Origin of the sequence: Microcoleus sp. FACHB-SPT15, assembly GCF_014849525.1 — a bacterium.
Lineage (GTDB): Bacteria > Cyanobacteriota > Cyanobacteriia > Cyanobacteriales > Coleofasciculaceae > Symplocastrum > Symplocastrum torsivum.
In genome coordinates, this window is the sequence record NZ_JACJNU010000059.1 from 173,014 (window position 1) to 230,684 (window position 57,671).

At 46.0% G+C, this 57,671-nt stretch carries 48 protein-coding genes (2 of these 48 only partly in view); 24 read left to right on the forward strand and 24 right to left on the reverse strand.

The window, feature by feature from the left end; all coding sequences use genetic code 11:
- Together H6F98_RS23725 and H6F98_RS23730 are read right to left on the reverse strand one after the other, a co-directional pair.
- A protein-coding gene (locus H6F98_RS23725) for a hypothetical protein (protein WP_192221172.1) crosses the window boundary here: on the reverse strand, positions 1 to 515 show its 5' portion. 25 nt of this gene lie to the left of the window's left edge; 515 of the gene's 540 nt are visible here — the first part of the coding sequence; the start codon lies at positions 513 to 515; the stop codon falls past the left edge of the window.
- Positions 516 to 652: 137 nt separating this feature from the next.
- Complete coding sequence (locus H6F98_RS23730) at positions 653 to 1,162, reverse strand: MarR family winged helix-turn-helix transcriptional regulator (protein ID WP_192221173.1); 510 nt, start codon at positions 1,160 to 1,162, stop codon at positions 653 to 655.
- 99 nt (positions 1,163 to 1,261) lie between these two features.
- Between H6F98_RS23730 and H6F98_RS23735 the strand changes: the two genes are divergently transcribed.
- A complete protein-coding gene (locus tag H6F98_RS23735) occupies positions 1,262 to 1,915 on the forward strand; it encodes an antibiotic biosynthesis monooxygenase (protein WP_192221174.1) in 654 nt (217 codons plus the stop codon).
- Between the two features lie 63 nt (positions 1,916 to 1,978).
- Here H6F98_RS23735 and H6F98_RS23740 read toward each other — a convergent pair whose 3' ends face one another.
- Positions 1,979 to 2,926: a bifunctional helix-turn-helix transcriptional regulator/GNAT family N-acetyltransferase gene (locus H6F98_RS23740; protein WP_192221175.1), complete on the reverse strand. Its 948-nt coding sequence runs from the start codon at positions 2,924 to 2,926 to the stop codon at positions 1,979 to 1,981.
- 233 nt (positions 2,927 to 3,159) lie between these two features.
- On the opposite strand from H6F98_RS23740, the gene fabD reads away from it, so the two are divergent.
- From fabD to H6F98_RS23770, 6 genes are all read left to right on the forward strand, one after another.
- Positions 3,160 to 4,041, forward strand: coding sequence for an ACP S-malonyltransferase (fabD, locus tag H6F98_RS23745; protein WP_192221176.1), 882 nt, complete (start codon positions 3,160 to 3,162; stop codon positions 4,039 to 4,041).
- Positions 4,042 to 4,201: 160 nt separating this feature from the next.
- Entirely contained in the window at positions 4,202 to 4,840 is a 639-nt protein-coding gene (locus H6F98_RS23750) for a 1-acyl-sn-glycerol-3-phosphate acyltransferase (protein WP_192221177.1), read from the forward strand.
- 39 nt (positions 4,841 to 4,879) lie between these two features.
- Entirely contained in the window at positions 4,880 to 5,929 is a 1,050-nt protein-coding gene (locus H6F98_RS23755) for an AI-2E family transporter (protein ID WP_192221178.1), read from the forward strand.
- Between the two features lie 77 nt (positions 5,930 to 6,006).
- A complete protein-coding gene (locus tag H6F98_RS23760; protein WP_192221179.1) occupies positions 6,007 to 6,300 on the forward strand; it encodes a DUF2288 domain-containing protein in 294 nt (97 codons plus the stop codon).
- Positions 6,301 to 6,353: 53 nt separating this feature from the next.
- Entirely contained in the window at positions 6,354 to 7,085 is a 732-nt protein-coding gene (locus H6F98_RS23765) for a phytanoyl-CoA dioxygenase family protein (RefSeq protein WP_192221180.1), read from the forward strand.
- Positions 7,086 to 7,089: 4 nt separating this feature from the next.
- On the forward strand, positions 7,090 to 7,983 hold the full coding sequence (locus tag H6F98_RS23770; RefSeq protein ID WP_242058667.1) for a phytanoyl-CoA dioxygenase family protein: 894 nt from the start codon (positions 7,090 to 7,092) through the stop codon (positions 7,981 to 7,983).
- 120 nt (positions 7,984 to 8,103) lie between these two features.
- Here the strand turns inward: H6F98_RS23770 and H6F98_RS23775 are convergent, their stop codons facing one another.
- Both H6F98_RS23775 and H6F98_RS23780 read right to left on the reverse strand, forming a co-directional pair.
- A complete protein-coding gene (locus tag H6F98_RS23775) occupies positions 8,104 to 9,036 on the reverse strand; it encodes a YihY/virulence factor BrkB family protein (protein ID WP_192221181.1) in 933 nt (310 codons plus the stop codon).
- 271 nt (positions 9,037 to 9,307) lie between these two features.
- Positions 9,308 to 9,631: a Nif11-like leader peptide family natural product precursor gene (locus H6F98_RS23780; RefSeq protein WP_192221182.1), complete on the reverse strand. Its 324-nt coding sequence runs from the start codon at positions 9,629 to 9,631 to the stop codon at positions 9,308 to 9,310.
- A 227-nt stretch (positions 9,632 to 9,858) separates the two neighbouring features.
- On the opposite strand from H6F98_RS23780, the gene bchD reads away from it, so the two are divergent.
- The 5 genes from bchD to H6F98_RS23805 all read left to right on the forward strand — a co-directional run bounded on the left by bchD (position 9,859) and on the right by H6F98_RS23805 (position 15,446).
- The gene (bchD, locus tag H6F98_RS23785) at positions 9,859 to 11,877 is read left to right on the forward strand and encodes a magnesium chelatase ATPase subunit D (RefSeq protein ID WP_192221183.1); all 2,019 of its coding nucleotides are present in this window, start codon (positions 9,859 to 9,861) and stop codon (positions 11,875 to 11,877) included.
- 136 nt (positions 11,878 to 12,013) lie between these two features.
- Entirely contained in the window at positions 12,014 to 12,709 is a 696-nt protein-coding gene (locus H6F98_RS23790; protein WP_192221184.1) for an HAD-IA family hydrolase, read from the forward strand.
- Positions 12,710 to 12,796: 87 nt separating this feature from the next.
- Positions 12,797 to 13,159 (forward strand): VOC family protein, encoded by a 363-nt coding sequence (locus H6F98_RS23795; RefSeq protein WP_192221185.1) that lies wholly within the window; start codon positions 12,797 to 12,799, stop codon positions 13,157 to 13,159.
- Between the two features lie 153 nt (positions 13,160 to 13,312).
- Positions 13,313 to 14,626, forward strand: coding sequence for a recombinase family protein (locus H6F98_RS23800; RefSeq protein ID WP_192221186.1), 1,314 nt, complete (start codon positions 13,313 to 13,315; stop codon positions 14,624 to 14,626).
- A gap of 163 nt (positions 14,627 to 14,789) precedes the next feature.
- On the forward strand, positions 14,790 to 15,446 hold the full coding sequence (locus H6F98_RS23805) for a pentapeptide repeat-containing protein (RefSeq protein WP_313929931.1): 657 nt from the start codon (positions 14,790 to 14,792) through the stop codon (positions 15,444 to 15,446).
- Between the two features lie 76 nt (positions 15,447 to 15,522).
- Here H6F98_RS23805 and H6F98_RS23810 read toward each other — a convergent pair whose 3' ends face one another.
- Positions 15,523 to 16,677 carry an RNA-guided endonuclease TnpB family protein gene (locus H6F98_RS23810; protein ID WP_192221187.1) on the reverse strand — a complete coding sequence of 385 codons (1,155 nt, stop codon included), beginning with the start codon at positions 16,675 to 16,677 and terminating at the stop codon, positions 15,523 to 15,525.
- A gap of 702 nt (positions 16,678 to 17,379) precedes the next feature.
- Between H6F98_RS23810 and H6F98_RS23815 the strand changes: the two genes are divergently transcribed.
- Entirely contained in the window at positions 17,380 to 17,694 is a 315-nt protein-coding gene (locus H6F98_RS23815; RefSeq protein ID WP_192221188.1) for a hypothetical protein, read from the forward strand.
- A 575-nt stretch (positions 17,695 to 18,269) separates the two neighbouring features.
- Positions 18,270 to 21,683: a methyl-accepting chemotaxis protein gene (locus H6F98_RS23820; protein ID WP_192221189.1), complete on the forward strand. Its 3,414-nt coding sequence runs from the start codon at positions 18,270 to 18,272 to the stop codon at positions 21,681 to 21,683.
- 116 nt (positions 21,684 to 21,799) lie between these two features.
- Here H6F98_RS23820 and H6F98_RS23825 read toward each other — a convergent pair whose 3' ends face one another.
- The 3 genes from H6F98_RS23825 to H6F98_RS23835 all read right to left on the reverse strand — a co-directional run bounded on the left by H6F98_RS23825 (position 21,800) and on the right by H6F98_RS23835 (position 26,316).
- Complete coding sequence (locus H6F98_RS23825; RefSeq protein WP_192221190.1) at positions 21,800 to 23,785, reverse strand: PAS domain-containing protein; 1,986 nt, start codon at positions 23,783 to 23,785, stop codon at positions 21,800 to 21,802.
- Positions 23,786 to 24,900: 1,115 nt separating this feature from the next.
- A complete protein-coding gene (gene ylqF, locus H6F98_RS23830) occupies positions 24,901 to 25,767 on the reverse strand; it encodes a ribosome biogenesis GTPase YlqF (protein ID WP_192221191.1) in 867 nt (288 codons plus the stop codon).
- Between the two features lie 135 nt (positions 25,768 to 25,902).
- Complete coding sequence (locus H6F98_RS23835; RefSeq protein ID WP_192221192.1) at positions 25,903 to 26,316, reverse strand: universal stress protein; 414 nt, start codon at positions 26,314 to 26,316, stop codon at positions 25,903 to 25,905.
- Between the two features lie 188 nt (positions 26,317 to 26,504).
- Between H6F98_RS23835 and H6F98_RS23840 the strand changes: the two genes are divergently transcribed.
- On the forward strand, positions 26,505 to 27,710 hold the full coding sequence (locus H6F98_RS23840; RefSeq protein ID WP_192221193.1) for a phosphoglycerate kinase: 1,206 nt from the start codon (positions 26,505 to 26,507) through the stop codon (positions 27,708 to 27,710).
- Positions 27,711 to 27,804: 94 nt separating this feature from the next.
- Here H6F98_RS23840 and H6F98_RS23845 read toward each other — a convergent pair whose 3' ends face one another.
- Both H6F98_RS23845 and H6F98_RS23850 read right to left on the reverse strand, forming a co-directional pair.
- Entirely contained in the window at positions 27,805 to 28,473 is a 669-nt protein-coding gene (locus H6F98_RS23845) for a hypothetical protein (RefSeq protein ID WP_192221194.1), read from the reverse strand.
- 236 nt (positions 28,474 to 28,709) lie between these two features.
- On the reverse strand, positions 28,710 to 29,234 hold the full coding sequence (locus tag H6F98_RS23850) for an Hsp20/alpha crystallin family protein (protein ID WP_192221195.1): 525 nt from the start codon (positions 29,232 to 29,234) through the stop codon (positions 28,710 to 28,712).
- A 296-nt stretch (positions 29,235 to 29,530) separates the two neighbouring features.
- Between H6F98_RS23850 and H6F98_RS23855 the strand changes: the two genes are divergently transcribed.
- From H6F98_RS23855 to H6F98_RS23870, 4 genes are all read left to right on the forward strand, one after another.
- Positions 29,531 to 30,601: a glycosyltransferase family 4 protein gene (locus H6F98_RS23855; RefSeq protein WP_192221196.1), complete on the forward strand. Its 1,071-nt coding sequence runs from the start codon at positions 29,531 to 29,533 to the stop codon at positions 30,599 to 30,601.
- 33 nt (positions 30,602 to 30,634) lie between these two features.
- Entirely contained in the window at positions 30,635 to 30,802 is a 168-nt protein-coding gene (locus H6F98_RS23860; protein WP_192221197.1) for a hypothetical protein, read from the forward strand.
- A 104-nt stretch (positions 30,803 to 30,906) separates the two neighbouring features.
- Entirely contained in the window at positions 30,907 to 32,316 is a 1,410-nt protein-coding gene (locus H6F98_RS23865) for a serine/threonine-protein kinase (protein ID WP_192221198.1), read from the forward strand.
- 49 nt (positions 32,317 to 32,365) lie between these two features.
- Entirely contained in the window at positions 32,366 to 33,715 is a 1,350-nt protein-coding gene (locus H6F98_RS23870; RefSeq protein ID WP_192221199.1) for a protein kinase domain-containing protein, read from the forward strand.
- A 9-nt stretch (positions 33,716 to 33,724) separates the two neighbouring features.
- Here the strand turns inward: H6F98_RS23870 and H6F98_RS23875 are convergent, their stop codons facing one another.
- The 6 genes from H6F98_RS23875 to H6F98_RS23900 form a co-directional block, all read right to left on the reverse strand.
- The gene (locus H6F98_RS23875) at positions 33,725 to 34,519 is read right to left on the reverse strand and encodes a Uma2 family endonuclease (RefSeq protein ID WP_192221200.1); all 795 of its coding nucleotides are present in this window, start codon (positions 34,517 to 34,519) and stop codon (positions 33,725 to 33,727) included.
- Entirely contained in the window at positions 34,473 to 34,634 is a 162-nt protein-coding gene (locus H6F98_RS23880) for a hypothetical protein (RefSeq protein WP_192221201.1), read from the reverse strand. Before H6F98_RS23880 ends, H6F98_RS23875 begins: the two co-directional genes overlap by 47 nt.
- Before the next feature lie 12 nt (positions 34,635 to 34,646).
- A complete protein-coding gene (locus H6F98_RS23885) occupies positions 34,647 to 35,297 on the reverse strand; it encodes a Uma2 family endonuclease (RefSeq protein ID WP_192221202.1) in 651 nt (216 codons plus the stop codon).
- 260 nt (positions 35,298 to 35,557) lie between these two features.
- Positions 35,558 to 36,133, reverse strand: a complete 576-nt coding sequence (locus H6F98_RS23890; protein ID WP_192221203.1) for a Uma2 family endonuclease — start codon at positions 36,131 to 36,133, stop codon at positions 35,558 to 35,560.
- A gap of 92 nt (positions 36,134 to 36,225) precedes the next feature.
- Positions 36,226 to 40,215 (reverse strand): magnesium chelatase subunit H, encoded by a 3,990-nt coding sequence (locus tag H6F98_RS23895; RefSeq protein ID WP_192221204.1) that lies wholly within the window; start codon positions 40,213 to 40,215, stop codon positions 36,226 to 36,228.
- 405 nt (positions 40,216 to 40,620) lie between these two features.
- Positions 40,621 to 41,382, reverse strand: a complete 762-nt coding sequence (locus H6F98_RS23900; protein WP_192221205.1) for a D-Ala-D-Ala carboxypeptidase family metallohydrolase — start codon at positions 41,380 to 41,382, stop codon at positions 40,621 to 40,623.
- 1,034 nt (positions 41,383 to 42,416) lie between these two features.
- On the opposite strand from H6F98_RS23900, the gene H6F98_RS32895 reads away from it, so the two are divergent.
- Genes H6F98_RS32895 through H6F98_RS23915 form a run of 3 tightly spaced genes read left to right on the forward strand, consistent with a single transcriptional unit; the run spans position 42,417 to position 45,273 of the window.
- Complete coding sequence (locus H6F98_RS32895) at positions 42,417 to 43,691, forward strand: DUF4231 domain-containing protein (RefSeq protein ID WP_199348841.1); 1,275 nt, start codon at positions 42,417 to 42,419, stop codon at positions 43,689 to 43,691.
- Between the two features lie 2 nt (positions 43,692 to 43,693).
- Positions 43,694 to 43,936: a hypothetical protein gene (locus tag H6F98_RS23910; RefSeq protein WP_192221206.1), complete on the forward strand. Its 243-nt coding sequence runs from the start codon at positions 43,694 to 43,696 to the stop codon at positions 43,934 to 43,936.
- A gap of 26 nt (positions 43,937 to 43,962) precedes the next feature.
- Positions 43,963 to 45,273, forward strand: a complete 1,311-nt coding sequence (locus tag H6F98_RS23915) for a lipid-A-disaccharide synthase (RefSeq protein WP_192221207.1) — start codon at positions 43,963 to 43,965, stop codon at positions 45,271 to 45,273.
- A gap of 158 nt (positions 45,274 to 45,431) precedes the next feature.
- On the opposite strand, the gene H6F98_RS23920 is transcribed toward H6F98_RS23915, so the two are convergent.
- From H6F98_RS23920 to H6F98_RS23940, 5 genes are all read right to left on the reverse strand, one after another.
- Positions 45,432 to 45,857: a hypothetical protein gene (locus H6F98_RS23920; protein WP_192221208.1), complete on the reverse strand. Its 426-nt coding sequence runs from the start codon at positions 45,855 to 45,857 to the stop codon at positions 45,432 to 45,434.
- Between the two features lie 171 nt (positions 45,858 to 46,028).
- A complete protein-coding gene (locus tag H6F98_RS23925; RefSeq protein WP_192221209.1) occupies positions 46,029 to 48,227 on the reverse strand; it encodes a substrate-binding domain-containing protein in 2,199 nt (732 codons plus the stop codon).
- A 25-nt stretch (positions 48,228 to 48,252) separates the two neighbouring features.
- Complete coding sequence (locus tag H6F98_RS23930; protein WP_192221210.1) at positions 48,253 to 49,209, reverse strand: DUF1822 family protein; 957 nt, start codon at positions 49,207 to 49,209, stop codon at positions 48,253 to 48,255.
- Complete coding sequence (locus H6F98_RS23935) at positions 49,206 to 50,027, reverse strand: hypothetical protein (RefSeq protein ID WP_242058668.1); 822 nt, start codon at positions 50,025 to 50,027, stop codon at positions 49,206 to 49,208. Before H6F98_RS23935 ends, H6F98_RS23930 begins: the two co-directional genes overlap by 4 nt.
- Positions 50,028 to 50,213: 186 nt before the next feature.
- Positions 50,214 to 52,673 (reverse strand): EAL domain-containing protein, encoded by a 2,460-nt coding sequence (locus H6F98_RS23940; RefSeq protein WP_199348843.1) that lies wholly within the window; start codon positions 52,671 to 52,673, stop codon positions 50,214 to 50,216.
- Between the two features lie 235 nt (positions 52,674 to 52,908).
- Here H6F98_RS23940 and H6F98_RS23945 point away from each other — a divergent pair, with 235 nt between their 5' ends.
- Positions 52,909 to 53,919: a 2-hydroxyacid dehydrogenase gene (locus tag H6F98_RS23945; protein WP_192221211.1), complete on the forward strand. Its 1,011-nt coding sequence runs from the start codon at positions 52,909 to 52,911 to the stop codon at positions 53,917 to 53,919.
- Between the two features lie 416 nt (positions 53,920 to 54,335).
- On the forward strand, positions 54,336 to 55,775 hold the full coding sequence (locus H6F98_RS23950) for a DUF3370 domain-containing protein (protein ID WP_192221212.1): 1,440 nt from the start codon (positions 54,336 to 54,338) through the stop codon (positions 55,773 to 55,775).
- Positions 55,776 to 55,815: 40 nt separating this feature from the next.
- On the opposite strand, the gene H6F98_RS23955 is transcribed toward H6F98_RS23950, so the two are convergent.
- Positions 55,816 to 56,889 (reverse strand): diguanylate cyclase domain-containing protein, encoded by a 1,074-nt coding sequence (locus tag H6F98_RS23955; protein WP_192221213.1) that lies wholly within the window; start codon positions 56,887 to 56,889, stop codon positions 55,816 to 55,818.
- Positions 56,886 to 57,671, reverse strand: partial view of a response regulator gene (locus H6F98_RS23960; RefSeq protein ID WP_192221214.1) — the 3' portion only. 381 nt of this gene lie beyond the right edge of the window; the window shows 786 of its 1,167 coding nt (coding positions 382–1,167); its start codon lies off the right edge, out of view; the stop codon is at positions 56,886 to 56,888. The genes H6F98_RS23955 and H6F98_RS23960 overlap by 4 nt, the downstream gene beginning before the upstream one ends.

Sequence of the window (57,671 nt, forward strand, 5' to 3'; positions counted from 1 at the left end):
CTTTGCCCCTGACTCTTCGTGCTTCGTCTGCCCCAAGGTTTGAGAACCGAGATGCAGATGATGGCTAAAAGGCAGATACTCTGAACAATAGCACCAACTAACAGCGTCTTCTGGTCGATTACATACAGCGGATTTTGGAGCGCTTGCAACCGCTCTACATCAGAAATGCTAGTCATTGTATTTACCCATGGCCCTAACCAAACTGTGCCAACAACAATGAGTGTTACTGTCGCCACCCACTTGACGATAACCCAGTAGAATTTTACAAACCCCCAAATTGTTAGCCAGGAGAGTAATCCCCCTGTTAATAGCGATAGCGCGGCAGAGGGAATAATTACCAAATCATCCAGTAGCTTGAGAATCGAGTTGATCGCATACAGTCCATCACCGTTATAGGTATTTCGGTTAGCTAATGTAACAGCAATCATGCATAGAGAGGTTCCAAACCAAATTCCTCCACAGGCGACGTGAGAGGACAACAACCAGTTTTTTGGCTTGACGCTTAGCTTTTTCATACAGAATCCCTTTGGATGATGTAGGTTTACAGCCTGATAGAAGCTAGGACTAATATTAGTTAAGTGCCTTATAGTTAGGCTCCTAACCAAAAACTATATCACCCTCTTTGGGTTTTTTGCCTCTTTTGCTTACCGAGTTAAGGTTCACGCATCGCAGGTGTTCCAGTCCGTACCTTGGCTAGCAGTTTAATCAGTGTCTTCTTCTCTGTCGTTGTGAGATTAGCCATTAGACCCGTAGTGCGGCAGAAGTGGTCGGGAAGCATCTGAGAAAGCAACTGTTGCCCTTTGTCTGTCAATTGAACACTCAGCATTCGCCTATCAGAGGGGTAAGGTTGGCGTCTCAGCCATCCTTCACGTTCCAATCCATCCAGGAGTCCAGTGATGGTAGCGCGAGTAACGCCAGCACGCTCAGCGAAGTCTGATGGTGTTAGACCCTGTTCCGGCGCTTGCAGCAATTGCATCAGCAAAGTAAATTTCCCCATCGAAAGACCATAACGGGCAAAATGAGCATCCAACGCTTCGTAGACATCGGCAGTAGTGTCCAGAAAAGCGAGGCAAGTTTCTACAGAAGCCAGATCGAACTCAGGGTAGCGGTTGGCAAGCTCTAGTAATGCCTGCTGGTCAGGAAAAGCACGCGATGTAACCATAGTGTTTGAAAAAAGTTATTAGCCGGCTTATTATAAGGTTACCTAACTCAAGAGCGACAACTTTAAAGCGTTAACCCACACTAACAAGGAGAAATCAGGATGCCTACAGTTGCTAAAGACAACTCTGTATTTGCACAAATTGATATCTTTCCTGTGGAACCAGAGCAACAGCAGTCACTCGTCGATAGTTTGGTGGATTACGTCAAAACAGTGCTGAAGCAACAGCCAGGATTTGTGTCTGCGAGTATCCACCAGAGTCGTGACGGTTTGCGAGTAGTGAACTATATTCAGTGGAGTAGCCAGGACGACTACGATACTTACATCAATAGCAGTGAAGTGCGATCGCTTTCAACCAGTCTCTCCACATTTGCTCTTCCCAACTCACACCTCTATGAAATCTTCATCAGTGAGCCAGAAGGTAGTCAGATTAAGGTTTCCGAAGATATGGAGGGCTTAATCAATTTTGGGATTTTCAAGCTAAAAAATCCAGAGAACCAGCCACGTTTAATCGAGTTAGCGACAGAAGCAGTAGGAATGGTAGCTGGACAAACAGGACTAATTTCAACCCAATTCCACCGTTCACTCGATGGTGCCATGGCGGTTAACTACGGGTTGTGGCGTACTCAAGGTGAGTATGCGGCGATGAATGACAACCGTCCCTTCGCTGGCCCTCTGACGGAAATGTTTGAGCTTGCTGATAATGAGTATCAGTTGTCTCTGTATGAGGTTGTGTTCACAGAACCTGCGGATTGACACTATTCATTTTGTTGGTCTGTTCTCCAAAGTTTAATTGAGGAACTAAGGAGTTCTCAATAATCAAACAAGTTTAAGTTCCATTTGAATGTTGCAACGTTCATACGGTGAAGGTTGCCCAACAACTTTCTGAAACCCCAACTTGTGGTATAGGTTTATCGCTGGCTCTAATACAGTATTACTCTCTAAAAATACTTTCTTTGCTCCTAGTTCACGAGCTTTGTTAGTGATAGCCTGCCCAAGCAACCAACCTATGTTTTTTCCTCTTGCACCTTCTTTTACCGCCATTTTAGCCAGTTCGTAGGTGTCGTCATTTATTTTAATCAAAGCACAAGTGCCTACGATTTCATCCTTGTAACGCGCCATAAAAATATGTCCGCCAGGTTTCAAGATTTTCTCGTATGGGTTGTTTAACGATTGATGGTCATTTCCCTCCAATTTAAAGTATTTCTCAATCCATTCGTAGTTCAATCGCTTGAAGTCTTCATGAAACTCAGTTGAGTAGTCAATAATTTCAACGTGTTGGCTTTCACGAGTTTTGCGTTTTTCTTCGACACGAGTATAAAAATCTTTTCTGTTCAACAAAAACTCTATCTCCTCGATAGCTTTCCCTAAGTCATGCTGCGCTTCCAAAAGAAGTTCTTCAGCAGCTTGGTTTACGTCAAGGTACTGATTTTCGATTTTAGGAATGAGTTGTTTGCCTTTCTCGGAGAGCTTTACAACATTAACTCTTGCATCTAATACACCCTTAGCAGTAATCGTAAGACCTTTACTGGTCATTTCTTTCACAATCTGACTAACGGATGGATGCGAATGACCAATGCATTGGGCAATTTCTGTAATCGAAAGCTCTTCTTTTTTTGAAAGGACGTAGAAGACAGGGAACCACTTGGGGTCTAACGTGACATCGTACAGGGCATAGATTTTGGCAGCATCTTCAGTAAACTTCTCACTCAGTCTGCGTAAACGGCTGCCAAGTGCCATTTTCCCTGCCTGATAGTAAAAGTCCATAAACAAAAGCAATTACGTAAGTGCTTACATAATATTGTAAAAGTAGGAGATCTAAATGAATCGCTGTGTCCTACATGGAAGCTAGCAAAAAGAAGCAAGCCCCAATCACGTTATGACCTCAAGGCGTACCTTCTGGAAAATCAGAGAGAGGATGCCTGCTTCCATGCCCAAAAAATTCTACAAGGTACAGCAATAACAGATAATGAACCCTGTCCACTAATAACGAATGACGCATGACTAAAACCGCATGGTTGTTTCCAGGACAGGGTTCACAAGCGATCGGGATGGGAGTAGATTTACTAGACCTCCCGTTTGCTAAGGTGAAGTTTGACCAAGCCAGACAAGTTCTTGGCTGGGATGTCCTAGAAATTTGCCAAAGCCAAGACGACAAGGTATCCCGCACCCTCTACACCCAACCTTGTCTGTATGTTGTTGAGAGCATCCTGGCTGATGTGCTGATCGAACGGGGCAATATACCAAATTTACTTGCAGGACATAGCTTGGGAGAATTTGTCGCCCTCTACGTTTCTAGGGTTTTTGACTTTGATGCAGGGTTACGCCTGGTCAAGCGTCGCGCTGAATTGATGGATAGTGCTTTCGGCGGAACGATGGTTGCGCTGATTGGGTTCAACCGTGAACAGTTGGAACAACAAATCGAAACTACACCTGACGTTGTTCTCGCCAATGACAATAGTCCTAATCAAGTCGTCATCTCTGGGACACCAGAAGCTGTTGAGAGTGTCCTCGCTCAGATCAAGGTGAAACGCGCTGTTCCCCTAAAAGTCTCCGGTGCCTTTCACTCTCCCTTATTGGCAGAAGCTGCTGCTGAGTTTCAGGAAGTCTTGCAAGCGGTTCCCTTTGCTAATGCGCTATTTCCCGTGCTGTCGAATGTAGAACCCGTACCAACTGTTGAAGCCGAGGTTTTGAAGAATCGTCTTGAACGTCAAATGACAGGTTCCGTGCGCTGGCGGGAAATCTCCATGCAGTTACCAGTAGAAGGGATTGAGCGCGTCGTAGAAATTGGCCCAGGCAATGTCCTTACAGGTCTAATTAAACGGATGTGTCCTAACTTGGAGTTACAAAACGTTGGTAAACTTGCAGACTTGCCTAGTTAAAATCCCATCAAGTTTGACTTACTGTTTGAAATACCAGGGAGGAAAAGTTATTAGTTTTTGGTTGTTAGGCACAAATAAGAACAAGTTGGCTACTACCCAGTCTTGAAAATCTTTAAGCCATCTTTTCCAACTAACAACTAACCACTAACAACTAACAACTATGAGTAGAAGCCGCGAACCCTTTGCCAGCTTGATGCTCTACCGCGCTTTTAAGTGGTCAATCGTCAGTCCAGTTCTTCATGGTTACCTGCGGGGTCGGGTTTATGGTACCGAAAATGTACCTCAGGAGGGGCCACTAGTGGTAGTGAGTAACCATGCGAGTGATTTTGATCCACCGATTTTGTCTTGTTCTATGCGGCGTCCGGTTGCCTTCATGGCAAAGGAAGAATTGTTTCGTATCCCGTTGTTAAAGCAAGGGATTGAGTTGTATGGTGCTTACCCAGTAAAACGGGGTGCAGCAGATCGAAGTGCGATTCGTGCAGCCCTTAAGTGTCTAGAAGAGGGATGGGCGGTTGGTCTGTATTTGGGAGGAACACGAACTCCTGATGCCCGAATTACAGAACCGAAGCAAGGTGCTGCTTGGATTGCGGCAAAAGCGAAAGTTCCAATCCTGCCAGTTAGTCTATGGGGTACTGAGGCAATTTTCAAAAAAGGCTCAGCAATACCGCGACCTGTACCTGTTACCGTGCGGATTGGTCAGGTGATTGACCCTCCTGCTTCGACAAAACGGGAAGAATTGGAAGCCCTAACACAACACTGTGCAGAGGCAATTCATGCCTTACATGATTTTGGGCGGTAAATTTAGTTCAGGATGAAATAGAACTATCCTGGATAAACGATGAATGAGCCGTCTACAAAAACGATTTTGGAGCGACTGAACAACTCTGTGTTAGTCCGCTTCTTGCTACTGTGTGCCTCTGGCTGGGCTTTTGTACAGGTTTTAGATTATTTTCAAACCGTTATTGTTATTTTCACTACCGCCGCCCTAGTTGCATTTTTGCTCAGCTATCCGGTGCGATCGCTTCATCGCTTTCTTCCTCACGGTGTAGCCGCTACCTTGGTTTTTTTTGTTGGAATGTCAATTATTGGGGGCCTTACAGTTACGGTCGGTCTAACGGTTCTGTCACAAGGGCAACAGTTAATTATAAGTTTGACTGAGTTTTTTAATTCTATGGTTCCAGTAGTGGAGCGATTAGAAACGATTCTGAGAGAACGGAATATTCAGGTAGATTTAAGGGCAATTGAAGAGGGTGTTCGAGGTGAACTTTTAAATGGGCTTGGGTTAGGTATTGGTTATAGTTTGGCAACTATACAGATATTCCTTTCTAATTTATTAAACTTCATTTTAATTGCAGTTATTACATTTTTCATGCTTTTAGATGGAGAAAGGCTATGGGTCTTTATCCTTAAAATTGTTCCTAAGCATTTACGTGGTAGATTTACTACTATAACTAAGCGTATTTTTTTAGGGTTTTTCCAAGGTCAGATTATCCTAACGTTGTTTCTGACAACTACTACCTTTATTGTCTTTTTAGTATTACAGGTGCCTTTTCCTTTGCTTTTGGCAGTAATTGCTGGATTGTTTGACATTATCCCCGGTATTGGAGCAACTTTGGGAGTGGGTATAATATTTATTATTTTGTTATCTCAACAAGTTTGGTTGGCTTTAAAAGTATTAGGGGCTTGTATTATTCTTCAGCAGATACAAGATAATTTAATTGCTCCCAGAGTTCTTCAAAATTCGCTGAACCTTAATCCCGTAGTGATATTTTTTGCCTTACTAGTTGGTGCAAGGGTTGCTGGATTATTGGGAATTTTTATCGCAATACCAGTTGCGGGAGTGCTTGTCAGCTTATTAGAAATTGATGAAATGAAAGGAGAAGTGTAGGGGTTTTGCTAAATCAGTTTCATTGCTGCCCTCAAATCTCAGTAAAATAAGCCGTAATTGAAGCAAAAATTTTACCGATGCAGGATTTTAGAGCAGAATTGGCAGAAAGCTTGGATGAAGCCGAGTGGGACTGGCTGATGCCCCATGCCAAGCGTGATGTAGTTTTAGTGGTTCATCAGGAATTAGATTTGCTCGATGTTGGGGTTGCGATCGCATCTGATGATGTCCTTTCGGTACAACATTGGATCAACACCCAGCAGCTTCACAAGCCTTTCCCTGACCAACTCGCGGATTGGAACAATAACCAAACCAAACGCTTCCAAGCCCTGATTGTACAACCCTATGTCTTAGTACAAGAATCAGCCGCCTAGGGACGCTATGAATCTCGCGTATCGTAAAAGCATTGTGACAATGGAGGCAGACAGTGAATGAGCTTGAACGCTACCTGTTTGATCTGCAAGGGTTCATTGTCATAGAAAATGCCCTAACCACTGAACAAATCAAAGCCCTGAACAAGCTTCTCGATCAACAAATTGCGAAGGTAGATGAGCCAGGGAAGCTGAACTTTCGCTTCGATGGCTTGCTACCGCTTGGTGACGCTTTTCACACCTTAATTGACAATCCCTGCATTACTCCCTATCTCATTGCTCTACTGGGTGCAGAATTTCGTCTAGATCACGACTACGTTCACATTATTCGCCAAGGCAAAGGTCCCATTGGGACTCACCTGCATGGGGGTGCTACTCCCTATGACCCCTGTCAGTACTACACCTATAAAAATGGACGGATGTACAACGGCTTATGTGCAGTTGCCTATAACCTGACGGACGTAAATCTTGGGGAAGGCGGGTTTGGCTGCATTCCTGGTAGCCACAAAAGCAATTTGCCTTTCCCCGATCAATGGCGAGATTTAGAGCAACCTCATCCTTGTGTGCAAACATTAACGGGGAAAGCCGGAACCGCTATCCTCTTTACAGAAGCGCTCACCCACGGCACCTTACCCTGGAAAGGACAACAAGAACGCCGTACTTTGTTCTACAAATATTCGCCTCATCCCTCTGCTTGGTCACGGTACTACTACAATCCCGATGATTATCCAGAACTGACGGAGGCTCAACGGCGCATCTTAAAAACCCCTGGTGTTTATCCCCCATAATCCCTTGTTACGTTCAAACGGTTATGAACTGGATTGCCGCCCTGAGGCATTTGGTTATCTCAAAGATTCATCGGATTTACTTTCCTACCCAGATGAACTGCGCTTCCGGATGCAGGAGGATGGTTATCTATATTTAAGAGGCTTACTCAACTCCCAAGATGTTTGGCATGCGCGTCAAGAACTGGCAACTCGCTTAGCTGTTGAGAGGTGTTTGGAACCAAACTTCCCTATTCTGGATTGCATCGCGAAGCCTGGTTTGAGAATGAACTTTCGACCCGATTTAGTTGCCCAAAGTCCAACACTTCAACAACTGCTTTATACAGGGCAATTGATGGAATTCTTTAAGGTTTTTCTAGAAGGAAACGTTCGCCATTTTGATTACACCTGGTTAAGGGCAGTTGCTCCTGGACGAGGAACTCATGTTCATTGCGATAGTGTCTACATGGGGCGAGGAACTGACAAACTTTACACCGTTTGGACACCTCTAGGTGATATTTATTGGCACTTGGGAGGATTGATGATTTTAGAAAATTCCCATCGTCTAGAAACTATTAAAAACCGCTATGGGCAGATGGATGTAGATAGCTACTGTGCTAACAAAAGAACAGCGACTTTATATGCCTCTGGTAAAAAATATTGGAGTGGGGCACTTTCTAAAAACCCAGTTTCCTTACGTTCTAGATACGGAGGGCGCTGGTTAAGTACTGAGTTCCAGGCTGGGGATGTCCTCATTTTCAGTATGTTTACTATCCATGCCAGCCTGGATAATCACTCCTCAGCTATCCGACTCTCTACAGATAGTCGCTATCAATTGGCATCAGAACCAGTGGATGAACGCTGGGTTGGAAGTAATCCGATTGGTCATTCTCTGGCTGGAAGGCGAAGTCGAATTTGCTGAGTAAATGCCTGTGAGAATGATGAAGTTGGAACAGCGTCACACTTTGCAAAACTCGGCGTTTCTTCTAGTGTCTGAATTTGGCAGCAGAGTGCGAAAGATAATGACGTACCAACCACTACCTTAACGTCGCCGTCTACGGGGCATTCCTTGCTTGGCTCTTGCTTGTTCAGTGACAGACTCAGCATGATCATCTGGGACGATTTGTGAGCCGTATCTTCTGGCGTAAACCTGGGTAAATTCAGCCCCAAAAAAGAGGATTTGAGCTGAATAGAAAACCCAGGCAAGGATAATCACTAAAGAACCTGCTGCCCCATAAGCTGAACCAAAACTCCCACTTCCTAAATACTGTCCCAACACTGTCTTACCGATGGTGAAAAGTAAGGCGGTGATAATCGCCCCAGTCAAAACATCATTCCAGGTAATTTTGACATCCGGCAGGTACTTGTAAATTAGGGCAAACAACAGTGTGATTACACCAAAGGAAACGACAAAGTTGACAATTTCCCAGATGAAGTCTACGCCAGGAATTAAATGGCTCATGTAAGCGCTTAATCCAGATAAAACAGCACTCACTATCAGGGATACCATCAGTAAAAAGCCGATACCCAGCACCATTGAAAAAGACAAAAAACGCTTTCTCACGAAGCCCATGACCCCACCAATGCCCTTTTCTTTTTTTGGCTGCACTTCCCAAACTGTGTTGAGGGCATCTTGGAGTTCAGCAAACACCCCAGAAGCACCGAAGAGGAGAACAACGATACTAATCAAAGAGGCAATGCCACCACCGGATTCAGGCTTGTTGGCATGCTCAATCGCTTCCTCAATTACTTTGGCACCCTCTCTACCGACTAGTCCTTGAATTTGCCCAACAATCTCGCCCTTGGCAGCGTCTTCCCCAAAAACGGCACCTGCAACTGCGATCGCAATAATGAGCAAAGGTGCAAGGGAAAAAACTGTGTAATAAGCCAAGGCAGCAGCTAAGCGCGGTGTCTTATCTTCCTGCCATTCCTGAAAGGTTTCTTTAAGCAGTCCTACAATAGCTTTAGGTTTCATACACTCACAACTCTCCAGGTAAAGCAGTGCATCGGGCTAGCTCTAGTTTTGAGTTTTTTGTTTTGAATTACAACAACCTAAAGTTAGAAACCAACTGATGTAGCAGTACAAAGTCTGGCACTCGCTGACAGAGAAGGACAGGAGTTTGCAAAAGCCGCATTTAGGGTCAAGAAAAACTACACTCAAGTAGACATTATTAATGTGACGGCTTCCCAAAACTCAGTGCGATCGCACAGCAAGAAGACGATGAGTGTCTATTCCAAAATTTTTGTCACTCATCCAGATATCGACCGATTTTGTCCTGATCATCATCCCGACTATACAATTGAATGTGTCTGTACCATTGTTGGAGCCAATCAGATAGTTGTTCGCTACCAGATTGATGTCTCTCAATCGCCGCTTGACACTCTTTATAAAATTGCACAAGTCTAACGTGATTATCGATATCTGCTGTCGTGAAGCTATAACCTTGTCCTTGGGCAACATTGACAAAGCTTTGACGATTGGGAGTTTCTAAGGCTTTAAGCTGACCTTGTAAAGCTTTATCTTGGCAAACGGTTTGCAAAAAATGGGCGACATCTTCTTGCTGGGACATCACACAACTCGTCTATCTTTAACTATCGATCAATCAAGTGTAGTCGCAATCTACTGTGCCGGATTACGATAAGAGCCTACTGTGACAACTATCGTTGCATTTCTAGAGGAACTGAAACAAACACATCGGCTGTGTCAAATCTAGAAATATTACTTGCAATGTTTTGGGCGTAGACACGTATTGTAGATATTGACACGCTTAAAACTGGATTAGCGAAGATTAAAACGATGCCTGTGGCTATTAGTTCCTCTACTATCACTGCCTTCCCCCTCACAGCGGTTGTGGGGCAAGAAGCGATTAAACTTGCTCTGCTATTGGCAGCAATTGACCCTGGATTGGGAGGAGTTGCGATCGCAGGTCGTCGTGGTACTGCTAAATCCGTGATGGCACGCGCCCTCCACGCCTTACTCCCACCGATTGAAGTGGTCAAAGATTCCATCAGTAACTGCGACCCCAACAGCCCCAATGAGTGGGATGACCAATTACTCGCTCAGCAAGTTGACCCTTCAACACTTCCCACACAAGTCATCCCTGCCCCCTTCCTCCAAATTCCGCTTGGGGTTACAGAAGACCGACTTCTCGGTTCAGTGGATGTTGAGCAATCCGTCAAACGGGGAGAACCTGTATTTCAACCAGGACTACTGGCACAGGCACATCGAGGTGTCCTGTACATCGATGAAATTAATCTGCTTGATGACCAAATTGCTAATCAACTGCTCTCCGTTTTAACCGAGGGACGTAACCTGATTGAGCGGGAAGGTATCAGTTTTCAACATCCCTGCAAACCGCTGTTGATTGCGACCTACAACCCTGAAGAAGGACCACTGCGGGAACATTTACTTGATCGCATTGCAATTACACTTTCTGCTGACGGTGTTTTAGCCTTAGACCAACGAGTACAAGCCGTAGACCAAGCCATCGATTATGCCAAATCTCCCCAAGACTTTCTAGCGCAGTACAACGAAGATACAGACTCGCTAAAAACAGAGATTGTCTTAGCGCGGGAGTGGCTTAAGGATGTTCAAATTACCCATGAGCAAATTGCCTATCTCGTGGATGAAGCGATTCGAGGTGGTGTCCAAGGACATCGCGCTGAATTATTTGCTTTAAGAGTGGCGAAAGCCGCCGCCGCATTGGAGGGTCGTCAGAATGTCATCGCTGAAGACTTGCGTCGTGCTGTGGAATTGGTGATTGTCCCGCGTTCAACGATTGTCCAGACACCTCCGGAAGAACCACCCCCACCTCCTCCCCCACCCCCTCAAGATGAATCTCAACAGGAGCAAGAGGAACAGGAGGAAAAAGACGAAGAGGACAACCCCGAAGAACCAGAACAGGAACCGCCTAGCATCCCTGAAGAATTTGTTTTCGATCCAGAAGGTGTGATCCTCGACCCTACTGTTCTTTACTTTGCCCAGATGGCACAGCGGCAAGGTAAATCAGGGAGTCGTAGCATTATCTTCTCGGAAGATCGAGGGCGCTATGTGAAGCCTATCCTGCCCAAGGGACAAGTACGCCGGATTGCTGTTGATGCCACACTTCGAGCCGCAGCCCCTTACCAAAAGGCACGGCGCCAACGTCAGCCGGATCGGAAAGTAATTGTAGAAGCAGGTGATATTCGGGCGAAGCGATTAGCCCGAAGAGCAGGGGCTTTGGTGGTGTTTGTAGTAGATGCATCCGGTTCAATGGCGCTGAATCGGATGCAATCTGCCAAGGGGGCAGTCATGCGTCTCTTAACGGAAGCGTATCAAAACCGCGACCAAGTATCGCTGATTCCCTTCCGAGGAGAACAAGCAGAAGTCCTCTTACCCCCAACCCGTTCAATCGCTTCCGCACGTAGACGATTGGAACGAATGGCCTGCGGTGGCGGTTCCCCCTTAGCTCATGGATTAACTCAGGCTGTCCGGGTTGGGGTGAATGCCCAGATGTCTGGGGATATTGGTCAGGTGGTGATTGTGGCGATTACTGATGGACGAGGGAATATTCCCTTAGCACGTTCTTTGGGTGAGCCGTTAGTGGAAGGGGAAAAGCCAGATATTAAAGCAGAATTGCTGGAGATTGCCAGTCGGATTCGAGCGTTAGGGATTCAACTATTGGTCATTGATACGGAGAATAAGTTCATCTCTACAGGTTTTGCCAAGGAACTTGCCAAGCACGCGGGTGGGAAGTATTATCACTTACCAAAAGCTAATGATCAAGCGATCGCAGCCATGACAAAAAATGCGATCGCTGATTTAAAATCTCGGTAGTTTTCAGTCCAGACAAGGTAGGTAAGGAAAAGGTCAAAGTAAAAATTCCCTTTACCTTGCCTTTTCCTCTTGAACCGTCAGTGAAATGCAACTTGAATGCACATTAGCCTAAGACTTTAAGGAGCGTTAGTGACTGATGGAACGATTCAAAAAAATCACACACGTTATCTATGACCTTGACGGCTTACTCCTAGACACGGAACCCCTATACGCCCAGATTGTCCAAACGATTATCAGCCGCTATGGAAAGGTTTGCGATCGCGCTATCCAAGCTAAGCTGGCTGGTAGAAATGCTTGGGATTCAGCACAGATTCTCGTTGAGAGGCTTGCCTTACCAATCACTGTCCAAGAGTATTTACAAGAAAGAGAAGAATTTTTGGATCAACTGCTTCCCCAAGCTAAACCGCTTCCGGGTGCTGTGCGTCTAACTAAACATTTCTACCATCATCAGATTCCTCAAGCTGTAGCAACCAGTTCTGCCCGTCGCACATTTAACCTCAAAACTAATCATCATCAAGAATGGTTTGCCTTGTTTGATTGCCTAGTCGTGGGAGATGATCCTGCCCTGAAACGAGGAAAACCTGCACCCGATATCTTCTTACTCGCCGCGCACCGTCTGGGAGCGAGTCCTGAGCAATGTCTCGTTTTTGAAGACGCACCTGCTGGAATGGCAGCAGCACTGGCGGCGGGAATGTCGGTAGTTGTTGTTCCTCACCCTAATGTAGATAGACAACTGTACCAAGGCGCTCACCAGATTATCAACTCACTAACAGATTTTGACCCTGAGTTGTGGCAATTGCCATCATTTGTCGTGTTAGAGGACTACGTTTAAGTTTCCGATCAAAGCGAAAATTAGAGGTAGGAGCCACTTCGGTTTTTTAACGTTCACCTGCTTAGCAAGAACTATCTTCTACAAGTCATGCAGATTACCAAAAGTCTTCATTCCGCTGTTCTTGTTTCTGACTTGGAACAGGCAGAGCATTTTTATAGCAACATTTTGGGATTATCTAAGGTAGATCGAATTCTTAAATATCCTGGTGTTTGGTATCAAATAGGTGACTTTCAGCTTCACCTCATTGTTGATCCAATAGTTGCAACAAAGCTTGCTAATCCTGAAAAATTGGGTCGTAATCCCCATGTTGCCTTAGCTGTAGAAAATCTGGATGATGCTAAAAGCCATTTAACAGCTCATGGTTGTATGGTGCAAGCCAGTGCCTCTGGTCGAGCCGCACTATTCACTCAAGACCCAGATGGTAACATCATTGAACTTACTCAGGTGTAGGTGTTAGGCGGTAGGTGTTAGGTGGTAGGTGACGAAATGATTTACTCTAAAACCTACAACCTACAACCTACAACCTCCCCTCACTGATAAGTGTCAACCATTAAACCAACTGGTGTAAAGACTTGCACTTTTATAGCTGCTGATTGCTACTGAATGAAAATTATTGCCTACTCCTACACTGATCCACTGTTAGAATCGGTACCTGATCCAGCGGTTTGGGGCTGGGAAGTCGATCGAGTCTATCAAGATTTAGGAGGGCGTCAGCAACTGTTACAACTATTAGATGACTGTCTTGCCGAACCTGCTGATTACTTGCTGATTCAGCGTTTGGAAGAATTGGGCGACTCGCTGGAGGAAATAAGCGATCGCCTTTTACAAATCGAAGCAATGGGTGTTCAGATCATTGCGACAGAACAATCCTATAGTTCCTCTCAATTAACCAATTCAACAACAGGTGCCAATATACAGACAAGCCTATTGCAACTCTTGGGTGAAATTCAACGTGAGGCAAACAGTCGTCGCTTGCGGCAAGGGCACGCCCGTAATCGTCTCAAAGCTTTACCCCCTCCAGGAAAAGCACCGTATGGCTACCGACGAGGTAAAGATCGCTACATTCTTGACCGTAGTACTGCACCCGTTGTCAAGGAATTTTTTGAACAGTTTCTACTTTATGGCTCCTTGCGTGGAGCTGTGCGGTATTTAGAGAAAAAGTACGGTAAGAAAATTTCGGTTTCAACAGGACGACGTTGGCTTACCAACCCAATTTATCGAGGCGACCTTAGCTATCAAAACGGCGAGGTAATTTCTGATACCCATAGCCCGATTCTGAACCGGGAAGAAGCCGCCCAGATTGATCGACTGCTACGGCGAAATCAACGACTACCTCCTCGTACTGCTAGTGCGCCTCGCTCTTTAGCGGGCTTAGTAGTCTGTGGCGAGTGTGACTCGCACATGAATGTCGTCAGCGTTACTCGACATCGCAAAGCCAAAGACTATCTCTACCTGCGCCCGATTAGCTGCCCTAAGCAGCCAAAATGCCGTGCGATCGCCTATGAAAAAGTATTAGAACAAACCATTCAAACAATTTGCCAGGAATTACCTCGTGCTGTTGCTGGCATGAATGTACCCAATTTGGATGGGGTGAAGCAATCGCTTACCAGTCAAATTGCGAAGAATCAGGATATCTTAACTCAGTTACCGACCTTAATGGTTAGTGGTGTCCTCGATTCAGAAACCGCTGATTTACGCGCTTACAAACTCCGTACAGAAATTTCCCAATTGCGATCGCGTATGGCGGCACTACCACCCGTTAATTTAAAAGCGATCGCTCAAGCTGTATCGATTCCCCAATTCTGGAGTGATTTATCAGAATCAGAGCGCCGATTCTACTTTCGAGAATTTATTCAGCAGATTAAAATAAATCGCCAAGACAAGACATGGCAATTACAACTAATTTTTATTTTTTAGCCTAATTGTTGCTGGAAATTGTCTTAAGTCAAGGATAATTCAACAGAACCAGGTGTAAAACTGCCTCAAATAATCTAAATCGGTGATGCGTCAAGTCAAGTTGCCATAAGCACGCTATAGGCAAAGCCTGTGCGCGTAACGCCTGTCGCCACTGTGAATCGAAGTGAGGAGCAAAAACCTGGGAGATATTATGAATGCGAGTGAACTGCTAAAGCGTTATGCCGCAGGAGAGCGAGATTTTGTAGGAGTACAGCTACAGGGAGCTTATCTCACTGAAGCGATTTTAATTGGAGCTGACTTGAGGCAAGCTGATCTGAGTGGAGCTAATCTGAGTGGAGCTAATCTCAAAGGAGCAAACCTCAGTGATGCTGATCTGCGTAACGCTAACCTGAGTGTTGCCGATCTAGGTGGCGCAGACTTTAGTGATGCCAACTTACAGCAAACAAACTTGAGACAGGCAAATTTACCCGAAGCTAGCTTGAAAAGAGCCAACCTGGTAGCCGTAAACTTCAGAGAAGCGAACTTAATGTTTGCCAATCTCTCAATGGCAAACCTCTATCAAGCCGACTTACACGGAGCCACGCTTTATCAAGCTATCCTACATCGGGCAATCTTACAGGATGCCGATTTAATTGGGGCAATTCTTCAGGGTGCTGATTTAAGAGGAGCCGACTTGAGCCGAGCCTGCTTGATTCGTGCCGACATATCCAGGGCAATTTTAATTGCCGCAGACTTGAAGGGGGCAACCCTACTCGGAGCAAACCTTAAAGGAACCGTTCTTACTGGAGCGATTCTCCCAGATGGGAAAATGCAAAATTGACACTCCCACGGCTTAAAGCCTGTGGAATTCTTGTTTCAACCAGTCGGCTTGAAGAGTTGATGTCACCACCAGCTCTTTAGAGGTCGGTCTGTCCACAAGCGTTAATTTCGGTGTGCCCCACCGTATTTATCTCTAACCCAGCTTGCCTTAACCCTTTAGACAGGATGTTCAGTGCGGCGTTGTGATCGCGGTCTAACACCACCCCACAACGGCACAGATGAGTCCTGAGTGAGAGGGATTTCTTTACCGTAGCGCCACAACCTGAGCAGTCTTGACTTGTGTGCTGGGGGGCCACAGCAACAACTGTCTTCCCATACACCTTGCCCAGATATTGCAGCCAGTCAGTGAATTGCGACCAAGCCGCATCACTAATTGACTTAGCAAGCTTATGGTTTTTCACCATGTTTCTCACCTGCAAGGCTTCGTAGGCAATGAAGTCGCTAGATTCAATGAGCGCCCCTGCTGTCTTTACAGCAAAGTCTTTGCGCTGCCTACTGACCTTGAGGTGTTTTCTCCCTAATCGGTTAATCGCCTTTTTGCGATTAGCAGAACCTTTCTTCTTTCTGGATACCCGCCGAGAAGCCCTCTTCAGGGCTTTCTCACTTTTACGCAAGTGGCGAGGATTGGGTACAGTCGCTCCAGAGCTATCGGTTAAGAAGTGGGACAGCCCCACATCTATCCCAGTAGCAACGCCCGTTGGTGCGACTTCTTCTACTCGCTCGATTCCAATGCAGAACTGAGCGTAGTAGCCATCAGCGCGACGGATTACCCGCACCCGCTTAATCTCTGATGGGGCATAGTAGTGCAGCTCACGACTGCCTACCAGCTTGAAGGGGCCAGCCGCAAAGCCATCCGTGAAGGTGAGGTGTTTCTTATCATCAGAAATACGCCATCCCGAAGTTTTGTATTCAACAGAGCGGCTGTTTTTCTTGAAGGTTGGGAAACCCTTTTTTCCTGGTTTCTTCGCTTTACAGTTAGAGCAGAAACGTTGGATAGCAAAAATAGCACGTTCTGAGGCGGCTTGTCGTGCCATTGAGTTAAGTTTACCTGCCCACTCAAACTCACGCGCCATTACAGCACATTGTTTGTAGAGGTCAGACAGCTTAACGCCACGATTATCCATCCAGTACCTGAGTGCTTTATTACGAATGAACTGAGCCGTCCTTATCATCTCGTCGATGATGCGGTACTGCTGCGTTCTCCCTTTTAGCTTAAACTCAAGTACAATCATGGATTAATCTTATCACCTTTATAGCTGGATATTGCTATAAAACAAAACGGCACTTAAAAGTGCTTGTCGCTACATCCCACCGATGAATGGAGTGGGCTTTGCTCTAAAATCTGTAAACTTGATAAGAATGCGGGAGAGTTGTAGGAGTTCAGAAGTAGAGTTTTGTTCTGAATTCCTCCTGCTTTAGCGATCGCCGCGAGGGACTTCCTTTTGAGTTCTGAAATCACCCCTCAATCCTCTCCAGCGAGAATAATCAATTATTAGAACCACTACTGCCATCTAGTCGTTAGCTGTGTTCCCCAACGGTAGTAATCTTACGAAAACACTACCGATTGAGAAGCAGTAGAGAAACGATTCTTACTGCATTGGCTCACTCTTAGCAAGATTATGTGAACTACCCCGCCCACAAGGGGCTGGGGAATTCCCGGCAAACTTATTAAAACAGCATGGAATTTTGTAAAGACTCAATAAAGGCTACTTGACTTTCTTGCTAATGGTTCGCCAATTGTCTTATCATACGAAACGTAATACATGTTATACAATCGTCTTACAGTTTCGACCGTCTTAGAGGATGAAAGTAGTGGTTTGCATTGCTAGCCCTATGCTTCAAAACTCTTACAGGTTGGACACCACCAGGGTTGTCTATCTTTTCCGCGTCAATCTCATTGTGCCTGAATGTGGTGTTTTTTAGGTAATAGCATTATGAGTCCCTTCAACTCAGAACAAAAGTCCAGTAATCTAAAATCGGTCAAGTCTGATTCTGTATCTCGTGAGGAAATACGAGAATTTGACCTCCATAATCAACTAGCTAAGCTAGCGCTTCCCTTAGCTCACGCTTGGAAAGACAATCATCCCAATGCTCAACCGGGTTCGGAAGCTGATTTAGATGAGTGCGTATTGGCAGTAGCAATCGAAATGGCAGTAGCTGGCGAGGCAGTCGGAGGTCCGATGGGCGCTTTAATCGCTGCTGGAGGTGGCATCGCTGCTGCTGGTGTGGCTTGTAGACGAGTGCTTTAAGCATTATTCTAGTTAAAGTGTATTACAAGATTAATGTATTACCAAAGTCATTAAAACTCCCAGGTTTCTGTAGTACGGTAATGGCTTGGTGTCAATTAGGTTTTTGCATTGTTGGGGAAGCATCAAGGTGTGACTTAAGTCAATTCACCTTTTGTGAAATTTTCTATACTCCATAGGTTTTGGCAGGTCTAACTTTCTCGTTACATTGGTGCATTTTGTTTTGTAACAGAAATCTAGCCGGGACAGTCTGAGTCAGCGATCGCGCAATGAGTTCGGTTGGTGCTGAAACTCATGTGAAGACATGGTGCATGAAGGTCGCACATCAGACGACAGTCGCAAAGCTTGTTGCTCACTTGAGCATCTTAAGATCTTGCATTCCCTTAAAGTCCCTTCTTGATTAGGGAGGAAGTAGGCTTTCTCCCCAAAGTTATAGAGCGAAGAGGTGTGGGGAGAAGTTTGTCGTTAGCAAGAGCAGAGTTTTTTGCATAACTATATTGCTGTACAGAGCAATTCAGCTTTTGTTCTGAAATTTTCAAGATTTTGCCAATTTATTATCACGTTCAGGAGATTGTTTCATGACAACTAAGTTTGAGCCAGAGTCAAAATTTTACAACCAGGAATTAAATGGACAAGAGAATAATTCTCTAATAGATCTGAACCCCAATGGTTTAAATACTTACAGAAATCAGCAACGTTCTCTGGAGCCTTTTGTACCTCAGTCAGCCATCAATCCAGTTGAGTTTCAGCAGATGAGTACATCGGCCACACGCCAGAACTCTCAGAAAAAGCGCCTTCCAGGGTGGTCAAGGTTGGGTTTAACCCAAAAAGCTACGGCTTTGGCGATCGCACTCGGCACTATTCCAGTATTGCTGACTGGAATAACCGCTTACCAATATGCCAACCAATCGTTCACCAAGCAAATTTCCGAAACCAAAATTGCTAGCGCCGTTAGTGTAGAAGATAAAGTCAAGCGCTTCATGCGTGAGCGTTATGGAGATATTCAGGTACTGGCAGCTCTCCCCGTGCTGAGTAACCCAAATCTTAGTGAAACTACTCCTGTGGCTGAAAAGGAGGTAGCCCTAAACCGCTTTGTAGAAGCTTACAAAATCTACGACAGCATTGCTGCGTTCGACCTCAAGGGCAACGTGATTGCCCAATCGCAAGGGGATCGCCTACAAAACCACAGCGATCGAGACTATTTTCAGACCGTCATCAAAACCGGGCAACCTGTTATTAGCAAGCCAGAAGTATCCCAATCTTCTGGAAAGCTTGTCATTCACATTGCTGCACCTGTTAAAGATCAATCTACAGGCAAGACAATTGCTGTTGTCCGTTCTCGGATGCCAGTTACAACCCTAGACGAGTTGCTCAAAAACTTCGGTACTGATGGGGACGAATATTATTTGATTGACTCGACTACCGGGACAATTTTCGTAGTGAACGAAAAGAATAAGGAGAATAAAGATTCTCAGGTAGTTTTTCCGGAACTCGCCAAACTGCAAGCCCTCAACAAGCCAAATACTTCAATCATTCGTGATGTAGCTGACGACAGGGAAATTCTGTTTGCCTATGCACCGTTTGGCGAACTAGAAGGCTTGCCCGATCTTCCATGGGAAGCGGCTATTGCCACACATACAGAAACAGCCTTCGCACCACAGCGACAATTACTCCTAGTCCTAACCTTGGGAACCGGCTTAGCCGCATTGTTAGTCAGTGCGATCGCCGCTTATCTCGCTAAACGGGCAACGAATCCAGTTCTCGCTGTCACCGATGCTGTGGAGAGACTAGGACAAGGTGAACTTTTCACTCGTGTTGCCGTGCAAGGAGAAGACGAACTCGCTGCCTTGGGGGCTAATATCAACCTGATGGCAAGCCGATTGGAAACTTTATTGTGGACACAAGCAGCAGAAACCGAGCAGGCAGGATTATTCGGTGACATCGCAAGCTCTCCCGCTCGTACACTGCAAGACCTAGATGAGATCTTTGACAAGGCAGTTCTAGGCGCTCTACGCATCCTGGAAGCTGATCGAGTCGTCATCTATCGCTTTGACTCCAACTGGCGTGGACATATCTCCGCCGAAGCCGTTGTTCCTGGCTTGCCTCAAGCGTTGGGAGACAAAATTGAAGACCCGTGTATTAGTGAACATCTCCTAGAAGCCTACAGAAAAGGACGTGTCGTTCCGACTAATAATGTCTTTGAGGCAGGGTTTCACCCTGAACACTTGGGCTTGATGGAACGACTGGAAGTGAAGGCAAATTTAGTAACACCAATACTTAAGGATGGTGAACTCTATGGCTTATTAATTGCACATCACTGTCGCGCTCCACATGTTTGGCAACAGTCTGAAACCAACTTCCTCAAGGAGTTAGCGATTCGAGTTGGACTGTCCTTAGATCGTGTGAATTTCTTAGCCCAAAAAGAAGCCGAAACGGCACGCGCCCAAAAACTGAATGAAATCATCACGGGTATCCGGGAATCACTCAACGTCGAAGACATTTACGAAACGGCAATTACAGGCGTTCGAGAAACCATAAAAACTGACCGAGCTGTTGTCTATCTCTTTGACGAGAACTGGCAAGGAAGCATCGTTGCCGAAGCTGTGGGTGCGGCATGGCCCAAGTCCCTAGGTGCAAATATCCATGACCCCTGTTTTGCTGAGCAATATGTTGATAAGTACCTGGATGGTCGAGTCAAGGCAACTGAAAACATCTACGAAGCTGGTTTGACACAGTGTTACCTCGGTCAACTAGAACCCTTTAAAGTGAAGGCAAATTTAGTCGCTCCAATTCTTGCCTACAACAAATTACACGGCTTACTGGTAACCCATCAGTGTTCAGCGCCACGCGCTTGGCAAGAGGCAGAAATCACCTTCTTCAAGCAGGTAGCCACTCAAGTTGGTCTAGCGTTGGATCGTAAGGATTTCCTAGAACAGATTGAGCAAGGACGGCAAAAAGCAGAAAATCTGGCGGCTGAGCAACGTCAACAAAAAGAAATCCTCCAGTCCCAGCTTTTAGGACTCCTGAGTGATGTGGAAGAGGCAGCTCAAGGCGACCTCACCGTTCGTGCGGATGTGACGACTGGGGAAATTGGCACAGTAGCCGACTTCTTTAACGCCGTTATTGAAAGCCTGCGGGTAATCGTCAAGAACGTGAAAAAAGCCGCAATCCAGGTAAACGCTTCACTCGGAGAAAACGAAGGGGCAATTCGTCAACTTTCCGCTGAAGCGCTCAAGCAAGCGGAGGATACAACTCGTACTCTCGACTCGGTGGAGCAAATGACTCGCTCGATTCAAGACGTAGCTGAGAACGCCCGACAGGCTGCTGTCGTTGCCAGGGTAGCCTCTTCTACCGCTGAAGCTGGTGGAGTCGCGATGGATCGCTCCGTACAAAATATCTTCACCTTGCGAGAAACAGTTGCCGAAACCGCGAAAAAGGTTAAGCGGTTGGGTGAATCGTCCCAGAAAATTTCTAAAGTCGCGTCACTGATTGAGCAAATCGCGCTACAAACAAATTTGTTGGCGATTAACGCCGGGATTGAGGCGGCGCGTGCTGGTGAACAAGGTCAGGGTTTTGCGGTGGTTGCGGAAGAAGTTGGACAACTAGCCGCACGTTCGTCAGCAGCGACCAAAGAAATTGAACAGATTGTGGAAAATATCCAACAAGAAACCGCTGAAGTGGTCGAGGCGATGGAACTCGGTACAACGCAGGTAGTGGAAGGAACCCATCTAGTGGAGGATGCCAAGCAGAGTCTAAGTCAGATTTTGGATGTGTCCCGCCAAATCGACGCTTTGGTGCAGTCAATTTCGAGTGCAACAGTGTCTCAGGCTCAAACCTCGCAAGCTGTAACGGACTTGATGAAGGAGATTGCGCTCGTCTCTGAACGCACGAGCAATTCTACCCGACAAGTTTCTGGCTCTCTGCAAGAGACGGTCGGGATTGCGGCTCAATTACAAGCCTCTGTGGGTACGTTCAAAGTTGGTGAGGACTAAAACAGCAGGGGCGCACAACTGTGCGCCCCTACAAGAAATTTGTACTGTATTGATTTGAAAACGCTATCAGGCTTAGATGTAAAGCAGTTTACTCATTAGCCTTAAAGCGGACAGCGTTATGATCGCGAGTGATGATGGGTGATTGTTCCACGTTGACTTACTTCACGCTGTTTCCGTTTTGTAATGTCTTTGAAGACAACGGAAAGCCCTTCATTAGAGGGACAAGCATGGACTTCAAACCATTTTTCTAAAGGTGCATAAAATTCTTCAAAGCTCACGGTAATTTGTTGAGCCACTGCCTTGTGATACTCATGATCAAAGGTTGAGCCTACCATTTCAGGAAACACATCCCACAACATCTGACCGAGGAGTTCATTTCGCGATCGCTGTAAGATTTGCTCTGCTTTATGATTGCATTCTGTGAACTGCCACTGATGATCGATTGTAAGAAATCCATCAGAGATACTTTCAAGAATCTTACTAATTTGCTGGTTGGACGCGACTAAAGCTGCCTCGGCTTGTTTGCGCTCTGTAATATCGCGCTGGAGTGCAACCCAATGAGTCAGTTGACCGTTTTTGTTAGCGATCGGCACAATATTGAGTTCAACCCAGAATTCCGAGCTATCTTTACGGTAATTCAGCAACTCAACCTGAACAGGTCTCTGCTGGGACAAGGCTGTCCGAATTTTGTCTAACTGAGAGCGGTCTGTTTTGGGGCCTTGTAGTAGGCGTGGAGTTCGACCGAGAACTTCCGTCAGGTCATAGCCAGTAATACGGGTAAAGGCTTGGTTGACATACAGCAGCTTCGGACTTGGCTCATCGAGTTGTCCAGCTTCAGTAATTAAAATTCCGTCTTGGGTATTTTCAACCGCTGACTCTAATAGACGCATCCGCTCTTCTGCCTGTTTTCGTGCGGTGATATCACGAACAAAGCTCAAAGAGACAAGTTGGTCACGATACTCAATGATTCGGCTGCTGATTTCAACCTGTATCTCTGTACCATCCTTACGTCGCAGGGCGTGATCAAAGATGATACTGCCCATTGCCTGCATTTGCTGATTAATTGTCTTTTGACGGACTTCAGGAACTGGGACATCAATATCCCTGGTTTTCAGCTTGAGGAGTTCTTTGCGGGTATAACCTAGTCGTCTAGCAGCATTTTGATTGGCATCCAGAATGCGACTGGTTGATAAATCAATGATAAAGATTGAGTCGTTAGCGTACTCAAATAAGTGACGGTAGTTGGCTTCTGATTCCCGCAGAGATTCTTCTACGTGGTTGCGCTCAGTGATATCACGCGCTGTGCAAATTACGGCTTCAACGCAACCGCTGATACCAAGGATTGGGCTAAGAATGCACTCGTAATCTCGAATTCCGTCGAGAGTTGGGTAGCTGATTTCCTTGGTTAGGGGCCGCTTGGTTGCAAATACGACTTCCCGTTGGGAATCAATTGGCTCAATCTCCATGACTTCTGGAGGCAAGTCTAGCTGTCCCCAGGTTTTACCCAAGATGTGACGCTGCTGCAAGCCAAATAATTGTGCGATCGCGAGATTCGCATAAGTAAATCTCCCCACCCGATCAATGACGCAGATCGGGTCAGGAGAGGCGGAGAGTACTTGGTCAAATATCCTGGCTTGCTGTGAAATCCTTGCTGCCAGTTCTTGCAGTTCTGTTTCGTCCGGCTTGCTTTTGTCGCTATTTGACTCTACTTCTTCTGTTGTTGCTCTATTCTTTCCCGTCCACCCTTCTGGAATACCATTTATTTCGCTAGAGAGAGTGCCCCCAACCATAGAAGAGTGGGAAAGAAGCAGTGAGTGTTCCATTACAGGGCTAATCTCACTAACTCGACTTTCTACATCTGGTTTTTGAGAAAGTTCTGTTAGCTGTTCATTCAGTGTCGTGACATTCTCTTCTAACTTGTTCAGCTGTTGTTGAAGCTCTTCAACCGTAGCCAGACGTGAATCATTGAGGGGAAGTCCAAAGGCTTGCTTCAATGCCTCAACAACTATTGCTGTGCGATCACGACCTGTCGCCTCAGCCCGAAACCGAATCTCCTGAATCAGGTTTTCTGGAAGTCTAAAAGTCGCTATTTTGCTGACCATTGTTAGAGAAGATGTTTATAAAGTTATCTGACAAAAAGGTTTGCCCCTGTAGCCTAATGCTAATCACCAATCAGTAATCAGTGCAGCATTCATGAATCCACTCCGGAAAATACCCAAAGTTCTTGTTCGAGAGAGATGATCAAGGGTGAATGGTTGAGCTTGATTCTTCATACTCCACCCATAAGTATGTTCCACCACTCGGCTACACCCTTTTGTCAACGGAACTAACTTTGCTCTCTAATTGGGAACTTTGTCGTGAGTCAGTCGTAAGTGGTCTTAAGTCAAACGTTCAGAGTATTAAATCTGTACTTGATTCCCTCTAAGGCTGACCGTATTATTACCAGTGTTGCAAATATAACTGCCTGGATCATCCGTGATTTCACGGGTATCGTTTTACGTGTATATCCACAGGCATTACCACGACTCAACTCCTTATACTAGTGAAAGTGAGGAGGAACAGGCTTGCTACAAGCTTTACGGGATAAGCCCTTGCTATGACTCTCCACTCTGCCTCTACTGGGACATTTTGTTATCGGAAAATCCGTAATATGCCTTGTACTGCTTACAATCTGGTTGGTCAGAAGCGATCGCTTCTTCCTTAACCTAGCTTTCTTGAGGAGAGTGTGTTGACCCGTGTGCTTTATAGGCAATGCTTAAGGTGCTTTACAGCTCGGAGGACACGATAGTGTTCAAAGCTCTATTTCACCAATACCTATTGACCCCTAATAAAATTCTACAGGAGGCAAGCCTTTCTGGATACTTTTTATACAATGAACCTAATGATTGTTCAAGTGTTGAGAGAAACAGGGCTTACGCTTTTCAGTTACCAACTAACTACCTGTAGAGTTTGAACTCCCTTGTAAACGCTACGTGTAGAGTTTGTGTGTAAGCCCTGATATTTGTTTTCGGTGCTTATCTCATATTTTCTGCCTTCGCTCAGTGCTTCTGCTTCAGCAAGATGTCTTAAATCGTTTACGCTGATTGGCTGAATCAAAAAAAAACGCCCGCAAGGGCGCTTAATCAGGGTGCATCTACTAGACTTCAGTTTAACCTGATGAGGGGTTTCACCCCCCACCCCACTTAATAAAACTCTACATTTTACAGTTTTGTCTGAGTCAAGTTGGCGGCAGTTCCAGACAAATTGCCCCCAACACCCCCTTACGAAATTCATTCAACAGTTGCCGTGCTGTACGCTCTACGTCCCCTTGATGGCGATAATCTGCTAAAGCGTGCAGGTAGTCTTCGGCAGTGAAGGATGCGGGGTCAAGCTCGTAGCGCGTCTTTAGGGGAGACGGTGGTAATAAACCGTACTCAGCAGTATCCTCTAAATCTTTGAGTAATTCAACTAAAGCAACCGCTACCCGTTGATTGTCATAAGAAGCTTCACCGATGTCGTCACAGATCGCGAGTTTAAGCGCCTTTTGTTGATTACTTAACTTTGCTGGGATGACCCCAGGCGCATCGAGTAGCTCAATTTCGTCAGAGATGCGTACCCAACGCAATTGTCGTGTCACACCAGCACGACGAGCACTCTCTACTACCCGACGCCCTAAAAGGCGATTAATGAGGGCGGACTTACCAACATTAGGGAATCCCATAGCTACAGCACGAACAGGACGAGGTTGCATTCCGCGATCGCTCCGACGCTGATTCAATGCCACTCCTGCTGCCTGCGCTGCCTGGGTTACCTCACGAATCCCTTTACCCTGTTGAGCATTAGTGAAATAGGGTGTCTCTCCCTGATCCCGAAACCACGATACCCATAGCTGTCGGGCAGCGGGCGTAATCATATCCACCCGGTTAAGCACCAACACCCTGGTTTTATTGCCCACCCACTGGGAAGTTTGAGGATGATGCGTTGAGAGAGGAATCCGAGCATCCCGCACCTCCAGCACAACATCCACTCGCTTGAGCTGTTCTTTTAAGTCCCGCTCCGCTTTGGCAATGTGACCGGGATACCACTGGATTGAGGGAGTAGTCATTTGTCAGTTGTCAATTGTCCTAGGCTCACAACCATTATGGTTGCTTTTTATGACACAGAGGAATTTTGTTGTTAGCTCAGTGCATTTGTGGTTAGTTATCAAACAACTAACCACTAACAACTGACAACTAAGCCCTTACGGAACCACCAGAACTGGGCAAGGAGACAAGTTAATCACCCGATTGGTGACACTTTCTGATGCCCCTTCTTCTGTTAATCCCAGCCCTCGACAGCCCATGACAATCAGATCAGCGCCGATTTCATCAGCAACATCACAAATTGTAAAAGCAGGCATACCTTCACGAGACATTGATTCAGCGGTAATGCCTTGCTGGGCAAACAGGGCTTGAGCATTTTTCAGCAGTTCAGCCACCGCTTCTGGTGAGATCATCGCCTCCGAACTGGGAGCTTCTTCTTCGGAATTCACTTCTTCTATCACCGAAAGCAGGAATAAGCGACTGCCATACTGCTGCACAACATTGGCAACAACTTCAGCCGCTTCGCGGGCTTCTCGGCTTTGATCAACGGGAAATAAAACAGTCTTAAACATCACACGCATCTCCGGGACGCGGACTCCGGTAAAATGTGGACGGGCTTGAGAACGAAGATTATTCGCTTTGGAGATTCAGTTTGTGTACACAGCCGTGAATCTACAGGGCAATTATCAAGCAAACAAGTCCTGGAATGTTGATAAGAGCGCATTGCATCAGGTAGAGGCAATTTAGGAGATTACTTACTGTGTCCAAAAAAACTGTAGCAGATTTAAATGAGTCAGATTTGGCTGGGAAACGGGTACTGGTACGAGCGGACTTGAATGTGCCGCTGGATGACAATGGCTCAATCACCGATGATACCCGTATCCGTGCCGCTTTACCCACTATCCAAGATTTAATTAAAAAAAATGCCAAGGTTGTTCTGTGCAGTCACTTGGGGCGTCCTAAAGCACAAGTGAAAGAAAGCTTGCGCCTGACACCGATCGCAAATCGTCTTTCGGAACTGCTCGGTCAGACTGTTACGATGTGTGACGACTGTGTTGGCGATGCAGTTACTGCCCAAGTTAATGCCTTGGAAAATGGTCAGGTGGCTTTGCTCGAAAATCTCCGCTTCCACGCTGGAGAGGAAAAGAATGACCCAGAATTTACGAAGCAATTGGCAGCATTAGCAGATGTCTATGTCAATGATGCCTTTGGGACAGCCCACCGCGCTCATGCTTCGACAGAAGGCGTTACCCATTATCTAAAGCCTTCGGTAGCGGGTTACTTGATTGAGAAAGAACTCCAATATCTCCAAAGTGCGATCGAGAACCCTCAAAAGCCCTTGGCGGCAATTATCGGGGGGTCTAAGGTTTCCAGTAAGATTGGCGTGATTGAAACATTGCTGGATAAGGTCGATAAGCTGCTGATTGGCGGTGGGATGATTTTTACCTTCTACAAAGCCCGTGGCTTGAGTGTCGGTAAATCACTGGTTGAAGAAGATAAGCTGGAACTCGCTAAGTCTTTGGAAGCCAAGGCAAAAGAACGAGGCGTTGACTTACTGTTACCAACTGATGTTGTTGTTGCAGATAATTTTGCCGCTGACGCTGATTCGCGCACGGTTAGTATTGAAGCAATTCCTGATGGCTGGATGGGTTTGGATATTGGGCCTGACTCAGTGAAGGTGTTCCAGGATGCACTGTCGAATTGCAAGACAGTGATTTGGAATGGCCCGATGGGTGTGTTTGAGTTTGATAAGTTTGCCGTGGGAACAGAAGCGATCGCACACTCGATGGCTGAACTCACCAAGCAAGGCGCAACCACAATCATCGGTGGTGGCGACTCAGTAGCAGCAGTGGAAAAAGTTGGTGTAGCTGAGCAAATGAGCCACATCTCAACTGGCGGCGGTGCAAGTCTAGAGTTGCTTGAAGGCAAGGAACTCCCTGGTATCACTGCACTAGACGATGCTTAAGCTGATCTGCATCTAAATTAAATATTGACTAAAGAGGGGTTCGATGCCCCTCTTTTCAATAAAAAACACTTAGCCGTGAGTTGAATGAATGCAGCTAGTTCAAAACAAAATCAGACTGCAAAGTTAAGTCCAAATCGGCATCTGGATTTATAACAACCACTTCTGCTTCATTTCTACCTCCAAGAAGCAATCCTGCAACCGCACCAAGTCCACCACCCGCCAAGACTTGTAAAAAATCAATATCGCCTAATACTTCAGAAAGTACTGCTGCTGCGGCTGCACCGATCGCAGCCCCTTTGAGGATACTACTTGAATCGCTTCCTTTTTCAATTGTTTCAGTCTCAGTAATGATTTCAGAGGTAGCATCAATGGGTCGTTGGCGCTCAGTATTTCTAAACGTTAGTTCCTCAGCAACAAACTGAGTTCCGCCACGAACAGGTTGCAAATTTCCTTTGATTTCGCTGCCTGCTGGAATCAAAACTGTTCCTGCCGCAGAGCGAATGTCTTCTGCGACTACTAGAGTTATTGGTGCTGTTTCATCCGGCGTAACAACAATTTTTTCAGCCTCCTCAAAGCGAACCGGAATCACTGTCCCTGCTGAAACTCGAACTTCTCTAGAGCGTGGAAAGAGTTGTCCAACAACGTAGGAATTGGACATTGCTGTAGCTGTAGTAGCACTTAGGATTGGGAAAGCCGTGGTTGCAGTTATTCCCAATGCAACAAGCACGGCAGTTCTGGACTGCCAGCGACGGGAAATCAACATTAAAATTACACCCCCAAAGTATAGGCACGTTTGGGGGAAGTAGACTCAAGATTTTTCGGAATGTTCCCAACTAATGTTTGGGAATCTACAACGGTTATCTTGGGAAGCTGTTAGTTTTTAGGTGCCACTTGCTAAGCACAATATATTATTTGTTCCGGTATAGAGACGTACAATTGTACGCCTCTAGCTGGTTCATCGGATGGCTAAGACAAACAAATAAGTCTCGAAAAACAGGGTTAGGCTATAACTAACTCAGTGTGTCTGCTAGTTTCAGCTACTGAGTCACTAGCTGCTTCGAGACTCGTTTTTTGCGTTGCAGATGCAAGTTCAGCGAGATTGATTTTGACTACGCGATCGCGTTCTTTCTCCAACTTCGGCAAGATTAACGTCAAGACACCATTACTAAACTCTGCCTTTACCTGGTCATGTTGTACTGGTAAAGGTAGTTCGACAACTCGATGGAACTTGCCATAGTAGAACTCAGAGCGGAAGTAACCTCTGTCTTCCTGACCTTTTTCATAAGGACGCTCACCAGCGATTAACACAGCCTCGCGTGTCACCTGAATATCAAGATCTTTGCGATTGATACCAGGAAGTTGAACACGCAAAATCAGGTTTTCTGGGGAGTCTTGTAACTCAATTGCTGGACTCCAGGTTTCAGAGCGATTGTTAGTGACGCTTTTAAGCTCATCGAATACCTGGTCAATTTTACTGCGAAGGGTTTCTACTTCATGAAAAGGTTGCCAACGCATGATCATCATAGGTTTCTTACCTCTACAACAATCTTGAGATGTAATCTGTTTCACTTTGGTTAGAGAGGTCTTTTGTTCTCTCTATTTCTGAAAGCTAATTTAGCGAAAGAGATTAAGGGCTGACAACTCCTCCTATTGTGCAGTTTCCCGAACAGAGAGCATATCGGTTTTCCGTATTGATAAAAAGTTTACGAAAGTATAAATTCTTCACTAAATTTCATCCTTAGTGATGATTCTTAGTTTATCAACGGTAGTGTTCAATACCCCTTGATAGGAGTTTTCTCTATCTGAAATAGGAGTTTGTCATGCGAATTGCTCAAATTGCCCCCTTATGGGAGCGAGTTCCACCCCCAGCTTATGGAGGGATTGAACTGGTTGTTGGTTTGCTTACAGATGAGCTTGTTAAGCGTGGACACGAAGTTACGTTGTTTGCCTCTGGCGATTCAATTACTCTGGCGAGATTAGAATCAGTTCACCCGCAAGCTTTGCGTCTAGATCCCACAGTTAAGGAATGCGGCATCTATGAGATGCTGCAACTGAGTCGGGTTTATGAACAAGCTTCGGAGTTTGACATCATTCACTCCCACATGGGCTGTTCAGCTTTGCCCTACGCTAATTTGGTAAAAACTCCCACGGTTCATACGCTTCATGGGATTTTTACTCCCGATAATGAGAAAATGTTTACTCATGCCCGTCGTCAACCCTATGTCAGTATTTCCGACGCGCAACGAGAGCCAAGGTTAAATCTCAACTGTGTCGCAACAGTTCATAACGGGATTGACCTAAACACTTATAAGTTTTATGAAAAGCCAGAAGATCAACCTTACCTAGCATTTCTCGGACGAATTTCTCCTGAAAAAGGAACACATTTGGCAATCGAAATCGCCAAGCGTTCGGGCTGGCGCTTGAAAATGGTGGGTAAGGTGGATGTGGTTGATGTGGACTACTTTGAGCAAGAAATCAAGCCTCATATTGATGGTAAACAAATCGAGTATTTGGGAGAAGCCGACCACGACAAGAAGAATGAGTTGATGGGTGGGGCAGTTGCAACCCTATTTCCTATTACTTGGCGAGAACCCTTTGGATTGGTGATGATTGAGTCAATGGCATCGGGTACGCCAGTGATTGCGATTGAACTCGGTTCAACATCAGAAGTGATTGCCCACGGCAAGACAGGCTTTTTGGCGAATAGCGTTGAGGATTGCATCGCTTCAATTGATAAAGTGGGTGAGTTGAACCGTTATGCTTGTCGGGAACATGTAGAAAACAACTTCAGTGTTCGACGGATGACTGATGGTTATGAAGCGGTTTATCAGCAAATTGTCGCAGAGCGTTTTGCGGAAAATGGTCACGTTCGGAGATTAAGCCGAGTGTAATGTTAGGTGGAGTAAGATAACTTCCACCTTTTTATGTCCATCGTTAGTGTTGTAGGTGGACATAAAAAAGGCGATCGCAACACCCGAATTGAAGCAATCCATCGCATTGTATGTCAAGTGAGGCTTCTAGTGAAAAAGCGATCGCCTTTACCATTGGCAGGGACTTCTACTTATGCCCCAGAAGATAAAGGCACACCATGAATAGTCAAAACCAGTTTCTCTGGACATCTGGCACATAACACCTAGTACCTATAAAAGTTGCAGCTACATTAGAAAGAGCCTGACGCTACAAAACTGCTATTTCAATGCTGCAAGCACAACAAGTCTTACAAGGGCGTTATAAACTCAAGCAACAGCTAGGACAGAATCCAGGACGGCAAACCTGGCTAGCTTACAACCTTGAGGTATCGCCACCTGAATTGGTAATTGTCAAACTGTTGGCGTTTAACCCTCAGATGCAGTGGGATGAATTCAAGTTGTTTGAACGGGAAGCGCAAGTCCTGAAACAACTGAACCATCCTCGGATTCCTCGCTACCGTGATTATTTTTCCTTGGATAAAGAGGCAGGTGCTGGCTTGTTCTGGTTTGGATTGGTACAGCAGTACATTCCAGGGACTTGTGTGCGGCAGTTGTTGAATCAGGGCAAACGGTTCACAGAAACCGAGGTGCAAAAAATTGCGACTGATGTTTTAGAGATTCTGATTTATCTGCATGGCTTAAATCCACCTGTCCTGCATCGGGATATTAAACCGAGTAATTTAATTTTGGGTAATGATGAGCAGGTATATTTGGTGGATTTTGGGGCAGTGCAAGATACGGCAGCTACGGAAGGTATTACCTTTACGGTAGTGGGAACAACAGGTTATGCACCATTAGAACAATTTTGGGGAAAAACTGTACCTGCCTCTGATCTTTATGCATTGGGAGCAACACTAATTCATTTATTAACAGGAACAGCACCGGCTGATTTGCCTTCTAAGGATTTGCGGATTCAATTTCGCGATCGCATTTCGGTTAATCCGCGTCTGGTTCGCTGGATTGAAGCCCTGACTGAACCGGACTTGGAACAACGCTTTACTCAGGCAACGGAAGCACTTACAGCCTTGCGTACCGATCGTTATCCCAAAACGACTTCCCGTTCTACCCTTTCTCAGCCCATAGGCAGCCGGATTCGACTGAAGAAATCTCCTGAACGGTTGTCAATCACCATTCCCAAACCCAAGCGATCGCTGACGAAATTTATTGCTTTTATCGCCAAAATTATCCTAACAGCAGGCTTCCTCCCTTTTATGGTGATTAGCATCCTCATAATTCTGGTCTTGGTTCCACTGTTGTTTTACAGTCTGACCTACGGTTTTGGAGTAGCAATTCTTACATTCATCCTCATTGTTGTAATGAGTTCCATAGTGGCTGCAACTAACAAAGAACTCGCAAGAGTCCAAAATGAAATCAGTGAAGCATTGCGGACTTTATTTGGGCAGCAACATATTGAATTTTGCCCAGATACTTTTGTGATGGAGTGCCGAATGCTTGGCTTAAGCTATCTTCGACAAGTGGCTAACATTACAGATATCAAGAATGTACAAGAGATTCCCTTTGAAAAGATAGCGATCCAAGTCAAAGGTAGAAAGTATTTCTTTGGCAAAGAATTAACTGAATCAGAGCGCTGTTGGTTAACTCAAGAAATTAAAGATTGGCTAAGCTCTACAAATTAAAAAAACAACCAACAACCAACAACCCAGATCCAATAACCAACAATCAATAATGATGCTACAAGCAGAACAAGTACTTCAAGGACGTTATCGACTTCAACACAAGCTAGGACAGAATCCCTCTCGTCAAACTTGGTTGGCGCAAGACATCCAAACATCACCAGCACAAAATGTGGTTGTCAAGTTGCTAGCTTTCAACCCGCAGATGCACTGGGACGAAATCAAGTTATTTGAGCGCGAAGCGCAAGTTCTCAAACATCTCAACGATCCTCAAATTCCCAAGTATCACGATTACTTCTCAATAGATCAGCATACAGGTGGTGATTTGCCGTGGTTCGGCTTGGTGCAGGAGTACATTCCAGGGAACTCTCTGCAACAACTGTTGGACAAGGGAAAATGCTTTACCCAACTCCAAGCGCAAAGGATTGCCCGACAGGTTCTGAAAATCTTGATTGGTTTGCATGAACTCAGTCCACCTGTATTTCACCGTGACATCAAGCCCAGCAACTTGATTTTGGGAGAAGATGAACAAGTTTATCTTGTAGATTTTGGCGCAGTTCAAGATAGAGCTACCGCTGAGGGCGCTACGTTTACAGTGGTGGGAACTAGTGGCTATGCACCGCCTGAACAGTTGTGGGGAAGGGCAGTACCCGCATCTGACTTGTATGCCTTGGGTGCGACACTCATTCATTTATTAACTGGCATTGCACCCGCTAACTTACCTCAACGTCAGATGCGGATTCAGTTTGCCGACAAAGTGACTCTGGATGCTAATTTCATTAGCTGGTTGGAAAAACTGACTGAACCTGCCGCAGAACGACGATTTGAATCAGCGCGTCAAGCGCTTGTAGCGCTACAAGCTGTTTGTTTTCCCAAACAGGAACCTGCCCATCATCCTCTGGGTGGTGCAGCTGACTATGGCCGTCTGGCAAGCTTAACGGTTCTCCAAGTGCTAGGTGTTGGGCTTTTCGCCACGCTTTTGCCCAGATTTCTTTTTGCCCCTCATCACCCTCCGCAACCGGAAGCAAAAGTCAATGTTACGGCAATGAACCGCGCTCAGCAAGCCTACCAATTGGAACACAAGAGTTTTAGTGATTCTGTAGTGAATTTGGGAGTTGGTGTTCCGACTCAGAGTGATACCTATGACTACTCGATTCAGATGAGCGATCGCGCCGTATTCAATTATGGGATATCCCGGCAGGACAAGCTCAAGAGTTATGTTGGTGGCGTATTTTCCATCCCTGCCACTGACTTTGATGTGAATGCCAATCCCAAGAAAATCATCACGATGACGATTTTGTGTGAAGAAGCAGAATCAGATGGAGATCTATCAATATCCAATCCAACCTATCAGAATGGTGAAATTGCTTGTGGTGTAGGTACGGCTGAGTCGCGTGAGTGATGAGGTAGCTTACGCATCTGGTTCAATACCTGCTGCTCGCAACTGTGCAGCCAATCGCTCTGCTCTTTGACGTTCCTGTTCTAAGTGTGATTCAGCTTGCTCTGCTCTTTGACGTTCGAGTTCTGCTTGTTCATGACCTGTTAACAATAAATTCCCCTGCTCATCCCACCAGCGCAACCAAGGAAGCTCGGAATTCTGATATCGACCTTGCCAAATTCCCAACTCAACTCTCAAGGTTGAAATAGGATAGTGACCCCTCTCATTTGCTGTTACTAACTGATACTGACCTGCAACTAAGCAATACACCTCAACCCTGGCGCAATTAACTTCGTAAATCCCGTAATAAGCTGGGCGAATCACTTGTTCGTAAATCCAGTATTTTCCAGGTTTCTGAGTTCCCTGTTGCTCGGCGCGGGATAGAGGAGTACTATTGCGTTCCTCTGACCCGTCTCCTGAAGCAAACTCTATAACAATGAAGGGTGGAATTAACTCTTGCCACAACACATAAGAACGGCGAATTTGACCATTTAAAGTTGGCGGTACATTGGGTACATAAAACCAATCTGGTGCTTCTGCACCTCGCTCTGGCGGGTCAGTTAAACGCCAATAAATTCCACAATCTTGGCCAATACAATATTGCCCATCGGGATGGCGCTGTTCCAAAATTGGTTCGATTGAGTCAGTTAAGAGGATGCTTTGGGGATGCTCCTGAAAATTTTTCACAAAAGTACCATCTGACTCTGGTAGTTGCGTATGGTCAGGTAGGGCTGTAGTTAAAGTGGATGGGTTGACAGCAGAAGTCATAGAAGTATTCATACAGCGACTCTAGCTTCATCGTACTGTGATTAATATTGGCTGAATTATCGGATGAAGGCGATCGCACGTTGTAGAAGATGGACGCGATCGCATACACCAGCACTTCCTCTTCCTATTAGCTTCGTAACTGCTGCCGCACCCATTCCCTAAACTCTCGCAGTCGAGCATTTTCACCTTTTTGAGCGTCTGGTTGCATAAATCCTGCTAACTCTTTTACTGGAAACGAGTCAAAAGCCAGACTAGTTCCGCGTTCGACATAACCCGTATCGCTCAGAATGTTGACTGTAAGTTTGCCCTTTTGCCAACGCCAAACCTCTGGCACCTTTAGTTCAGCGTAGACTGCCATCTTATCGATTGATGAGTGAGTTGCATCGATCTCAATTGCTAAGTCGGGTGGTGGGTCAACTGTAAGGTCAATTTTTAACTTGCCGCGAACTAAAGCTTCGTTTTGGATATAAAAACATTCATCGGCTTCAATGCCCGCCGTTTTGGATTGCGATCGCCAAGTTGTCGATTTCAACCCTACAATTTCCATCCCAAGTTCTTCAGAGAGTGCTGCTACCAGCCGACCAAGAGTCCAACTATACCTTTCATGTTCTGGTAAGGGTGTCATCAGTTCTAGAGTTCCCTTGTAGTAAGTCATGCGAAGACTTGGATGCTCTGCAAAGACCTCTAGAAGTTTCTCATACATTTCCCAACTAATGTCAGTCAGGACAAGGTGGGAACCTGCGGTTGGTGGTGTGGCTGGGGTTAGGGTCTGAGCCATGATTTGAATTTAAGCATTCATCTGACTACAAATTTAAGCCAATTACTCAAACTTCTATTCAAGTTTTGAGTGTTGGGCGATCGCACTTTGGGAAAGATAGACGCGATCGCATTCACTGACACAGAACAGGCAATCGCTATTCTGTCTTCATCAACTATGCAAACAGAAAGCAACCTTAATAATCCTTTCAAGTTCTTTTATTGTGGCTATACAGAGGTAAGCACACTTCCTAAAGTAATGCAATTTAAATGACGATTAGCTTACCAGATTGGTTCGAGATTAAGGACAAATCCAGGTAGAACATTTTCCCCTGATAAACTAATAGGAGACTCAAGCACTTCAACATTCTGACTTGGACGATAAATTTCCACTTGCCTAGATTTCCGATTAATTAACCAACCCAAACGAGCGCCATTATCTCGGTATTCCTTCATTTTCTCCTGAGTGTCTTTCAAGCTATCGCTTGGAGAAAGTAACTCAACCACAAAATCAGGGCAAAGGGGAGCAAATTTCGTTTTTTGTTCGGGAGTTAAAGCATTCCAGCGTTCCAATTTTACCCAAGAGGCATCAGGAGAACGATCTGCACCTAATGGTAGTTTAAAACCACCAGAGGAATCAAAAACTTTACCCAGTTGAGTTTGCTCATTCCAAACCCAGATTTGAGCAGTTAATCCAGCATTACGGTTGCTGGTTTCTCCCCCGGTAGGTGGCATTATAATTAATTCTCCCTTTGAATTACGTTCAAATCTGAGAGTTTCATTATCCTGACATAGCTGATAAAATTGCTCGTCTGTCAGTTTAATAACGGAGTTAAAGTTGACGGTTAGAGCAGTCATAGCGATTTTTATTTAGATTTTCAATGATTCGTGAAGGCGAGATTCCCGACTTCTTAGAGAAGTCGGGAATCTGAACCTCTGATAAGTTACGACTATTCTATTCCTTCAATTCGGTCTTCAACCTCCTGATACAACTCACGCAACATCTGCAAATTACTCTCACTCGTCTCCCAATATCCGCGACCATTCACTTCCAGTAAGGTCGATACAACCTTGCGGAACGAATGAGGATTCAGGTTCATCAACCGCTTCCGCATTTCTTCATCCTGGATAAACGTGGTATTCGTATCCTCGTAAATCCAGTTATCGACAGCACCAGCAGTTGCAGACCAACCCATCGTATTCACCAACCGCTTCGAGAGTTCCCGTACTCCCTCATAACCATGACTGAGCATTCCCTCGTACCACTTGGGATTGAGTAGCTTCGTCCGGGCATCTAAACGCACGGTTTCCGAAAGACTGCGGATTTGGGCATTTGCCGTAGTGGTATCGGCAATGTAGGACGCTGGTGTCTTACCATCTCCCCGCAGACTGGCGACAACCTTGGTGGGGTCAGAGTCGAAGTAGTGGCTGACATCAGTGAGGCTAATTTCAGCAGAGTCGAGATTTTGGAACGTGGCATCGGCTGTTTTGAGGGCTGTCTCAAAAATTTGCCGATTTTGTTCCATCGTGCCTGGGTTATCGGAGGTGAAAGCAAACGATTTCCGTGCCAAGTACATATCCTGCAACTCAGCTTCGCTTTCCCAAGTGCTGTTTTCTACTGCCAGGTTGATATTCGAGGAGTAGGAACCGGAGGCATTGGAGAAGACGCGAGTAGCAGCTTGCCGCAAGTTAATGCCCATTTCCTGCGCCTGTTGCATCGCGTGTTTGCGGACAAAGTTCATCTCTACAGGTTCATCTGCCTCGGCTGCCATCTTCACGGCTTGATCGAGAAGATTCATTTGGTTGATGAATAAGTCGCGGAAGACGCCGGAACAGTTGATAACAACGTCAATCCGAGGACGACCTAACTCTTCCAGGGAAAGCAGTTCGAGTTTGTTGACTCGACCAAGGGCATCCGGTACAGGTTTAACGCCTACCATCCACATAATTTGTGCCAGAGATTCGCCGTAGGTCTTGATGTTATCTGTACCCCAGAGGACGCAGGCAATCGTTTCAGGCCAAGCACCGTCATTTTCAGCCCGTTGACGAGCAAGAAGCCGATCTACGACGATTTTGGCTGATTTTACGGCAGCGGTTGTGGGGATGGATTGAGGGTCGAGGGCGTGGATGTTCTTGCCAGTGGGTAGAACATCGGGGTTGCGGATGGGGTCGCCGCCGGGGCCAGGGATGACGTATTCACCTTCTAGGGCTTTTAGCATTGCCCCTAGTTCGTTATCGGCAACGATTTGCTGAAGGCAGAATTCCAGGTACTCGAACAGGGGTTTGAGTGCTTGGGGGTCTACCTTGGTGTAACCCAGTTTGTGCATGGCTTCAATCCAAGGCTCTTTTTTACCCATATTGAGGAAGTTGAGCTTGGAGACTTTGGAGACGCGACCATCGGCATCGGCTTGCGCTTGCACGAGGGCAGCAACAGCGTCACGAGTTGCTAGAGTGATGTCTTGCAACAACTGGACATCTTCTAAGAAGCCTTTGTCATTATTTTGGTAAATCTCGTCAATGTCCCGCCCAATATTGTTGGCGATAATCCGAGGTAGAGAGAGGATTTCGTCTTCGGGACGGTCGAGACTAGCGATATTGACCAAAGTTGCGATCGCTTCTTCCGCAGTTGGCGGCTTCCCAATCACATGCAACCCACAAGGCAGCAACCGAGACTCAATCTCCATCAGCTTCTTGTACACCAAGCCGACCAAAGTATCCCGTTCCTCAGCCGTCATTGCACTGGCATCGTTCTCTGGCAAGGCGATATCCTTATCCAGATTCACCAAGCGGCACTTGTCCATAATGGTGTTAACGATTGGAGTACCACGCCCAGTATCTTTCAGGGTTTGGTAAGAAGCAATTAACTCACTTAATTCCTTCAACCCCTTATATAAGCCTGCATTTTCAGCGGGTGGAGTGAGGTAGGAAATCGTCGCTGCATAACTGCGGCGCTTAGCAATTGTCGCCTCACTGGGATTATTCGCGGCGTAGTAGTAGAGGTTAGGAGTTGAGCCAATTAAGTTATCTGGATAACACTCCCCAGACATCCCCATCTGCTTACCCGGCATGAATTCCAGTGAACCGTGGGTGCCGAAGTGCAGCACGGCATCAGCTTTCCAGATTTGCTCCAGATAGGTGTAGTAAGCCGCAAATCCGTGGTGAGGGCTTGCCGAACGGGAGAACAACAGCCGCATCGGGTCACCTTCGTAACCAAACGTCGGTTGAACCCCAATAAAGACATTACCGAAATGCTTGCCGTAAACCAGCAGATTTTGCCCATCACTGTTGAGATGTCCCGGTGGTGGGCCCCAATTTTCTTCCAACCGCGTAGAGTAGGGTGTTAATTCCTCATACTCCGGCACTGACATCTTGTAAGCGATATTCAGTTCAGGGCTAGTGTACTGTGCTTGGGCATCGTGGATGACTTCTAGCATCAGCTTTTCGGCTGATTCTGGCAAGCCTTGGACATCGTAACCGTTGTTGTTCAGGGCTTCCAGCAGTTTATAGATGGAACCGAATACATCAAGGTAAGCAGCAGTACCAACGTTGCCCTTATCGGGTGGGAAGCTGAAGACGGTAATGGCAACTTTCTTCTGAAGTTTCGGCTTGCGGCGCAGATTTGCCCACTTCATCGCACGTTGGGCGATCGCTTCGATACGATCTTGGAGTGCGATCGCTTTTCCTGTTGTCCCATCTCTACCCGACAAGATAATCGGCTCAATCGCCCCATCCAGTTCTGGAATCGCAATCTGCAACGCCACTTGAATTGGGTGCAGACCCAAGTCGCTATCTTCCCACTCCTGTGTGGTTTGGAACACTAATGGTAGTGCCACCATGTAGGGGCGATTCAACCGCTTTAATGATTCAATTGCCTTGGGATGGTCTTGCCGTGCAGGTCCACCCACAAGCGCAAAGCCAGTCAGGGAAACCACAGTATCCACCAGGGTTACTCCCCCTTTCCCCTCTTTCGCAAGCTGGGGATTGTCATAAAAATAGGCATCCACTGGTTTCGAGAAATCCAAACCTCCAGCAAATACCGGGATGACACGAGCGCCCATCGCTTCGAGTTCCTGTACCATTGCCACATAATGGGCATCATCACCTGTGACGAGGTGTGTGCGTTGCAGTACTAAACCGACGCAAGGTGCTAAGGGGTCTTTTAAGTCAGCAGGGATATCCTTACGGCTGTTGTACCAGTTCAGGTACTCCTTGACATCCTCAAACATCGCTGGTGCTAGAGGGTGCCAAATGCCCATATCGGGGTAAACAACTGGGTCTTTGAAGCTCAGTTGACGCCCCTTCATGGCATACTTATCGGCGAGCATCAGCAGGAAGTTCTCCAGGTTATCTGAGGAACCACCGAGCCAATACTGGAAGCTGAGCATGAAGTTCCGAGCATCCTGTGCTTTGTCCATTGGTAGGTACTTCAGGACTTTGGGCAGGGTTTGCAATAGCTTCAGCATCCCGTCTTGGAACGAGGAACCGGATTTCTCCTTACGCTTCCGCATGAATTGCGCGATCGCACTTTTGGATTGTCCCAGTTGCGCCATTGAGAAGCTACCTAGCTTATTTAGGCGCATCACCTGAGGCATAGAGGGGAACACTACAGCCGCGTCAAGGCGATCGCGGTGCGGTTCGACTGCCGCCACAACCTTGTCAGCTAGGTCTTCAATAAAGATTAGTGAAGCAATAAAGATATTAGCTTGGGCAATATCTCGCTTAAAGTCCTCGTAGTTTCCCTGGTCGCGGAGTTCCTCGATCAGGTAGCCGCTGATTTCGATCGCTAAATCTGGCTGGTTTTTGTTAATTGAGCCAACAGCGGCTGATAGGGCACTCTGATACTGTGGCTCCAGCACGACATAGACCACCTTAAGCAAATGACGCCCATTCAAAGCATCCGGGGTAATGTGTCGAATGGTGGACTTGACGTGAGTGAACATGCGGTAAGGCTCCTTATGATGCGCGTTCTCTTCTCATCATCTGAGGTCAGAGGAGTAAGCCACTCTTTGAGTAAGGACTCACTCTTCAAGAACTCAGTTTTTATTTGGCAACATAAGTGTTTCTACCAAAAAATGCTTACCAGATGGAGGTTTGAGCCTGTATCTGACACAATTCGATAGGATTTTTGAGACGTTTCTTTACATTGATTTACAAATACTGAAGCAATCACTTACAATTTATTGTTAAAAAAATTAATATTAATATGTTTGACAAAAAACGCAAGAAGTGTTTTTTTGATCTGCATATGAAGAAAAACTGAGTTAATGAACACAGTTTTAGTTAATTCTTATGCAAGCAGGGGATATGTTAATCCCCCTAGACTTTAACGGCTATTTTTCCTGTCGTTAAAATCCATAACTCCACCTATCACCCTTTCCTCGGCAGTCAATGTGAGTGAAACATGACGCTGATGCGAGTCCCCCGCGATTGCCCCACCAGGCATCTAATCGACGATGGGTTTCCTTCGGGTGTATTCCTTGTACCACAAAATCAACTGCATCGCCGGATAAGTGGCGCGATCGCGTCGCTCCCCCAGCTTTGCGATTACTGACTGGATCACGATACCAGGAGTTGATAGTGATTGGTCTTCCGCCCATTAAGTCCCGGACTTGCTCCATGGCATCGGCAACCTTTTTAAAGCCTTCTACAATATCGCCTGATACAGGAATTCGGGTTCCATTTTTTGTTGCTTCAGCCCAACTAAAGTGTCCCCCCGGAAGTATGGGTTCACCTAAATATACGACTCCTAGCTTGGGAACAGTAATCGGTCTACCCCGATCAGGTTCACTGATTTTCGTTTCTGGCTTGACAACAATGTCTTGCGGCTGGTTTCGATCGCTGTCTTCATCAACTTCGTCATCGAGTTCTAGCAGCATATCAATAGTAGACTCACCTAGCAAATCTGGATAACCCAAATGAAACTTCTGCTTAAACTCGTCAAACGCCCGCCGGGTTTCCTCAAATGTCTGCTTTCCTGGCTTGAGAAATCTACCTTTAACTAGGAGAGTTTGTATCTCCCGTGCCAGTTCTCTGTCATTAATATCCTGAATCTGGATGGTACCGGTCAATTTACTAAGATTGGGAAATTGCAGTGGTTGCGTAGTCATAATGAATGGTAGTTAACCCTAAATGAACTGTGGCTAAGAGATGCCCTTATTGGCTCACTTTCTTTTATATCAATCTCAGCTAGAAAAGTGGTGTAGAAAGCTGGTTGACTGATGAAGCGATCGCCACAGACAGTATTGCCAAGTCTGTATTACAGCGTAACGACTTGCGCTTACCCCTTGGACAAACAAACTAAGATGCGATCGCTCTTCGGGTGTTGCTATGGGCAATCATCAAATTGAGAGGTTATCAATGATAAAAATAAAACTTTAGCTGTGCAAGGAATGTACATAAAAGAACAGTCTGGGTCTACTTCGCTCATCTTAGCGAATTCCTTCTAGCCATTATTTCTACTCGAAGCCGCTACAAAATTTCAAGATGCTTAATCAATTTTGTGGAATTCGTCAATGAAATTAAAATTTTTGTGAACTTAATACCTCTTTTTCTAAACTATGAGAGAATAATTACGTGAGAAATTTTTACTATCTTTGAAAATGTGGTTTCTTAAAGTTTGATTCTTACAGCCAAAGGAGGGTTGACAAGCTTTAGAGAAGAAATGCGTTTTTAGATTCTTTTGCAGAGGCATTTGCATGGGTTAGATAGAATGGCTGTATGATAACGATCCAAACGTTAATTAAAAGGCTATTTAAAATAATATTCTAGAGAAAGCTTCACAACTAACTCCTGAGAAGAATTGTTGACTAAAAAGTGCGACCATCTACCTCGTGTGGGAGAAAGAATGACTGATGTCATCTGTTCAAAGTAAAGAGGAAAGGCAAGCTGAGTTAATCATTAAGAACACTAGGGCTTATGCCGCGTTCAAACGCTCCATGCTGCTAATTCAAGGTCTTAAGTCTTTTTTTGCTAAGCTTGCTGATTCCTTCATAAGCTCTTTAGAGCTAGTAAACCAGATTGTATTGGATTTTTTATTGACAGTAGGTTTTTTGATGGCATCAATGATCAAGCCCTACTTCTTATTTTGCAGGTTTAATTTGTCTTCATTCCATTGAATTAAGCTTATGAGCTATTGAGTGATATGGCGAAAAATTCATACCAGAAATTTCTCAAAGGCACCTTAGTAGGGATGATTGATCGCCTTGATATAGACGAGTTTCGCAAGGATGCCCTGAAATCCCGATGGCTCGACCAACTCCTGTGGTTAGAGAGTAACGCAGGCAAGGCGAAGAAGCGATTCTACACGGCTAGACTAATAACCATTGTTGGCGGAGTCATTACTCCAGCTCTTGTTACTTTAAATTTTGGTCCATTGAAGGAGGTATTCTTGTGGAGTGCCTTCGGCATGTCCCAAGCCGTTGCTATCTCCGTCGCAGTAGAAGAGCTTTTTGGCTTTAGCGGACGCTACCGCACATTCAGAAATACAGCCGAAGGGATGAAGGTAGAAGGGTGGCAATATTTTCAGCTTGCTGGACAATATAGTGTCTACCGCTCTCACTCTGCTGCCTATGTCGAGTTTGCTAGTCGCGTAGAAGCGATGATTAAGCTAGACATTGAAGGATACATGGCTCAAGTCCAGCAAGCCGATGCAGCGACACAGCAAGCAAGGGATGAAGCTAGAGCGGCGGCAGTTGGAACAACTGCTGTTACCATAGAACAGCTTAATCAGATTCTGGAACAGAAAGCGAGAGAACGGGTATCGACACCACCGCAACAACCGAACGAATCGGAACTAAGGCAGCCAGAAACGGCATTAGTCGGTGCAGAGGGTTCATCACATACAGAGAGCAACGGGAATGGCAATAGTCAGCCGAAAGGTGACTTAAGCGTGTGGGATAACGTTATTGAGATTGAGGTACCAGATGCCAAGCCAATACTCACACCAGTGCAACAGCCTAGTAACGACAACCAGAAGGGGCGAAAAATCAATACGGCTGGAATTAAAATCCTAAAAGAGTGTGAGGGACTGAGGCTCAATGCCTACCAGTGTCCGGCGGGAGTGTGGACAATTGGCTACGGTTGCACTCATCAAGTCTTGCCTGGAATGACTATCACCGAAGCTGAGGCGGAGGCTTTCCTGAGGAAGGAACTCGCTAAGTTTGAAGAGATAGTGGAGCGTATACTCGGTCACATTCCTCTGAATGACAATCAGTTCAGCGCTCTGGTCAGCTTAACTTTCAATTGCGGTCCGGCAACAATTGAACAAGGAAGCACAATCCGACGCAAGCTGGAAGCTAGGGATTATCAGGGCGCTGCTGATGGATTCCTTTTGTGGAATAAGGCAGGAAGACGAGTGCTGCCAGGATTGGTGAAGCGCCGAGAGATGGAAAGAAAGCTGTTTCTGAGTGAGGTTTAACAATGGATAACGAGTACCCGGAGCGCTCTGATCGCTATACAGAATCCTTCCCAGATTCTTACACAGAGCGAGAATCCTTTCCAGAGTCTTACAGAGATCGGAGTCCTCGCGTTGAGGTTGACATGCTAGTTGAACGGCTTGATCGGCTAATCATTGCGATCGAGAAGCAACAGGAAAGCCACAATCGCTTAATGAGTATGCTAGAACGTCAGATGACGGTGATTGAGAGGCTACTACTGCGGTAGTCTCAGGGGAAGGTTAGTATCCTGTAATGCAATCGACTGATATTCTAATTCTCTCGAACGGGCCAGGAGAAGTGACAACCTGGGTGCGTCCTGTTGTTAAAGCCTTGCGGCAACAGCTAGGGGATAACCGTGCTGTAGTACGTATCTCAGTTGTCCTATCACCTTGTCCAAATGCAACAGGGAAAGAAGCTGCGATCGCAAAATCTTACCCTGAAGTAGACCGAGTTCAGGGGGCAGAACATTTCTTTCGGTTCTTATTGTGGGGAAAGACTGCGGAAAATTGGGATTGGCACGAAAAGGGTGTAGTTGTCTTCTTAGGCGGCGACCAATTTTTTCCCGTAGTTATTGGCAAGCGGTTGGGCTATCGCACTGTTGTTTATGCTGAGTGGGATGCCCGTTGGCATGGTTGGATTGACCGCTTCGGCGTTATGCAACCCAAGATTATTGCCCAAGCCCCGAAAAAGTATGCTGATAAATTGACTGTCGTTGGAGATTTGATGGTAGATGTGGGAATTGGGAATGGGAAAGTGGGAATCAGGAATTGGGAAGATTTAGGCTCAACTCTTGCTTCCTCTGTTACTAATTCTCAATCTTCAATTGAACTAATTGGTTTGCTGCCAGGGTCGAAACCTGCAAAACTCACTCAGGGTGTACCGTTGACTTTAACGCTTGCTCAATACATCTATTCGTGCAGACCCCAAACTCGTTTTGTAATTCCTGTTGCTCCAACGTTGGATTTATCGACTCTGGCTCGTTTTGCCGACCCTCAGCAAAATCCTCTGATTCGACAGTTGGGATGGGGTGAGGCTGAACTCGTTATCCCCTCTGGTGACACTAGTAACCGACCATTTCTAAAAACTCCCACTGGCTTGTGTGTAGAACTCCGGCAGGAATATCCTGCCCACGACTTGTTATCGCAATGTCGCCTCTGTCTAACTACAGTAGGCGCTAATACGGCGGAGTTGGGTTCTCTGGGGGTACCGATGATTGTCTTGCTGCCTATGCAACAACTAGATGCCATGCGTTCTTGGGATGGATTACCAGGAATTTTGGCTCGGATGCCAGGAGTTGGCTCTGGCTTTGCAAAGATAATTAACTCTATAGTTATACGGCAGGGGCGTCTATTTGCCTGGCCAAATAAATGGGCACAGGCAGAGATTGTACCGGAACTGGTGGGTAAACTTGAGCCGCACTCAGTTGCACAGCTTGCCCTTGACTACTTAGAGAATCCCCAGAAGCTTGAGGAAATGCGATCGCAACTTCGCGCTGTTCGAGGTCAACCAGGAGCAGCACATAAACTCGCTCAGCTTGTACTGGAAGAACTTAACTTAGTTTAGTCGTTGAACTGCTAAGGTGAAGTTGCCAAGAGCATCTCGCGTCACCTATTTAACTAATCCGTTTTAGGGGAAAGAGAAAGGTAAAAAGAAAAATCTTTTTCCCATGAGTGCATATTACAAATTAAATAGGTGACAGCTTATACTCAAGGCAATTGCTATTAGTCGTCGCCGTCATAGCCACTGTCATCGTCATCGCTGCTAGAGAATCCTGTTAAGTATTGGCTGACATCAAGGTTTTGCTCCCAAAATTCGGTATTCGGCTGACCAACTCTTTGAATGTCGATTTCGAGTTCTGACTCTTCACGCTCAAACTCAAAGAGATAGTTGTTATAAATAATCCTGGTACCAGGAACTTGAGAATTAAGATTGAATGTCTGTTCGTATTCTTGCCCATCAGGAGATTCGACTTCACATTCTACATCGCCCCCTGGGGCAACCTCCACCTCAATCTTCGTACCATTTAGAACGACATGTTCTCCTAATGGAATGTTGAGAATAAACTCTCGCTCGATAGCCCTCTGACAACCACTAATCAACAGTGTACTTCCAAGCAAGACACCGGATACTAATTGAGACGTTTTCATTGTAAAAAATCATTCGTTACGCTTACTACTTACTCAGCGTCTCAATTGAACTTTATGAAAAATCCTGCTCTATTTTTCATGAAGGGTTAATAACCAAATTTTGATTTGGTAAGCTCTTTTCAAGGAAAAAGCGATCACATAATTTCATTCAAAGCCTAGCAAGTCCCAACCTTAGAATGAGCGGATAGGAATAAAACCTGCTTTTTGAATTAACTGTTGTCCTTCATCCGTTAACAATAACTCAGCATAAGCTTCACCTGATTGCTCATCCACTTGACCATTCTGTTTAATAATTACAAAAAGCCGACGGGTTATCGGGTATTCGCCGTTTAGTAAGGCTTCAAGATTGAGTTCATTGTTTTGACCAGGACACTTTTCACCAGGTTCAAGCAAACCTTGATACGGAGCAATGAAGGCACTTCCAGTATGGCGACTGATTGGTAAAGTTTTAACACTACACTGGTTAATTACTTCAGGAGCAGAAGCATAATAAATGCCTCCTTGATTGGAGAGTTGACCTACCTGCTTTAAAGCTTGAGTAGTGGTTGGAATCATAACAACATCGGCACCAAAATTACTGGCTCCCAAAATGTTCTCTTTAAAAAACTCAGTAGTCCCACTGTCAAACGGGCGAGAGTACGGGGTGATTTTAAGATTGGGACCACCAATTTGACTCCAGTTGGTGATTCGACCTGTGTAAATACCTTTAATTTGTTCTAGGGTTAAACCTTCCAGCTTCAGATTGGGGTGAACCGCGATCGCAAGTCCATCAATTGCTACAGGAACCTGCTTCAGCTTAACCCCACGAGAGGCAGCGATTTCGTACTCACTATTGAGGATGGGTCGTGAAGATTGAGAAAACGACAGTTGACCGTCTAACAACATCTTGATTCCTGTTCCCGAACCCGGTGGCAGGGTGGGATGGTGAGCATAGGACAGGTTAAATTTAGGCAATTCTTGCTTAATCTTCTTGTCTACTAAACCTCGAATTGGTGCCCAAGTTGTACTGCCACCATACAGCCATGTCCCGGAAGGAGGAGTCACGGAACTGAGGCGAGACTCATCAGGCTGTTCTGCTGATTGCGATCGCAAGGGTAGGTTGATCAGGTTGATCACAGGTAACGAGGCAGCACCCCCAACAACAACACCCAGCAAGCCAGCAAGTAACAGTACCTTGATGTTTCTTGCTGGCTTAGGAAGTGGCTTAGGAGATAGGTCGGGAGCCAGATTAGGCTCCAAAATTGTTGCTGAGCTAAGGGAACTCCCCGAAAGTCCCTGCCAAGTCAGTGGCTCAACATTCGGTCCAATGCAAATCGTTGGCAACCAAATTGCCCCTGGATAATCGGATTTGAAAGGTTCCAGACGTTTGCGGGCTTTTTGGACGGAGGTAAAAAGTGAGTTGTTACGGGTAAACTCCTTGAAAAAGTGCTTCAAAAACTCCACGGCTACGGGATCGGGCACGGGTTCCCGCATCACAATGCTCTGAGGGAGATGTAACTCAGACAGTTGGTTGGCTAACCCCAAACCATCGCAGGAATTAAAAATCGCCAACTGCAACCCTCTACTAATCGCTTCTCTCAAAGCATCCTTAAATTGCTCAATACTTAAGCTATCTTTCTCGTTGACCTCAATCCAACCAATTTGCCCATCCTCTTGACTCCCACTGTGACCTGTAAAGACGAAGATGTGGTAGCCTTGCTCGTCCCAAAGTGCTTCACATAAATCTTTCAGGTTAGGGTGCATCAAACAGACTACTTCAGCGCCAAGCTCTTCTAACCGCTGAATTACCTCTAAATCATCCTTCGTATTTATGCCATCGCTTCTACCGACAGCGACTAAAACTCTGACTTTTGAACTGCTGGGAAGAGAGCTAATTCGCTTTTTCTCTGAGCCTCTAGATGCAATTAGGGCAACTTCGGCGTGCGGGTAGTGTTCTTCAAATAAACTCCACTCTTGCCAGGGGAGGCGACGCAAGTTGATATCTTTGGCATCGAGAATCACTCGAATCTCATCACCTGCCTGATTTAATTGGTCTGCGATCGCAATTAAACCATCTCGAATTGGTTGCCAGCGGCTATCCCCAGAGTTGAGCCATTGATTCAGATGGGCTTTCACTGCATTGGTATGTTCAGAATTAGAATAAATCGTCACTCCTTTCGGTGTGAGACGTACCCCTGGTGCAGGAGCAATGCAGGAACGCACAGCATCAATCTGACGATAGGCTGATTGCCATTTGTTGAAAGATAATTCCAGTTCTTTGGGTAGCGGAGCTAAAACGCCTTCAGTTTCATGTTCCCGATTTGTCGAAGTCAGAATGACTAGGAATCCCTCTTCGGACGTTCGCCTGAGTTTAAGTTTGACTATCGCCATTGCTGTCTCCTGTTGTTTGATGTACTTAGACAACAAACTCTTCAGTAACGCTTATCTCCCCTAACACCACTCTCACTCTAAACGTTTCCTCATGTTGGCAACTAAACTCTAACTGCATCCAGTTATCACTGCTTCTTGCTTGAGCTTCCATACAAGCCGTTCCCACTTCATCGAGTACTATCAGTTGCAAATTCGGTGGGAGATGAATCGAATCGCCATCTGGGTAAACCCGTAAGTGAATATCAACCGATTCTGTAGCGGTGGGGGTTAACTGTACAACCAGTACTACCGCCTGAGGAGCTAGATGCTCTCCCAAGTTAATGACCTTTGCCCGATTGACCGAAGTTGCCTCGGCATCAAGCCCTAAACGGGTAATGCTTCTCAAGTTACTAGTCAGTACCAAGCCTGATGGTTGCCAATCTTCGTTGAAAATCCCCTCAAGCCATTGGCGTAGACTTACCAGTGATTCTGGGTTAACGGCTGGTTCCTGAAGCTCAATTGGTGATTGATAAATATTGTCTATCAGTACATCAAGAGATTGTAGCTCTGCTAAGTGGAGTTTTTCTGGCGGCTCAGGCGTGGCAATTGCCGGAGCAAATCCCAGTAGCTGTACAGAATCCAATTGCTGATTAAACTGGACAGCCACGTAACCAATCCTATCTTGTGTCACCTCAGGAGGTAAGACAAAAGCGATTTCACCTGGTAACACCGGACGACATTCGAGCTTACCAATGTTTGGCAAAACCAAGTCAGCCACATCAAAAATTGCTCTCAAACCCGGTTGCCAACTGTCGCTTTGAGTAAGAGCTGTGTCAACACTCAGCCACTTCAGGTAGCTGTAAACAGCATAAACAGCTAGGGTGTTGAGATAAACTTGTTTTCCCTTCTGAGGTGTTGCTTGTTCAGCAGCAAACTGAACAGCCCAATGATGGGCATCTGTACCGAGAGGGACACTTAAACAAGAGGGTTGTGTGCTGGTCATGGCTGATATCCGAGATTTCGTCCAATGTCTTGCAGAAGCGGGAGGCAATTTTTCTTCCAGTGCGAGTAAAGGGTTTGGTTGCTAACGTTGAATTCTTTAGCAACATCAGCAATTCTCTGAGGCGGGACTTGCAAAAGTAAGCGCTTTGCTAAAAGCTGGCAATTGCATTCTGGATTTTTTCGAGGATGACAACCTGTTAGTTTCCTCGTTGTGTCTTTCTCAATGTATTGCCTCACCTGTTGACCTAGGCGATGGTGTTCAGCCTCCTGGATTTGGGCAATCTGAATCTCCAGTAAATCTAAGGTAGGAGCTGTGAACTGAGGGTCTGATAGTTGCTCAAGCAGGGTTATTTGGTCACCCTCATTACTACTAATGGGTCGGTCTAGGCTAATTGAATACTGATTTTCTTTTGTATACAAATCTCGAATTCGCCACTTAAGGTAGCCGTTAATCCAGATTACTAGACTCTGTTGAACTGAGGGTGGACGCGGCTCAAACTCACCAATCTTGCGACTAGCCCATTCCCACGTTTGGTTCAAAGCCTGTGGATAGTCTTGATGGGAAGACCTATAGATACCAGGGAGTTGCTGAATAACCACCAGCAGTCGATTTAGAGCTTTCTGTCGCTCTGGACTGGGGTCTGAGTACCGACACACCTCGTCAATTAGGTTTCGGAGTTGTTCATCCACAGCAGTTCTTCTCCCAAGCAGTGGTGTATCTTCCTTGCCTGATTGAAAGATACAAACGTTCTGATAGCTTGAGTCTAACTGACTGTGAGCCAACAAATTCACCGTTTGGTAGCTTGGACTACAGAGCATCTACTTTGAACCTTTCTGACTTTTCACGGTAAGTTCTGAAACAAGGCATTCTGAACTCCTCTTTCAACCCTTTTCTTCTCCACAAGCCATTCAAAGATGCCGTGAAAAGTCGGTCGCTTACCTACTGTCTTATCACCCTCACTTAGCTTTTTTATGAATCTCGATTAAGTGACAAGGGAATTTAATTTAATTGAATGTCAAGGGGCGTGGAAGAGCAATACCATAGCCCTGTGCATAATCCACCCGAATTGCTGTGATTTTTTCGAGGATGGCTTCATTTTCGACAAACTCAGCAATGGTTTGAAGACCCATCACATGTCCAATATGATTGATCGCTTCTACCATTGCCAAATCTGTTGGCTCATCTAGAATCTGCTTGACGAATCCCCCATCAATTTTTAGATAATCCACAGGCAGGTTTTTCAGATAAGCAAAGGAGGACATACCACTGCCAAAATCATCCAAGGCGAAGCGGCAGCCGACTTGTTTGAGCGATCGCATAAATTGAGAGGCTTGACGCAGATTTGCGATCGCTACGGTTTCGGTAATTTCAAAGCAAATCACCTGAGGCGGCACTTGGTGTAAACTCAACTGTTCGCGCACGAACTCGATGAACTGCTCGTCGCTGATACTAGCACCCGATAGGTTAATGGCATACAAACAATCATAGATATTCCCCAGCAATTCACAAGGATTGCGGTTTTGTTGATAATGCTCTCCCAAGCTAGCAAATAACGTCTGAATTACCCAGCGATCAATGCAGTGCATGAGATTGTAGCGTTCCGCAGCGGGAATAAACGCCATAGGTGACACCAAATTCCCCTGTTCATCAACAAGACGTAGGAGGATTTCGTAATGGGTTGCTAAGGACGAGGGTTCATGGCTGGGGACAATCGACTGGTAATAAAGGCGGAAACGATTCTCCTCAAGTGCTTGATTTAGCCGCGTTACCCATTGCATTTGGCTTTGTTGAATCGCCAACTCCCGATCATCGGCTTGATAAATATGCACACGATTACGCCCTTTGTTTTTGGCAGCATAGCAAGCGGCATCAGCTGCACTGAGTAGGCTAGTCACACTTTGAGTGTTCGCATCGATGGCAACCACCCCAATACTGACACCAATAGTGAAGGTTTTGTCCTGCCACACGTAACGAAACTCCTGAAGCCGCTCAAGCAGCTTGGACGCTACACGCACGGCTGCATCTAGAGGGCAATGGTTGAGCAGCAGACCAAATTCATCTCCACCTAGACGTGCTAACGTGTCGGAGGCACGCACCTGAGTCTGAAACAGCGCTGTAACTTGGCGCAAGAGTTCATCACCAGCGATATGACCACAAGTATCGTTGACAATTTTGAACTGATCAAGATCCAGATAACATAAGGCATGTTGTTGGTCTGAAGTCTTTGCACTAATCACGGACTGTTCTAAACAGTTTTCAAATTCGCGTCGGTTGACCAGTCCGGTTAGTGCATCGTGACTCGCGTGCCAGGATAGCTGTCGTTCCGTGCTACGCTCTTGGGTTACATCCCTCAGCACTAGTACCGCACCGATAATTTGACCATCGCTAGCCCGGAGGGGGGCGGCGGAATCATCAACCGCCAATTCATGACCTTCACGGCTAATCAGGAGTGTTGGCTTGTCCAGGCAAACGGGTTTGCCTTCACGCATAGCGGTTTCTACTGGACTTTCTATTAACTCATGAGTCGTTTCGTTGACCATCCTGACTATCTCAGACATTGGCTTTCCTGATGCCTCCTGCTGACTCCAGCCCGTGAGGGCAGAAGCGACTGGATTGAGATATTCGAGTAAGCCGAGATGATTGGTCGTAATGACAGCATCCCCAATCGACTGTAATGTTACTTGAGCCTGTTCTTTTTCTTGGAACAGCGCGGCTTCAGCAATCTTGCGCTGGGTGATTTCAGCTTGTAGCGATTCATTAGCGAGCGCAAGTTGTGCTGTTCGTTCCTGAACTTTGATTTCCAGAGAGTCATGGGCACGACGCAGTTCCTCCTCGACCTTCTGGCGTTGTATAACTTCACCTTCCAGTTTTTTGTTAGCCGCTTCCAGGAGAGTCGCTTGGTCTTTGAGCAACTGTGTCTTCTTGAACAGCTCAACAAATACTGCAACCTTGGATTTCAGGATTTCCGGAGCAAAGGGTTTTAAGATGTAGTCCACCGCCCCAATGGAATAGCCTCTCTCCACATGGATGTCGTCTCGATTAAGTGCCGTGATAAAAATAATCGGGGTCTGTTGCGATCGCACTCTTTGTCGAATCAACATCGCCGTCTCGAATCCATCCATTTCCGGCATCTGGACATCGAGCAAAATTACAGCAAAATCCTGATTGAGCAGACATCTTAAGGCTTCTTTTCCAGAATTTGCTTTCACCAGATTCACCTCGGAACTATCCAGAAGCGCCGACAAAGCAAGTAAATTTTTCGGCTGGTCGTCTACTAAGAGGATATTAACGTTCTGTTCAGGCAACATCAACAACACGTCCAATAGCTGTTCACTGGGACAACCGCCGTTACTACTGGACGGTACGAGCTGCTGGTGTGCGACCTGCGCGGCGGTAGCTTTCATCGAACGTTCCACATGAAAGGCTCTAGTTGCCACGTTAGAGCAGCGACGATATTTTCGCATTCCCCTTGGGGTTTACTCCCACTGGTATAGCTCAGGCGACTGGCTGGTCAAAAAATCAGGGATTGAACAGAACTTATCACTGAAAAGTATTGTGTGTTTTCAAATACCCATAGGAGTAGTTATCAGTATTAAACCGAAAGATTTCAATCCCTGAAAGGGATTGAAGGTAATTGAGAGAGAATGCTGATTACACTGTATGTGGCAAATCAAGCTGAGAGAAGGAAAGGAAAAACTGATGAAAGTAGCAGTCTTCAGCACGAAAGCCTATGATCGTAGATTTTTAGAGGCAGCGAATACTGACCACGGACACGAGTTAGTATTTTTTGAACCGCATTTGACTTCTGATACCGCTATCTTAGCCTCAGATTCCCCAGCCGTATGCGCGTTTGTCAATGATCAATTGGATGAGAATACCTTGCAAGCTCTTGCCAATCAGGGAACTCGTTTGATTGCCTTACGCTCCGCTGGTTATAACAATGTTGATTTAACAGCCGCTTCTAAATTGGGATTGACAATTGTACGTGTTCCTGCGTATTCACCCTATGCGGTTGCTGAACATACAGTTGGGCTAATTTTGACTCTCAACCGCAAAATTCATCGGGCTTACAACCGTGTGCGAGAAGGTAATTTTTCCCTAGACGGTCTTTTGGGATTTGACTTGCATGGTCGCACCGTTGGCATTGTTGGTACAGGTAAAATTGGCGTTCTTGTAGCACAGATTCTCAAAGGATTTGGCTGTCAACTACTCGCCTATGACGTGCATCAGAATCCGGAGTGCGAGGCACTGGGGGCAAAATACGTGAAGCTTCCTGAACTTTTCCAAGCCTCAGATATTGTTACTCTACACTGTCCACTGACTAAAGATACTTATCACCTGATAGACGACCAAGCTTTAGCTCAGATGAAGCAGGGTGTAATGCTGATAAATACAAGTAGGGGGGCACTAATTGATACCAATGCCGTGACAGAGGCACTCAAATCTAGAAAAATTGGCTACCTCGGTTTAGACGTTTACGAGAAAGAATCTGATTTGTTCTTTGAGGATTTGTCCGAGGACGTGATTCAGGACGATGTTTTTCAACGCCTACTAACCTTTCCTAACGTTCTTATCACAGGTCATCAAGCTTTCTTTACAGAAAACGCTCTCAAGAATATTGCTGAGACAACGCTGTCTAATATTACAGACATTGAACAAGGAAATCCTTGCCCAAACATAGTCACCCCTGAGCAGAAGATTGCTGCTTGAATCTCGCTTGCCCAATCACCAGCTAGGAACTTGTAACGGTAACAGCTAGTCATTCAAGGGAAGGCAGGAGGCAGAGGGCTTTTATATTCCGTTCAGACGGGGACTCTTGACCCTTGGCTACAATCCGTCGCCAGATGGATCGTGCTATCGGCACGGGGATAAATCCATAAAAGCCTTGTGCCCTCTGCTTTCTGCCTTTCTCGGTTCACCACGGGAGGCGCAGATTCTCTAAGACTCACCCAGTCTGGTGAAGGCGCTGTGGGTGAGATAGGAGAGGATAGAAAACAGTGCGCGATCGCTTCTCTTTGATAAAACGACGCACTGTTGGCATTGGGTGCCTAAACCGTCACTAATCTCCCAACCTTCTTTAACAATCTGGGCTAAGCCTTAGCCCTCGTTGCGTTGAGCTAGTTCTAATGATTCCAAAAAAAATTAATCTTCCTCCTATCGTTTACCTCCTCATACTTGCCCTTGTTGGTGGTGGTGGCTACTGGTTATTCCTGAAAAAATCTGCTCCCTCTTTTGTCTTTGCACAAACGACACCCACACCAAAGCCGTCACCCCAGATTATCGTGCAACCCCAGCCAGTACGGGCATTACCAGGACAGTTAGATACGGTACCAATGTTTAACAGCAATAGCCCAGAATGGGTGAAGACTGAAGGCATTTTACTATCTACCTTTCCCCCAACGGGAAAAGCTGTTCCGGCGGCTCACCTCAACTTTCCCTTTCAGGGACGGTTCGACCTGTTTGTTCACCACCAAACCCACACTCCCAAGGATTTGCAGACGTTCTATCTAGGCGTAATTTTGCATAATCCAGGGTCACAACCTGTTACGGTAGATGTTTTGCAAGCAGCGACGTATCTAACGCAGGAAGCGCCGTATATTACATTGCCACCCTATGTCGAGAATCCCCAGAATACTGCCTATGCAGGTCCAGGCGATCGCGCCGTGCATGACGTACTCCAAGGAAAACGACAAGCTGATTTTCCCGCAAAATTAGTAATTCCACCGGGACAAAGCCGGATGTTGCTAAATCATCCTACACCAGTCCGGAATTTAGAAAAGCCAATCAACGGACGATCAGTGTTGATGCGGTTGAGCAGTAGTAGTAAGGTTTATGCCGCTAGCTTGACCATGTTTGCTAAGAAGAATTCTGATGGTAGTGATAGAGCGCCTAATTTAGAAGAATGGCAAGCCTTACTGGATAAAGGCGCTTTAGCTGGGCCACGCGATAAAAGCCCGACTCCTCCTGAAGCTACCAGTGGTCAACTGATTTATGGTCGTGTTGCTGGTGTGCAGCAAGGCTCTAAGTGGCAAGCGCAATTAGTAGACCGTTCTAATGCAAGGGATTTTACGATTCCTCAACCCGGTCAAGCAATTTCCTACGCACTCAATACCCTGCGTGCTGGTCGGTTGGGTACAGATCAAGTCCAGACGACACGGATGCTGGTGCGGTATCCAGATACGGCTTACGAAGCACATGGGAATTATGGTGTTGAATACAACCTCTCCTTGCCTCTCTACAACCCCACCAACAAACTCCAAACAGTTGCTCTCACAATTGAAACGCCGTTGAAGGAAGACAGACTCAGTAAAGGAGGGCTACTTTTCCAAAAACCCCCTCGCGATTTCCCGTTCTTCCGGGGTACCGTGCGGCTACGTTATGCCAATGACCAAGGACAACAAAAGACACGCTATGTCCATTTGTGGCATCGAACAGGTCAAGTATTAGAGCCAATGGAAAAATTGGTGATGCCACCAGGGAGTCGTAAGGCGGTGCAGGTAGATTTTATTTATCCTCCTGATTCGACTCCACCGCATGTGCTAACTGTTAAAACCCAAACACCGTAAATTTCAGTAAAGCTGATAGCTGACGGCTTTGGAGCTGGGTTCACGAGGTTTCATAAAATTCAGCCACATTACCTTCCCAAATTAGGGGGGTAGATGGGTTTAAGTCAGTTGAATTCACGGATAAGTTACCCATATGAAAAACAACGCGATCGCGTAATCCAATTTTCGCTTGATCGAGGGCTTCTTTAGCCTCATCAATTAACCTGTCAATTGATGATTCTGAGCTAGGAATTGCACTGGCTACCCCTAAGCTGATGGTTACTAAGTGACTAACTTGAGAACCAGAATTAGCGATCGCTAATGCCTTCACCTGAGAACGCATCGCTTCTGCCACCTGAACACCGCCTCTAGCTGGAGTATTTGGCAAAAGCACAGCAAATTCTTCACCGCTATAGCGAGCAACCAAATCCGCCGGACGTCTGACAACTTGGCGAATAGTACGAGCAATCTGCTTTAGGCACTCATCCCCAGCTTGAGTTCCATAGGTATTGTTGTAGGCTTTGAAAAAATCAATATCACTCAAAATTAGAGAGAGTGGTTTCCGTTCCCGTGCCGCTCGCTTCCATTCTCGATGAAGGTATTCATCAAAACAGCGACGGTTGGCAATCCCCGTCAACGTATCAACAGAGGTAAGACTCTCCAATTTCTGCTCTGCTCTTTTGAGTTGTTCCTTGAGCAGATTCTCCCGTTCCACCTGCTGTCGCAGTTCCTGCATTGCCCAGTTTGCTTGAATTAGGCGAGGGACTCTTTGGCGTAATACTGCCCAATGAATCGGTCGAGTAACATAATCAGCAGCGCCAACCTCAAAGGCTAGTTCAACGGAAGCTTGATCACCAAGATCAATAATCATTAAAATCGGAGGACAATGATCACCCAAAAGGGCTTGTAGCTTGGCACAGCAAGAAAAGCCATCTATATCGGGCATGGTGGTATCGAGTAGGACTAACTCTGGCTGTAGCTGTTGACAAGCGTTTAAACCTTGCTCCCCAGTTAAGGCTTCAGCAATCCGATATCCTTCTTTGTCAATTGCCTCACGCAGATCTACTCGCAGAGTCTTCGGATTACCGACAACGAGAATGAGGGGTAGGTTTTTCTGAAGGTCAGAATCAATCATCGTTGTCTCCGTGGATATTCTAAGTCCAGCGCTGCTTTTACGCGCTCATACTCAGCGTTGAGTTGGCTGATCAGTCGGGAGGCATCAAGAGTGCGATCGCCATACCCCATCACTTCTAGGGCTTGACATAGTTGAGCAAGGGGAACTGCTCCGAGAGAGACACTGATTGCTTTGAGGGAATGGGCGGACTTGTGTAGGGTACTTGCATCGCCTTGGGCAACTGCCTCACGCATCACTTGCAGTTGTTGCAGTGCTTCTTCCAGGTAACAATCTACTAACTGCGTCATGAAGGCAGTATCTCCGCCTACAGTAGCCTTCAAGGCTTGAAGCTTTTGGGTATTGAGCGCAGGTGGATGGATGAGGTGGTTATTCGTCTGTTGGGTAGCCTCTTCAGGCATAACCGTCACAGACATCGAAGCTACCTCTTGGATGGAAGCTTGATTTTTGAATTGCTCATAGGTGTTTAGAGCTTTGACAAGTGCCTCGATTTGGATTGGCTTGCTGATGTAGTCATTCATTCCAGCTCTCAAACAGGTTTCGCGATCGCCTCGCAGAGAATTGGCAGTCATCGCGATAATCCAAGGTCGGTCGAGAGGTGACCATTCCTGGCAGATTTGATGAGTTGCTTCCAACCCATCCATTTCCGGCATCTGCACGTCCATAAAGACGACATCGTAAGCTTGGCGACGCAGCGCTACTAGTGCTTCTTTTCCATCATTAGCCACATCAGCGTGATAGCCTAACCTCTTTAACAGATGCAGCGCAACTTTTTGATTTACAGC

Bases quoted from the DNA above. Each gene is read 5' to 3' on its own strand.
- H6F98_RS23935 (WP_242058668.1), bottom strand. From the start codon at position 50,027: ATGCTCTGTAGTCCAAGCTACCAAACGGTGAATTTGTTGGCTCACAGT.
- H6F98_RS23835 (WP_192221192.1), bottom strand. From the start codon at position 26,316: ATGTTTAAGACTGTTTTATTTCCCGTTGATCAAAGCCGAGAAGCCCGC.
- H6F98_RS23755 (WP_192221178.1), top strand. From the start codon at position 4,880: ATGAATGAGCCGTCTACAAAAACGATTTTGGAGCGACTGAACAACTCT.
- H6F98_RS23945 (WP_192221211.1), top strand. From the start codon at position 52,909: ATGAAAGTAGCAGTCTTCAGCACGAAAGCCTATGATCGTAGATTTTTA.
- H6F98_RS23855 (WP_192221196.1), top strand. From the start codon at position 29,531: ATGCGAATTGCTCAAATTGCCCCCTTATGGGAGCGAGTTCCACCCCCA.
- H6F98_RS23860 (WP_192221197.1), top strand. From the start codon at position 30,635: ATGTCCATCGTTAGTGTTGTAGGTGGACATAAAAAAGGCGATCGCAAC.
- ylqF (WP_192221191.1), bottom strand. From the start codon at position 25,767: ATGACTACTCCCTCAATCCAGTGGTATCCCGGTCACATTGCCAAAGCG.
- H6F98_RS23955 (WP_192221213.1), bottom strand. From the start codon at position 56,889: ATGATTGATTCTGACCTTCAGAAAAACCTACCCCTCATTCTCGTTGTC.
- H6F98_RS23820 (WP_192221189.1), top strand. From the start codon at position 18,270: ATGACAACTAAGTTTGAGCCAGAGTCAAAATTTTACAACCAGGAATTA.
- H6F98_RS23930 (WP_192221210.1), bottom strand. From the start codon at position 49,209: ATGACCAGCACACAACCCTCTTGTTTAAGTGTCCCTCTCGGTACAGAT.
- H6F98_RS23920 (WP_192221208.1), bottom strand. From the start codon at position 45,857: ATGAAAACGTCTCAATTAGTATCCGGTGTCTTGCTTGGAAGTACACTG.
- H6F98_RS23885 (WP_192221202.1), bottom strand. From the start codon at position 35,297: ATGGCTCAGACCCTAACCCCAGCCACACCACCAACCGCAGGTTCCCAC.
- H6F98_RS23850 (WP_192221195.1), bottom strand. From the start codon at position 29,234: ATGATGATCATGCGTTGGCAACCTTTTCATGAAGTAGAAACCCTTCGC.
- H6F98_RS23925 (WP_192221209.1), bottom strand. From the start codon at position 48,227: ATGGCGATAGTCAAACTTAAACTCAGGCGAACGTCCGAAGAGGGATTC.
- H6F98_RS23915 (WP_192221207.1), top strand. From the start codon at position 43,963: ATGCAATCGACTGATATTCTAATTCTCTCGAACGGGCCAGGAGAAGTG.
- H6F98_RS23890 (WP_192221203.1), bottom strand. From the start codon at position 36,133: ATGACTGCTCTAACCGTCAACTTTAACTCCGTTATTAAACTGACAGAC.
- H6F98_RS23950 (WP_192221212.1), top strand. From the start codon at position 54,336: ATGATTCCAAAAAAAATTAATCTTCCTCCTATCGTTTACCTCCTCATA.
- H6F98_RS23875 (WP_192221200.1), bottom strand. From the start codon at position 34,519: ATGACTTCTGCTGTCAACCCATCCACTTTAACTACAGCCCTACCTGAC.
- H6F98_RS23900 (WP_192221205.1), bottom strand. From the start codon at position 41,382: ATGACTACGCAACCACTGCAATTTCCCAATCTTAGTAAATTGACCGGT.
- H6F98_RS23815 (WP_192221188.1), top strand. From the start codon at position 17,380: ATGAGTCCCTTCAACTCAGAACAAAAGTCCAGTAATCTAAAATCGGTC.
- H6F98_RS23750 (WP_192221177.1), top strand. From the start codon at position 4,202: ATGAGTAGAAGCCGCGAACCCTTTGCCAGCTTGATGCTCTACCGCGCT.
- H6F98_RS23790 (WP_192221184.1), top strand. From the start codon at position 12,014: ATGGAACGATTCAAAAAAATCACACACGTTATCTATGACCTTGACGGC.
- H6F98_RS32895 (WP_199348841.1), top strand. From the start codon at position 42,417: ATGGCGAAAAATTCATACCAGAAATTTCTCAAAGGCACCTTAGTAGGG.
- H6F98_RS23940 (WP_199348843.1), bottom strand. From the start codon at position 52,673: ATGCGAAAATATCGTCGCTGCTCTAACGTGGCAACTAGAGCCTTTCAT.
- H6F98_RS23735 (WP_192221174.1), top strand. From the start codon at position 1,262: ATGCCTACAGTTGCTAAAGACAACTCTGTATTTGCACAAATTGATATC.
- H6F98_RS23775 (WP_192221181.1), bottom strand. From the start codon at position 9,036: ATGAAACCTAAAGCTATTGTAGGACTGCTTAAAGAAACCTTTCAGGAA.
- H6F98_RS23870 (WP_192221199.1), top strand. From the start codon at position 32,366: ATGATGCTACAAGCAGAACAAGTACTTCAAGGACGTTATCGACTTCAA.
- H6F98_RS23825 (WP_192221190.1), bottom strand. From the start codon at position 23,785: ATGGTCAGCAAAATAGCGACTTTTAGACTTCCAGAAAACCTGATTCAG.
- H6F98_RS23910 (WP_192221206.1), top strand. From the start codon at position 43,694: ATGGATAACGAGTACCCGGAGCGCTCTGATCGCTATACAGAATCCTTC.
- H6F98_RS23740 (WP_192221175.1), bottom strand. From the start codon at position 2,926: ATGGACTTTTACTATCAGGCAGGGAAAATGGCACTTGGCAGCCGTTTA.
- H6F98_RS23730 (WP_192221173.1), bottom strand. From the start codon at position 1,162: ATGGTTACATCGCGTGCTTTTCCTGACCAGCAGGCATTACTAGAGCTT.
- H6F98_RS23795 (WP_192221185.1), top strand. From the start codon at position 12,797: ATGCAGATTACCAAAAGTCTTCATTCCGCTGTTCTTGTTTCTGACTTG.
- H6F98_RS23780 (WP_192221182.1), bottom strand. From the start codon at position 9,631: ATGTCCCAGCAAGAAGATGTCGCCCATTTTTTGCAAACCGTTTGCCAA.
- H6F98_RS23810 (WP_192221187.1), bottom strand. From the start codon at position 16,677: ATGATTGTACTTGAGTTTAAGCTAAAAGGGAGAACGCAGCAGTACCGC.
- fabD (WP_192221176.1), top strand. From the start codon at position 3,160: ATGACTAAAACCGCATGGTTGTTTCCAGGACAGGGTTCACAAGCGATC.
- H6F98_RS23865 (WP_192221198.1), top strand. From the start codon at position 30,907: ATGCTGCAAGCACAACAAGTCTTACAAGGGCGTTATAAACTCAAGCAA.
- H6F98_RS23800 (WP_192221186.1), top strand. From the start codon at position 13,313: ATGAAAATTATTGCCTACTCCTACACTGATCCACTGTTAGAATCGGTA.
- bchD (WP_192221183.1), top strand. From the start codon at position 9,859: ATGCCTGTGGCTATTAGTTCCTCTACTATCACTGCCTTCCCCCTCACA.
- H6F98_RS23845 (WP_192221194.1), bottom strand. From the start codon at position 28,473: ATGTTGATTTCCCGTCGCTGGCAGTCCAGAACTGCCGTGCTTGTTGCA.
- H6F98_RS23895 (WP_192221204.1), bottom strand. From the start codon at position 40,215: ATGTTCACTCACGTCAAGTCCACCATTCGACACATTACCCCGGATGCT.
- H6F98_RS23760 (WP_192221179.1), top strand. From the start codon at position 6,007: ATGCAGGATTTTAGAGCAGAATTGGCAGAAAGCTTGGATGAAGCCGAG.